Origin of the sequence: Faecalicatena orotica, from assembly GCF_003149245.1 — a bacterium.
GTDB classification, from domain to species: domain Bacteria; phylum Bacillota; class Clostridia; order Lachnospirales; family Lachnospiraceae; genus Faecalicatena_A; species Faecalicatena_A orotica.
This window is the reverse complement of the sequence record NZ_QGDL01000010.1, coordinates 114,774-171,260: the sequence shown is the minus strand read 5'-3', so window position 1 is coordinate 171,260 and position 56,487 is coordinate 114,774. Positions and strand designations below refer to the sequence as shown.

General features: G+C 44.8%; 70 protein-coding genes and 1 tRNA gene. 10 read left to right on the top strand and 61 right to left on the bottom strand.

Features of this window, described 5'->3' with window-relative positions:
* Nucleotides 1–36: 36 nt before the first annotated feature.
* Genes A8806_RS26660 through A8806_RS16840 form a run of 3 tightly spaced genes read right to left on the bottom strand, consistent with a single transcriptional unit; the run spans nt 37 to nt 2,417 of the window.
* Complete coding sequence (locus tag A8806_RS26660) at nt 37–540, bottom strand: OPT/YSL family transporter (protein ID WP_242996152.1); 504 nt, start codon at nt 538–540, stop codon at nt 37–39.
* Nucleotides 530–1,699 carry an OPT/YSL family transporter gene (locus tag A8806_RS16845; protein ID WP_242996150.1) on the bottom strand — a complete coding sequence of 390 codons (1,170 nt, stop codon included), beginning with the start codon at nt 1,697–1,699 and terminating at the stop codon, nt 530–532. Before A8806_RS16845 ends, A8806_RS26660 begins: the two co-directional genes overlap by 11 nt.
* Before the next feature lie 37 nt (nt 1,700–1,736).
* Nucleotides 1,737–2,417: an AroM family protein gene (locus tag A8806_RS16840; protein WP_334294000.1), complete on the bottom strand. Its 681-nt coding sequence runs from the start codon at nt 2,415–2,417 to the stop codon at nt 1,737–1,739.
* Nucleotides 2,418–2,668: 251 nt separating this feature from the next.
* Here A8806_RS16840 and A8806_RS16835 point away from each other — a divergent pair, with 251 nt between their 5' ends.
* Nucleotides 2,669–3,559 carry a LysR family transcriptional regulator gene (locus A8806_RS16835; RefSeq protein WP_109732367.1) on the top strand — a complete coding sequence of 297 codons (891 nt, stop codon included), beginning with the start codon at nt 2,669–2,671 and terminating at the stop codon, nt 3,557–3,559.
* Between the two features lie 4 nt (nt 3,560–3,563).
* On the opposite strand, the gene A8806_RS16830 is transcribed toward A8806_RS16835, so the two are convergent.
* Nucleotides 3,564–5,441: a PEP/pyruvate-binding domain-containing protein gene (locus A8806_RS16830; RefSeq protein ID WP_109732412.1), complete on the bottom strand. Its 1,878-nt coding sequence runs from the start codon at nt 5,439–5,441 to the stop codon at nt 3,564–3,566.
* Nucleotides 5,442–5,625: 184 nt separating this feature from the next.
* Nucleotides 5,626–6,591 (bottom strand): LysR family transcriptional regulator, encoded by a 966-nt coding sequence (locus tag A8806_RS16825; RefSeq protein WP_109732366.1) that lies wholly within the window; start codon nt 6,589–6,591, stop codon nt 5,626–5,628.
* 140 nt (nt 6,592–6,731) lie between these two features.
* Between A8806_RS16825 and A8806_RS16820 the strand changes: the two genes are divergently transcribed.
* The 4 genes from A8806_RS16820 (at nt 6,732) to A8806_RS16805 (ending at nt 10,677) form a co-directional block, all read left to right on the top strand.
* Nucleotides 6,732–8,012 carry an aspartate aminotransferase type Ic gene (locus A8806_RS16820; RefSeq protein ID WP_109732365.1) on the top strand — a complete coding sequence of 427 codons (1,281 nt, stop codon included), beginning with the start codon at nt 6,732–6,734 and terminating at the stop codon, nt 8,010–8,012.
* A 148-nt stretch (nt 8,013–8,160) separates the two neighbouring features.
* Entirely contained in the window at nt 8,161–9,420 is a 1,260-nt protein-coding gene (locus A8806_RS16815; RefSeq protein WP_242996148.1) for a Glu/Leu/Phe/Val family dehydrogenase, read from the top strand.
* Nucleotides 9,421–9,897: 477 nt separating this feature from the next.
* Nucleotides 9,898–10,077 carry a hypothetical protein gene (locus A8806_RS16810; protein WP_242996147.1) on the top strand — a complete coding sequence of 60 codons (180 nt, stop codon included), beginning with the start codon at nt 9,898–9,900 and terminating at the stop codon, nt 10,075–10,077.
* Between the two features lie 45 nt (nt 10,078–10,122).
* Nucleotides 10,123–10,677 carry a Uma2 family endonuclease gene (locus A8806_RS16805; protein ID WP_109732363.1) on the top strand — a complete coding sequence of 185 codons (555 nt, stop codon included), beginning with the start codon at nt 10,123–10,125 and terminating at the stop codon, nt 10,675–10,677.
* Nucleotides 10,678–10,795: 118 nt separating this feature from the next.
* Here the strand turns inward: A8806_RS16805 and A8806_RS16800 are convergent, their stop codons facing one another.
* Nucleotides 10,796–11,512: a hypothetical protein gene (locus tag A8806_RS16800; protein WP_109732362.1), complete on the bottom strand. Its 717-nt coding sequence runs from the start codon at nt 11,510–11,512 to the stop codon at nt 10,796–10,798.
* A gap of 173 nt (nt 11,513–11,685) precedes the next feature.
* Complete coding sequence (glf, locus tag A8806_RS16795) at nt 11,686–12,798, bottom strand: UDP-galactopyranose mutase (protein ID WP_109732361.1); 1,113 nt, start codon at nt 12,796–12,798, stop codon at nt 11,686–11,688.
* A 265-nt stretch (nt 12,799–13,063) separates the two neighbouring features.
* On the opposite strand from glf, the gene A8806_RS16790 reads away from it, so the two are divergent.
* Together A8806_RS16790 and A8806_RS16785 are read left to right on the top strand one after the other, a co-directional pair.
* Nucleotides 13,064–14,296, top strand: a complete 1,233-nt coding sequence (locus A8806_RS16790) for a 6-phosphofructokinase (protein WP_109732360.1) — start codon at nt 13,064–13,066, stop codon at nt 14,294–14,296.
* A 109-nt stretch (nt 14,297–14,405) separates the two neighbouring features.
* Nucleotides 14,406–14,479: transfer RNA gene (locus A8806_RS16785), tRNA-Arg, on the top strand.
* A 155-nt stretch (nt 14,480–14,634) separates the two neighbouring features.
* On the opposite strand, the gene A8806_RS16780 is transcribed toward A8806_RS16785, so the two are convergent.
* The 5 genes from A8806_RS16780 to A8806_RS16760 all read right to left on the bottom strand — a co-directional run bounded on the left by A8806_RS16780 (nt 14,635) and on the right by A8806_RS16760 (nt 20,570).
* The gene (locus tag A8806_RS16780) at nt 14,635–16,854 is read right to left on the bottom strand and encodes a bifunctional diguanylate cyclase/phosphodiesterase (protein ID WP_109732359.1); all 2,220 of its coding nucleotides are present in this window, start codon (nt 16,852–16,854) and stop codon (nt 14,635–14,637) included.
* A gap of 21 nt (nt 16,855–16,875) precedes the next feature.
* Complete coding sequence (gene trpS, locus A8806_RS16775; RefSeq protein WP_109732358.1) at nt 16,876–17,961, bottom strand: tryptophan--tRNA ligase; 1,086 nt, start codon at nt 17,959–17,961, stop codon at nt 16,876–16,878.
* A gap of 237 nt (nt 17,962–18,198) precedes the next feature.
* Nucleotides 18,199–18,879 carry a phosphatase PAP2 family protein gene (locus A8806_RS16770; RefSeq protein WP_109732357.1) on the bottom strand — a complete coding sequence of 227 codons (681 nt, stop codon included), beginning with the start codon at nt 18,877–18,879 and terminating at the stop codon, nt 18,199–18,201.
* A 503-nt stretch (nt 18,880–19,382) separates the two neighbouring features.
* Nucleotides 19,383–20,093 (bottom strand): hypothetical protein, encoded by a 711-nt coding sequence (locus tag A8806_RS16765; RefSeq protein WP_242996146.1) that lies wholly within the window; start codon nt 20,091–20,093, stop codon nt 19,383–19,385.
* An 87-nt stretch (nt 20,094–20,180) separates the two neighbouring features.
* Nucleotides 20,181–20,570 (bottom strand): hypothetical protein, encoded by a 390-nt coding sequence (locus tag A8806_RS16760; protein ID WP_109732356.1) that lies wholly within the window; start codon nt 20,568–20,570, stop codon nt 20,181–20,183.
* A gap of 157 nt (nt 20,571–20,727) precedes the next feature.
* Here A8806_RS16760 and A8806_RS16755 point away from each other — a divergent pair, with 157 nt between their 5' ends.
* From A8806_RS16755 to A8806_RS16750, 3 genes are all read left to right on the top strand, one after another.
* Nucleotides 20,728–20,937 carry a helix-turn-helix domain-containing protein gene (locus A8806_RS16755; RefSeq protein ID WP_109732355.1) on the top strand — a complete coding sequence of 70 codons (210 nt, stop codon included), beginning with the start codon at nt 20,728–20,730 and terminating at the stop codon, nt 20,935–20,937.
* Between the two features lie 103 nt (nt 20,938–21,040).
* The gene (locus A8806_RS26275; RefSeq protein WP_181368764.1) at nt 21,041–21,184 is read left to right on the top strand and encodes a hypothetical protein; all 144 of its coding nucleotides are present in this window, start codon (nt 21,041–21,043) and stop codon (nt 21,182–21,184) included.
* A gap of 166 nt (nt 21,185–21,350) precedes the next feature.
* Nucleotides 21,351–21,647, top strand: a complete 297-nt coding sequence (locus tag A8806_RS16750) for a hypothetical protein (protein ID WP_109732354.1) — start codon at nt 21,351–21,353, stop codon at nt 21,645–21,647.
* Between the two features lie 455 nt (nt 21,648–22,102).
* Here A8806_RS16750 and A8806_RS16745 read toward each other — a convergent pair whose 3' ends face one another.
* The 49 genes from A8806_RS16745 to A8806_RS16515 all read right to left on the bottom strand — a co-directional run bounded on the left by A8806_RS16745 (nt 22,103) and on the right by A8806_RS16515 (nt 56,430).
* Entirely contained in the window at nt 22,103–22,327 is a 225-nt protein-coding gene (locus tag A8806_RS16745) for a helix-turn-helix transcriptional regulator (protein ID WP_109732353.1), read from the bottom strand.
* A gap of 82 nt (nt 22,328–22,409) precedes the next feature.
* Nucleotides 22,410–23,345: a LysM peptidoglycan-binding domain-containing protein gene (locus A8806_RS16740; protein WP_109732352.1), complete on the bottom strand. Its 936-nt coding sequence runs from the start codon at nt 23,343–23,345 to the stop codon at nt 22,410–22,412.
* 47 nt (nt 23,346–23,392) lie between these two features.
* Nucleotides 23,393–23,869, bottom strand: a complete 477-nt coding sequence (locus A8806_RS16735) for a phage holin family protein (RefSeq protein WP_181368759.1) — start codon at nt 23,867–23,869, stop codon at nt 23,393–23,395.
* 11 nt (nt 23,870–23,880) lie between these two features.
* Nucleotides 23,881–24,297 (bottom strand): carbohydrate-binding protein, encoded by a 417-nt coding sequence (locus A8806_RS16730; RefSeq protein WP_181368758.1) that lies wholly within the window; start codon nt 24,295–24,297, stop codon nt 23,881–23,883.
* 1 nt (nt 24,298) lies between these two features.
* Complete coding sequence (locus A8806_RS16725) at nt 24,299–24,631, bottom strand: hypothetical protein (protein WP_109732349.1); 333 nt, start codon at nt 24,629–24,631, stop codon at nt 24,299–24,301.
* An 82-nt stretch (nt 24,632–24,713) separates the two neighbouring features.
* Nucleotides 24,714–27,275 (bottom strand): BspA family leucine-rich repeat surface protein, encoded by a 2,562-nt coding sequence (locus A8806_RS16720; protein ID WP_109732348.1) that lies wholly within the window; start codon nt 27,273–27,275, stop codon nt 24,714–24,716.
* Nucleotides 27,268–30,279, bottom strand: a complete 3,012-nt coding sequence (locus tag A8806_RS16715) for a hypothetical protein (RefSeq protein WP_109732347.1) — start codon at nt 30,277–30,279, stop codon at nt 27,268–27,270. The genes A8806_RS16720 and A8806_RS16715 overlap by 8 nt, the downstream gene beginning before the upstream one ends.
* On the bottom strand, nt 30,269–32,953 hold the full coding sequence (locus A8806_RS16710) for a hypothetical protein (protein ID WP_109732346.1): 2,685 nt from the start codon (nt 32,951–32,953) through the stop codon (nt 30,269–30,271). Before A8806_RS16710 ends, A8806_RS16715 begins: the two co-directional genes overlap by 11 nt.
* Nucleotides 32,954–32,957: 4 nt before the next feature.
* Nucleotides 32,958–33,314 (bottom strand): hypothetical protein, encoded by a 357-nt coding sequence (locus tag A8806_RS16705; protein WP_109732345.1) that lies wholly within the window; start codon nt 33,312–33,314, stop codon nt 32,958–32,960.
* 13 nt (nt 33,315–33,327) lie between these two features.
* The gene (locus A8806_RS16700) at nt 33,328–36,339 is read right to left on the bottom strand and encodes a phage tail protein (RefSeq protein ID WP_109732344.1); all 3,012 of its coding nucleotides are present in this window, start codon (nt 36,337–36,339) and stop codon (nt 33,328–33,330) included.
* Between the two features lie 4 nt (nt 36,340–36,343).
* The gene (locus tag A8806_RS16695) at nt 36,344–36,697 is read right to left on the bottom strand and encodes a Gp15 family bacteriophage protein (RefSeq protein WP_109732343.1); all 354 of its coding nucleotides are present in this window, start codon (nt 36,695–36,697) and stop codon (nt 36,344–36,346) included.
* Complete coding sequence (locus A8806_RS16690; RefSeq protein WP_109732342.1) at nt 36,678–36,977, bottom strand: hypothetical protein; 300 nt, start codon at nt 36,975–36,977, stop codon at nt 36,678–36,680. Before A8806_RS16690 ends, A8806_RS16695 begins: the two co-directional genes overlap by 20 nt.
* Nucleotides 36,978–37,006: 29 nt before the next feature.
* The gene (locus A8806_RS16685) at nt 37,007–37,453 is read right to left on the bottom strand and encodes a phage tail tube protein (protein WP_109732341.1); all 447 of its coding nucleotides are present in this window, start codon (nt 37,451–37,453) and stop codon (nt 37,007–37,009) included.
* A gap of 1 nt (nt 37,454) precedes the next feature.
* Entirely contained in the window at nt 37,455–37,850 is a 396-nt protein-coding gene (locus tag A8806_RS16680; protein ID WP_109732340.1) for a phage tail terminator protein, read from the bottom strand.
* Complete coding sequence (locus A8806_RS16675; protein ID WP_242996145.1) at nt 37,847–38,227, bottom strand: hypothetical protein; 381 nt, start codon at nt 38,225–38,227, stop codon at nt 37,847–37,849. The genes A8806_RS16680 and A8806_RS16675 overlap by 4 nt, the downstream gene beginning before the upstream one ends.
* Nucleotides 38,224–38,562, bottom strand: a complete 339-nt coding sequence (locus A8806_RS16670; RefSeq protein ID WP_109732339.1) for a hypothetical protein — start codon at nt 38,560–38,562, stop codon at nt 38,224–38,226. Before A8806_RS16670 ends, A8806_RS16675 begins: the two co-directional genes overlap by 4 nt.
* 4 nt (nt 38,563–38,566) lie before the next feature.
* A complete protein-coding gene (locus A8806_RS16665) occupies nt 38,567–38,953 on the bottom strand; it encodes a head-tail connector protein (RefSeq protein WP_109732338.1) in 387 nt (128 codons plus the stop codon).
* Nucleotide 38,954: 1 nt separating this feature from the next.
* Nucleotides 38,955–39,233: a hypothetical protein gene (locus A8806_RS16660; RefSeq protein WP_109732337.1), complete on the bottom strand. Its 279-nt coding sequence runs from the start codon at nt 39,231–39,233 to the stop codon at nt 38,955–38,957.
* Nucleotides 39,234–39,244: 11 nt separating this feature from the next.
* The gene (locus tag A8806_RS16655; protein WP_109732336.1) at nt 39,245–40,129 is read right to left on the bottom strand and encodes a capsid protein; all 885 of its coding nucleotides are present in this window, start codon (nt 40,127–40,129) and stop codon (nt 39,245–39,247) included.
* A gap of 19 nt (nt 40,130–40,148) precedes the next feature.
* Nucleotides 40,149–40,799 (bottom strand): hypothetical protein, encoded by a 651-nt coding sequence (locus tag A8806_RS16650; protein WP_109732335.1) that lies wholly within the window; start codon nt 40,797–40,799, stop codon nt 40,149–40,151.
* A gap of 386 nt (nt 40,800–41,185) precedes the next feature.
* Nucleotides 41,186–42,682, bottom strand: coding sequence for a phage minor capsid protein (locus tag A8806_RS16645; protein ID WP_109732334.1), 1,497 nt, complete (start codon nt 42,680–42,682; stop codon nt 41,186–41,188).
* Complete coding sequence (locus A8806_RS16640; RefSeq protein WP_146203305.1) at nt 42,682–42,879, bottom strand: hypothetical protein; 198 nt, start codon at nt 42,877–42,879, stop codon at nt 42,682–42,684. The genes A8806_RS16645 and A8806_RS16640 overlap by 1 nt, the downstream gene beginning before the upstream one ends.
* 134 nt (nt 42,880–43,013) lie before the next feature.
* Nucleotides 43,014–44,573, bottom strand: a complete 1,560-nt coding sequence (locus A8806_RS16630) for a phage portal protein (protein ID WP_109732331.1) — start codon at nt 44,571–44,573, stop codon at nt 43,014–43,016.
* On the bottom strand, nt 44,570–45,934 hold the full coding sequence (locus A8806_RS16625) for a terminase (RefSeq protein ID WP_109732330.1): 1,365 nt from the start codon (nt 45,932–45,934) through the stop codon (nt 44,570–44,572). Before A8806_RS16625 ends, A8806_RS16630 begins: the two co-directional genes overlap by 4 nt.
* Nucleotides 45,934–46,437, bottom strand: a complete 504-nt coding sequence (locus A8806_RS16620; protein WP_109732329.1) for a terminase small subunit — start codon at nt 46,435–46,437, stop codon at nt 45,934–45,936. The genes A8806_RS16625 and A8806_RS16620 overlap by 1 nt, the downstream gene beginning before the upstream one ends.
* 96 nt (nt 46,438–46,533) lie before the next feature.
* Entirely contained in the window at nt 46,534–46,995 is a 462-nt protein-coding gene (locus A8806_RS16615; RefSeq protein WP_242996143.1) for a DUF1492 domain-containing protein, read from the bottom strand.
* Entirely contained in the window at nt 46,982–47,188 is a 207-nt protein-coding gene (locus A8806_RS16610) for a hypothetical protein (RefSeq protein ID WP_109732327.1), read from the bottom strand. Before A8806_RS16610 ends, A8806_RS16615 begins: the two co-directional genes overlap by 14 nt.
* Before the next feature lie 32 nt (nt 47,189–47,220).
* Nucleotides 47,221–47,403: a hypothetical protein gene (locus A8806_RS16605; RefSeq protein WP_109732326.1), complete on the bottom strand. Its 183-nt coding sequence runs from the start codon at nt 47,401–47,403 to the stop codon at nt 47,221–47,223.
* 30 nt (nt 47,404–47,433) lie between these two features.
* On the bottom strand, nt 47,434–47,871 hold the full coding sequence (locus A8806_RS16600; RefSeq protein WP_109732325.1) for a DUF551 domain-containing protein: 438 nt from the start codon (nt 47,869–47,871) through the stop codon (nt 47,434–47,436).
* 37 nt (nt 47,872–47,908) lie between these two features.
* On the bottom strand, nt 47,909–48,118 hold the full coding sequence (locus tag A8806_RS16595; protein WP_109732324.1) for a hypothetical protein: 210 nt from the start codon (nt 48,116–48,118) through the stop codon (nt 47,909–47,911).
* Between the two features lie 55 nt (nt 48,119–48,173).
* Nucleotides 48,174–48,443 (bottom strand): DUF3850 domain-containing protein, encoded by a 270-nt coding sequence (locus A8806_RS16590; protein ID WP_109732323.1) that lies wholly within the window; start codon nt 48,441–48,443, stop codon nt 48,174–48,176.
* 16 nt (nt 48,444–48,459) lie between these two features.
* Nucleotides 48,460–48,618 carry a hypothetical protein gene (locus A8806_RS26270; RefSeq protein ID WP_181368757.1) on the bottom strand — a complete coding sequence of 53 codons (159 nt, stop codon included), beginning with the start codon at nt 48,616–48,618 and terminating at the stop codon, nt 48,460–48,462.
* 24 nt (nt 48,619–48,642) lie between these two features.
* Nucleotides 48,643–48,894 (bottom strand): hypothetical protein, encoded by a 252-nt coding sequence (locus A8806_RS16585; RefSeq protein ID WP_109732322.1) that lies wholly within the window; start codon nt 48,892–48,894, stop codon nt 48,643–48,645.
* A gap of 84 nt (nt 48,895–48,978) precedes the next feature.
* Entirely contained in the window at nt 48,979–49,305 is a 327-nt protein-coding gene (locus tag A8806_RS16580) for a helix-turn-helix domain-containing protein (RefSeq protein WP_109732321.1), read from the bottom strand.
* 358 nt (nt 49,306–49,663) lie between these two features.
* Nucleotides 49,664–49,882, bottom strand: a complete 219-nt coding sequence (locus tag A8806_RS16575) for a hypothetical protein (RefSeq protein WP_109732320.1) — start codon at nt 49,880–49,882, stop codon at nt 49,664–49,666.
* A gap of 18 nt (nt 49,883–49,900) precedes the next feature.
* Nucleotides 49,901–50,332, bottom strand: coding sequence for a hypothetical protein (locus A8806_RS16570; RefSeq protein ID WP_109732319.1), 432 nt, complete (start codon nt 50,330–50,332; stop codon nt 49,901–49,903).
* Nucleotides 50,333–50,334: 2 nt separating this feature from the next.
* Complete coding sequence (locus A8806_RS16565) at nt 50,335–50,610, bottom strand: hypothetical protein (protein WP_109732318.1); 276 nt, start codon at nt 50,608–50,610, stop codon at nt 50,335–50,337.
* Nucleotides 50,611–50,778, bottom strand: a complete 168-nt coding sequence (locus A8806_RS26265) for a hypothetical protein (RefSeq protein WP_181368756.1) — start codon at nt 50,776–50,778, stop codon at nt 50,611–50,613. It abuts the gene before it with no gap.
* Nucleotides 50,768–51,115 (bottom strand): replicative helicase loader/inhibitor, encoded by a 348-nt coding sequence (locus tag A8806_RS16560; RefSeq protein WP_181368755.1) that lies wholly within the window; start codon nt 51,113–51,115, stop codon nt 50,768–50,770. Before A8806_RS16560 ends, A8806_RS26265 begins: the two co-directional genes overlap by 11 nt.
* Complete coding sequence (locus tag A8806_RS16555) at nt 51,112–51,783, bottom strand: hypothetical protein (protein WP_109732316.1); 672 nt, start codon at nt 51,781–51,783, stop codon at nt 51,112–51,114. Before A8806_RS16555 ends, A8806_RS16560 begins: the two co-directional genes overlap by 4 nt.
* Nucleotides 51,784–51,897: 114 nt before the next feature.
* A complete protein-coding gene (locus A8806_RS16550; RefSeq protein WP_109732315.1) occupies nt 51,898–52,302 on the bottom strand; it encodes a RusA family crossover junction endodeoxyribonuclease in 405 nt (134 codons plus the stop codon).
* Complete coding sequence (locus A8806_RS16545; protein WP_109732314.1) at nt 52,283–52,561, bottom strand: hypothetical protein; 279 nt, start codon at nt 52,559–52,561, stop codon at nt 52,283–52,285. The genes A8806_RS16550 and A8806_RS16545 overlap by 20 nt, the downstream gene beginning before the upstream one ends.
* The gene (locus A8806_RS16540) at nt 52,562–53,359 is read right to left on the bottom strand and encodes a PD-(D/E)XK nuclease-like domain-containing protein (RefSeq protein ID WP_109732313.1); all 798 of its coding nucleotides are present in this window, start codon (nt 53,357–53,359) and stop codon (nt 52,562–52,564) included.
* Nucleotides 53,356–54,012, bottom strand: coding sequence for a recombinase RecT (locus A8806_RS16535; protein ID WP_242996141.1), 657 nt, complete (start codon nt 54,010–54,012; stop codon nt 53,356–53,358). Before A8806_RS16535 ends, A8806_RS16540 begins: the two co-directional genes overlap by 4 nt.
* A gap of 9 nt (nt 54,013–54,021) precedes the next feature.
* Nucleotides 54,022–55,452: an AAA family ATPase gene (locus tag A8806_RS16530; RefSeq protein WP_109732312.1), complete on the bottom strand. Its 1,431-nt coding sequence runs from the start codon at nt 55,450–55,452 to the stop codon at nt 54,022–54,024.
* An 82-nt stretch (nt 55,453–55,534) separates the two neighbouring features.
* Nucleotides 55,535–55,717, bottom strand: a complete 183-nt coding sequence (locus A8806_RS16525; protein ID WP_109732311.1) for a hypothetical protein — start codon at nt 55,715–55,717, stop codon at nt 55,535–55,537.
* Nucleotides 55,718–55,730: 13 nt separating this feature from the next.
* Nucleotides 55,731–55,955, bottom strand: coding sequence for a hypothetical protein (locus A8806_RS26015; RefSeq protein WP_146203303.1), 225 nt, complete (start codon nt 55,953–55,955; stop codon nt 55,731–55,733).
* On the bottom strand, nt 55,918–56,178 hold the full coding sequence (locus A8806_RS16520) for a hypothetical protein (protein ID WP_109732310.1): 261 nt from the start codon (nt 56,176–56,178) through the stop codon (nt 55,918–55,920). Before A8806_RS16520 ends, A8806_RS26015 begins: the two co-directional genes overlap by 38 nt.
* Nucleotides 56,179–56,196: 18 nt before the next feature.
* The gene (locus A8806_RS16515; RefSeq protein ID WP_109732309.1) at nt 56,197–56,430 is read right to left on the bottom strand and encodes a LexA family protein; all 234 of its coding nucleotides are present in this window, start codon (nt 56,428–56,430) and stop codon (nt 56,197–56,199) included.
* Between the last annotated feature and the right edge of the window lie 57 nt (nt 56,431–56,487).

The window sequence follows — 56,487 nt, the reverse complement described above, 5'->3', positions numbered from 1 at the left end:
GACCGGCTGTCTTCGTGTATCACTGTACCAAAAACATCACTTCTTTTTCCCTAACTGCAAAGTAGATGTAAAGAAACTGTACAATGCAGAACCCGCGATGGAACCTGCACCGAGAATGTACAGAGTACTCTGTCCTTCTTCTCCTTTGAGTCTGACAACAACAATACGGATAATTAAAGCTACAATAACGGTAATACCTGTAATCGTGCTTCCAACGAGCATACCTGTTGCAAAGAGTACACCAAGCTGTTTCTTCGGGCCGCCGATGAACTGGAGTATCGCACCGGGAACAGCAAAAATAATCAGCCATTTAGCTATTTCAGGACTGGAACCTGCTTCGATTGTTGTTACAAATGTACGCGCGACCGGCGCAAACAGGTCCTGTTTGAAATATGTATTGCACATCACAAGTACAACTGCGAATGCTACAAAGAAAGACACAATTTCTGCCATATACTGCTGCTTTCTTCCTGCACGCTCAAAATCAGGGTCCGCCCCATTTCCGCGGAGGATGTAGCCGCACTTAAAGTCATACGCCATATCTGAAAATGCCGGCCCGGTTGCCGCGGAGGATGTAGCCGCACTTAAAGTCATACGCCATATCTGAAAATGCCGGCCCGGTTGCCGCGGTATAACCTGCCAGTATACCAAGAGGAAGCTTCGGGAATCCGATCATCATACCAACAATCAGGAAAATCAGGGCAGTAGCAAATCCCGGAAACCATCCGGAATGCATTGCTGACATACCAACAATCAGCTCTGATGCGATTGCTGCAAAAGCCGCGAATACTACCCAGATAATCAGTTTCGGAACAGACATTTGGGAATATATGCCTGATACTGCCGCCAGTCCGATCGCTACAACTACATATGCAATATATCCCTTTGCAAGCGCACCCCTCATATCCGAGATGCTGCTTGTAAACTTTCCTGCGACACTGCCTTTTCCGTCCTCCTTCTTAAAGAGCATGAGTCCGACCTGAATCAGCGCAACCAGTCCTGCACCGATCATGATACCGTGAGGAACATAATACTGGCTGATGTTAAATCCCTGGTCCGTACTGATACCAATAACGAGTGCACCAACACCAAAAGCACCAAGCGCCCACATGTCACCAATCCACGTAACACCGAGAAGGTCTGTCGGAATTCCAAATGCCTTTCCGACAATACCAATACCCATACCTACGAGGAGGAGCATCGCTTTCTTACCTTTGTTAACAACAGCAAGTATCGTTTCTGCTGATGCAATTCCCGGCGGCCACGGTTCATCGGCCGGGAACATCGGTGTGTCGAAAGTCTTATACAGAATCGTCGCATCAATAATTGTTGCCAGAAGTACACCTACCAGCATGGGAATGACAAGCTGGGGTTCTCCCATCAGATACGGAATACCAATCGGAAGAATCAAACTGTTCGCCGCTGAGAAGGTGGCACCGGAAATAGCTGTCTGCACCAGGTTCTGTGCGTGGATGTTTCTGTATTTCTTAAAAAATGCAATCGGTATCCTCGAAAGGATAATCGCAAACAATGCACCTATGATAGATGTATTTGTACTGATACCAACACGAACAATCAATTCCAGACCAATGATTGCCCCTAAAATCGAAAGAATGATATTCAGGACCAGAATTGCCGGATTCAGGGCGGACGGATGATCCTTTACCTGATTCCCTTTTCCACTTGTTTGTCCGTTCATTTAAACGCCTCCTTTGTTATGTCATATTACCTGTTGATTAAATATCTAACAGCTCACTGACAGTCCGTGCCAGCGTCGTCCTGCACAAAAGGACAGGCCTTTTTGCAATAGACGCAACGATTTCCTTTGCCTCCTTCGTAAATCCTATGCAGTCCATAACAATCAAATCTGCCTCGATGTCTCTGGCTTTTTCTGCCGCCTTTCGCACTTCATCCATATCACCATAAGGGTTTGCCGCAATCGGCGTCACTTGTTTCATGATCGGCCCCCACTGGTCATATGCCTGCTGTACCTGCTGTTCATCTGGTGTTATCACTATGATGCTGGAGTTCTTACTCAACGCCGCGGCCAGGCCGTTTAAAATCTTAGCCGGATACACAAGCGGTACTTTTGCTTTAAATATGTCAGGAAATGTACCTGCACAGAAAAACATAATCAGACAGACCCCCTGATCTTCAAGCCTTGTGATGCAGTCCTGAAGTCTGTCCAGAATAAAGCTCTCTCCAAACTTTGCAAATGTACCGTCATTCAAACGCGATACTAACACATAGTCATTTTCAAGCGGCTCCATTGAATTGATCTCTTCCTTCGTAAGACCATCCAGTGCTCCCGCCTGCAGCAGCTCCACGCCTTCGCCGAATATCGGCATGATGTCAGGTGTGACATCGACACGCGGCGACTGCCCGATCGTAACCGCTCCAATCTTCAAATCACCCACCTCCTTCTTTGTTTTACATGTTTCTCCTTCCTTCAAACACCATAGCAGCTTTATACAAAAAGGGACTTATCCTTTTCTCCAAGATAAGCCTCCTTGCTGTATTCTCAATTTTCTCTTTCTTTTTTGTTTCCGGTTTATTTAATAACTTGATTTTAGCATAAAGAAATAATAAAATGAAATTATATTATTTTATAGCCCGATAAGTTCAGATTATAGAGAATACTGTCAGAATATTCAGAAAGGTGGGAATTATGTTAGACTTGAAACTCGATACTTTTCTTGTACTGTGCGAAACGAGAAATTACACACAGACAGCCAGTATTTTGAACATCACCCAGCCAGCCGTCACCCAGCACATCCAGCATCTGGAAAGCTGTTATCAGACAAAGCTGCTCTATTATGATGAAAAAAGGAAACTCCAGCTCACAGAACACGGCAGATTACTGCAGGCTTTTGCCCAGACGGTCAAAGAAGGATCACTTGATATCGCAGAGCGCCTGAAGTCTCCGCCGCAGGAGCCGGAAGAGATAAGAATCGGTACAATCGTCACCACAGGGGAATCACTCGTCCCCCACATGGTCGCAGAATACCTGCGCAAATATCCCGGCAAAAAAGTCAGTATGTACCTCGATGAAGCAGATGCCCTGCTTATCCAGCTTCAAAACGGCCGCATCCACTTCTGTGTCACAGACCTCGCCTGCCCGCAGGATGAGTACGAGAGCGAGGAACTGTTTGAATCCGAAACAATTTGTGTCTGCTCCCCAGCCCATCCGCTGGCCGGTAAGGAGGTAAACTTTCACGAACTAAACGATTACCGGCTCGTCTTCCGTGAAAATGATACCTACTCCAAACATAATCTGATGAATATACTCCAGTCAAACAACCAGGATATCAACAATTTCCGCTCCTATGTGGAGATAGGGACCATCAATGCTGTCAAAAAATTAGTAATGGAAAATATCGGGATCTCTTTTATTTACCGTTTCGTAGTGCAGGATGACCTGAACCTGGGACGTCTCAGCCAGATACATATCCGCAGCTTTTCATCCCCGCGTGTATTCAGGCTTGCATGGATGAAAGACAGTTATTTTACACCGACCTGCCTTCAGTTTCTGGATATCTGCCGCCAATTGATCCGTTAGCATCTTAACCGTTACTGCCCATCCCGAGCCTGCATACCGCACGCCCGTCTTTCGCATCCAGAAGAAGGGACGTGCCGCTTCCTGAAACGTCAAATACCTTGATGATGTTGGACAGCTCCTTCTCTTCCGGCCACAATTCTAAAAATACATCCGGAAACTTCTTCAGGAGCTCGGGCTGGTAAAGCCTTGTCTTGCTGTTCTCATTGATCGCCCCGTAGTATACGTCCGCTTCTACAAGATCCTGGAACATATGGCTCCCATAGGATAATTCCGGCCGGTACCCGGCCTTGCTGTAAGCCACCTCACAGATCGCGATAAACTGGCTAATGTCCGCATAGACAACCGGGACCCCCAGTTCAGGGGATGATGTTCCGATGCGCCCCGGCACAAGCAGCATAAGTTTCTTATCTTCCTCCTCGTACCGCTGGTTGATCTGGCTGATCATCCGTCCCACATCCGGCTTCTTCGCATAAGGATATTCATAATATGCCTGCGGGTCCACCCATACAATCCGGTCCAGACTTTCCTTTTTCGACCTTCGCATGGAGGTCCGGCGCACGTCGAAAAGCAGTTCATTGTCAATCCCTTCCGGAATGACTACATTTTCTGATGCAGCTGTCTGCAGCGGGCGGCATTGCAGAAGGTTCACCTTCCAGACACCGGCTTCAGAATTCTTTACCGCGAATTCCACGTCAACCGGCCGTTCGTATTCTGCCTCAAGCATCTTTAGTATCTTTCGCATCATCCTGATAAACTCGTTATTCTCAACCAGACCCTGACAATCTGCAAAATATACCTTGCGGAACTGCCTTCTCTGGGACAGCATATATTCTGCATCCGAATCTCTGCTCAGAACGGTCTTCTTCTGCCAGTCTGTCATCTTCTGGATTACCATCTCAAGCGGCTTTGTCGTAAGTCTGTTCTGCGAGAAATCCAGAACATCTACCTGCCGCTGGGAAAACTTATGCCGTTCGGCTATCGTAGTCCGGATATTCGCCTGTGCACGGTCCAGACCCACCAGCCTCGGATAATCACCCGGTGTCCTTTCCACCGCCCTCGTCCCAAGTCCGACAACGATTCTGAGCATTCCCGCATCCGGGTTCATATGCTCCATCCATTTATAAGGATTGTAGGAACAGCCCATACCTGCTGCCACCGGAAAATAAAGGTCGCCATAGCGCTCCCCTTCCACTTTCTGTACAAGAAGCGCCATCTGCTCATCAACATCCAGAAGCTTCCGCTTTCTCCTGTATTCAATTGCAGAAGGATTCATCGTACTGGCATACACCTGCCGCACCGCATCCTCGAGCTCCTGAAGACGTTCCTCCTCAGTTCCCTGATTCATACAAAAAATCGATTCGTATTTCCCGGAAAATGCATTGCCGTACCCATCCTCCAGAAAACTGCTGGAACGTACGATAATTGGTGTATTGTCGTAATGCTGAAGCACGCCTTTTAGCTGCATACGCACATATTCCGGGAATACCCCGTTTCTAAGCCTGCTTTTCAGTTCCTCTGCTTCTTTAAAATGCTCTTTCTCCCTCCGGTGCTTCTCACGGAGCTCCACACAGTCATTCTGCTCAAGAAATTTGCAGAATACATCTGATCCGATAAAATAAGAATGATGCGGTTCTATGAATTCCCCAAATTCCGGGAGACGCACCTTGATGAGCTTTCTGGCAACCAGAAGCCCGCATGCTTTCCCGCCGATCAGTCCGTCGCCTATGCGCCTTTCCCAGACTTTTCTGAAATCTTCCGGGGAAAAAAGCTTCAATATAAGCCGTTCCATCCTCGCTTCTGTCGTCATGAGGCTGTTACACACTATCTTCTTTTCATCTTCCGTCATCTCTTCTTTGTTCATCAGTTCTTCCCAGCCATTCATGTTCCATATCCCCCTTTTCATGATCTTCGGGGAGCAATCCCACATCTTATGCGACATTCTCCTTGTCCTGATTTCAGTGTAAAATAATCTGCTAAAAATAGCAAATACTTCAAAGTTATATCTTGCATAACCATTTGCTTATATGTTACCGTTCACCCCACGCGGGCGTGCACAGCCTGCCTCACTATGCCCTGTCATGGGGTTCGATCTCCAGATCGGGGATGGCCATTTTCATGAACTCCGTCATACTCCTTGTCAGATATTTATTCTTGCGGTAGTACAGATAGACCTCCCTGACGGCTTCCGGGTCATCCACCTTATAATAGATGACATCGCGGTTCGGCGGCAGGCTCTTGACAACCGTATCGCTCACAAAAGAAGCCCCCATTCCGTATTCCGTCAGATGATATGTAGTCAGAAGCTGGTTCAGTTTCAGTGAAATGTTCAGCTGGACCCCCGCCCTGCTGCAGATGGCCTCCACCCTTTCCCTTGTATCATTATGTGCCCTCAGTACAATAAACGGTTCATCCTTGAATTTCCGGAGAGGCACTCCCGGGAATTCAGGCTGCAGGTGCAGGCCGCCCCGGATATCCTCCACAGTAAGCTGGTACTTTGTCGCCCTCTTATTGCTGTCGAAGGAAGACGGAACCGCAAGCAGCAGATGTTCTTCCATGAAAATCTTCTTCTCATAAATAGACTCATCCAGCAGATAATTATCAATAATAATATCCAGCTCCCCCGCAAAAAGCTTCTGCTCCAGAAGAGGGGTGTGCCCCTCAAACAGGCTGAGTTTCACATGTGGATAAGTCTCGCGGAATTTCGCAATAATCGGTGGAAATATGAAGGAAGAAAACAGATATGTGCCTCCCACAGACAAATGCCCTGTCTTCAGTTCGTGCAGATTCCCCACATAATACGCGAACTCATCCTCCAGATCCATGATCTTCTCAGCCGTCTTAATATAACGCTTTCCACAGTCCGTCAGCTGGATCGGCGTCGTACTCCTGTCAAACAGGGGCATCCCCACTTTACTCTCTACTTTCTTTATCATAGCACTTAAAGCTGGCTGGGAGATATACAGATTCTCTGCCGCCTTTGAAAAACTGCGCTCTTTATAAACCTCATAAACATAATTCATACCGCTGAACATGCCGTTCCTCCAATCCCCATAACCATTTAGTTATAATAACTATATAAATATAAATATTTGTTTTTATTTTATGATATTTCTATAATAAAAGCAAGAACTAAGAGATCTGTCGTTATAGTTCACTTACAAGGAGGAGATTTATGAAACCAATCGCAGATTATTCAAGCGAAGACCTGAGCGCACTTCTCAACGACCTGGAAGTACAATATAAAGAAGCCCAGGCACAGAACCTGAAACTGAACATGGCAAGAGGTAAACCGGCAACCACACAGCTTAACTTAAGCAACGCACTGCTGGATAAAATGGAGAGTTACACACTGGCTGACGGAACAGACGCCAGAAACTATGGTATCCTCGATGGAATCCCGGAATGCAAAAAACTGTTTGGTGAACTTCTCGGGATCAATCCTGACCAGATTATTATAGGTGGAAACGCCAGCTTAAACGTGATGTTTGATACGCTCAGCTTTTTGTGCCTTTTCGGTACAGGCGGATGCGAACCCTGGATTTATTCCAAGCACAATGGAAATCCTGTCAAGTTCCTGTGCCCGGTACCCGGATATGACCGCCACTTCACAATCTGTGAAGAACTCGGAATTGAAATGATCACGGTTCCTTTAAACGAAGACGGACCTGATATGGATATTGTAAAAAAACTTGTAAGCGAAGACGAATCCATCAAAGGTATCTGGTGTGTTCCGCTTCATTCCAATCCGCAGGGCGTATGCTACAGTGACGAAGTTGTAGAACAGCTTGCCTCTATGGAGACAGCAGCAAAAGACTTCCGCATCTTCTGGGATAATGCATACGGTGTTCATCATATATACGAAGATGTTGCTTTAAAGGATATCATTAAAGAGTGTGAGAAATGCGGCAACCCGGACAGAGTATACTACTTCTTCTCCACTTCCAAGATCAGCTTCCCCGGAGCAGGAATCGCACTTGTTGCATCCAGCCCGGCAAACATAAAAGAGCTGAAGGGACACATGTCCGCACAGACCATCGGACACGACAAGTTAAACCAGCTCCGCCACGTACAGTTCTTCAAGACCCCGGAAAACATCAGGGCACATATGAAGAAACTCGCGGAAGAGTTAAAACCGAAATTCGACATGGTTTTAGATAAGCTGGACGAAACACTTTCAGGCAGCGGCCTTGCATCCTGGAGTAATCCGAAGGGAGGATATTTCGTATCACTTGATACGCTTCCCGGATGTGCAAAACGTACAGTTGAACTCGCAAAGAATGCCGGAGTGACACTGACAGGAGCCGGAGCTACATATCCATACGGAAAAGATCCAAAAGACAGCAACATCCGTATCGCACCGACTTATCCTACTATCGATGAGCTGGAAAAAGCAATGGATATCTTTACCTTATGTGTAAAAATCGCCGGAATCGAGAAACTATTAGAGAAATAAGATCAAAAAGTAAACCGATTTAATAAAAACCAAAATGATTGCCACCTCTCATTTAATGCCTGCCACATTAAATGAACTAAGTTTTAAAGTATCAACTGAAGTTTTTAATGAAGCAATAAAAATATTCAATAATAAAGGAGAATTTATTATGGGACAGTATAATCCTTATGACAACGTTTTAAAGGTAGTAAAAGAAGCGGCTGATATCCTCGGATATTCAGACAGCGACATCGAAGCAATTAAATATCCTGAGAGAGAATTGAAAGTTGCAATCCCGGTTCGTATGGACGACGGAACCACACATGTATTCGAAGGATACCGTATCCAGCACTCTACATCAAGAGGTCCTGCAAAGGGCGGAATCCGTTTCCATCCGGCTGTAAACCTGGACGAAGTAAAAGCACTTGCAGCCTGGATGACCTTCAAGTGTGCGGTTGTTAATATTCCTTACGGCGGCGGCAAGGGTGGTGTTGTCTGCGATCCTAACCAGCTGTCAGAGAACGAAATCCGCGCAATCACAAGAAGATTCACTGCCGCTATTGCTCCCCTGATCGGGCCAGACCAGGATATCCCGGCTCCTGATGTAGGAACGAACGCAGCAGTTATGGGCTGGATGATGGACACATACAGCATGTTAAAAGGACACTGTGTACACGGTGTTGTTACAGGTAAGCCAATCGAACTGGGCGGCGCTCTCGGACGTAACGAAGCAACAGGACGCGGTGTTATGTTCACCACCAAGAATATCCTGAAAAAACTCGGCTTAGATCCAAACGGAACAACAGTCGCTATCCAGGGTATGGGAAATGTAGGAAGCATCACAGCAAAACTGCTCCACAAAGAAGGCATGAAAGTTGTGGCAGTCAGCGATGTATCCGGCGGTATCTACAATCCGAACGGCCTGAATATCCCAGCTATCCTTGAATACCTCTCCAAAGACCGCAGAAACCTCTTAAGCGGATATGAAGAAGAAGGCATGACACGTCTCAGCAACGCAGAACTGCTTGAGCTTGACGTAAAAGTACTTGTACCGGCTGCATTAGAAAACCAGATTAACGGCTCCAATGCTGACAACATCAAAGCAGACATTATTGTAGAGGCTGCCAACGGACCAATCGCTGCTGAAGCTGACGATGTACTCAACGCAAAAGGTATCATCGTAGTACCTGACATCCTCGCAAACGCAGGTGGTGTTGTTGTTTCCTACTTCGAGTGGGTACAGAACATCCAGTCAGTAAGCTGGACAGAAGAAACTGTCAACGAAAAGCTGAAAAACATTATGGATCCTGCTTTCGATGCAGTATGGAACATTGCCGACCAGCAGCACACAACACTGCGAACAGGCGCTTACCTGATCGCTGTAAAACGTGTTGTAGATGCAAAGAAAGCAAGAGCTATCTGGCCATAAGATCAGGCTTCATAAAGCATAAACCACCAATTATCTTTCCTAAAGTTTAAATAGAAAACGGCTCCGGGTTTTTCCGGGGCCGTTTTCTGTTATCCTTTCTTCTGTAACATTCTCTTAATCCTGCTGTTCATAGTTTGTTCATTTATTATTCAAAAAGCTTTCATTTTCTCCTCATGTTTTCTTCATTTCTCTTGCTTATACTAAATATATCAAATGAAGAACGAAAAAACTTCATTTGACAGCACATCCGACAACAAGTGCAATACTATTTGAATAAACTTTTTCATAATACATGCCGGGAGCCGCAAAAGCGACTACCCGGCATCCTCCCTTTTTACGGGGTTTTTAGGCATATGTATCGTGTGCACGATTTAATTGTTTCGTATCTTGTGCACGATTGAAATTAATGTTATAATTTAACCATAATAGAAAAGATATATCCATATTAGGACCGCCCCATGAAAGAAGGTGATCGTTTTGGCAGGAAATACAGATTATAAAAATAAATGGCAGTCTGAAAATAGGGAAAGAATCAATCTCGTTGTCCCCAAAGGCTACAAAGAAACAGTACGAAAACACGCAGATATGGCAGGTGAATCTGTCAATGGTTTTATTAAAAAGGCTATTGATGAACGAATAGAAAGTGATTCAGAATAGCAGCCGCCACTCTGTCAATACTATTTCATGGAAGGATGTGTTAGAATGCCATTACCAAACCAGAAGAAAAAATACACTATTGAAGATATCTACGCACTGCCTGACGGGATACGTGCCGAACTGATTGACGGACAGATATACTACATGGCACCGCCTAACCGTAGACATCAGGAAATCTTAGGCTCACTTTATAGAAAGATAGCTGATTACATTGACCGAAAAGATGGCTCATGCAAGCCCTATATTGCCCCCTTCGCCGTGTTCCTGAATGAGGATGATAAAACCTATGTGGAGCCTGATATCAGCGTAATTTGTGACCCAGACAAGCTGACAGACAATGGCTGTGCTGGTGCCCCTGATTGGGTGATTGAAATTGTCTCACCGGGCAGCAAACGCATGGACTATTCCATAAAGCTATTCAAATACCGTTCTTCAGGGGTCCGTGAATACTGGATTGTAGACCCTGATAAGAACCGAATTACCATTCATGACTTGGAGCATGAAGACGTAAACGAATATACCTTCTCTGATTCCATCAAAGCTGGCATCTATGATGACCTGTCAATTGACTTCGGACAACTGAACATCCAGCCATTGTAAGCAAACGCCAGCCAGTTAAATTAATATTTTTATAATACATGCCGGGAGCCGCAAAAGCGACTACCCGGCATCCTCCCTTTTAAGGGCTTTTTCTGATATTCCGCTGTCCATTTCCCTGTTATTCTTCATCTGCCTGCTTATACGTCAGATATATATCCTTACCGCTGATGTTTTTCCCACCGTCCGCCGCTGCTTTTACCGTGCAAATCCCGGTCAGCGCCAGCACGATCGCCAGTATGATAAGTATTGTTTTTTTATTCTGCTTTTTTACTCGTTTCAATGTTATATTGGGTAACTCTTTTTGAACTTGCTTTAGATTTTCGTACTTCTTTTTCGAATTTTCACCGAGACACTTTTCAATGATTCCAGATAGTAGATATGTCTCTCTTCTTGTTAGGGTTATGTAATCCTCTGTCCGGGCGAGCATGAACTGTATCGTCTTCCCCAGATTATAAAAGTCTTCATCCGGCGCGGTATTTTCCACAGCAGAAGCCGGACTGAGAAAATGTTTCCTCATCGCAGGCATCTGCATGTTCTTGAAGACAAAGCCACTGCTCTTGGAGCTCAGGTCCAGCAGCATGATTTTTTCCTCTTCCGTGACAAGAATGCTGTAAGGATTCAGATACCGGTAACACTTCCCGTTTTGATACCTGTGGTATTTCTCCAGTTCATACACCAGCTGCTTAAACCATTTAAATAGCTGTTCCTTCGTGATGCCCCCGCTGTCTCCCAGCCTTTGAATGAGCAGCCGCCCCCGCTCACAATCCATACTGGCCCTGCATTTTCCCCCATGCTCCACAAATTTTAAAACATCATAACTTTCTGCTGTTATCAACAAAACTCCTTTCCGCAGCTTAAACAATACAATCGAAAACGTTATCAGAAATGATACCGAACTTAAACATGAAATGACAGATAAACCAGATCTATCAGAATATCTGTATCTTACCCGATTTATATAAAAAATGCAAGCACTTTCGCGCCTGCATTTTTAACTTATATTTCCACTTAATTCATTCCGTTCTGTATGTCTTCCAGCTTATCCAGTGCTGCTTCGACAACCTTGTCCATATCGTAATACTTATAGCCGCCGAGCCGTCCCCCGAAGATGACATTTTCTTCTTTCTCTGCCAGTTCCCTGTACTGCTCGTAAAGCTTCATATTCTTCTCGTCATTGACCGGATAGTAGGGTTCCATGCCCACTTTCCATTCCGAAGAATATTCTCTGGAAATGACGGTCTTTTCCTGCTTTCCAAACTCAAAGTGCTTGTGTTCAATAATTCTGGTGTACGGCACTTCCCTCTCCGTATAGTTTACGACAGCGTTACCCTGATAATTATCGCAGTCAAGTACTTCTGTCTCAAATCTTACGGAACGGTACTCAAGAGCCCCGAGCTGGTAGCCAAAGTACTCATCAATCATTCCTGTAAAGATGGTAGTACCGGCAATATCCGGATTTTCTTTTCTGAATTCAAAGAAATCGACCCCGGTCCTTACCTCGATTCCTTCCAGCATCTTCTCCACAACTGCCGTGTAGCCGCCGATCGGGATTCCCTGGTATCTGTCATTAAAGTAATTATTATCATACGTGTACCTGAACGGAAGACGCTTGATGATAAACGCCGGGAGCTCTTTACAGTCTCTCCCCCACTGCTTCTCGGTGTAGCCTTTAATCAGCTTCTCATATACATCGCGTCCGCCAAGGGAAAGCGCCTGCTCCTCCAGGTTCTGCGGCTCCGTGATCCCGGTCTCCGCCACCTGCTTTGCAATCATGTCTTTTGCTTCCTGGGGAGTCCTGATTCCCCACATCTTGCTGAATGTATTCATGTTGAATGGAAGATTATACAATTCATCTTTATAGATTGCAATCGGTGAGTTGATGTAGTTATTAAACTCTGCAAACTGGTTCATGTAATCCCAGATTCTTTTGCTGGATGTGTGGAAAATGTGTGCTCCATATTTGTGCACATGGATTCCCTCGATATCCTCGCAATATATATTACCTGCTATATGATCGCGCTTGTCGATCACAAGACACTTCTTCCCGCTTTTATTCAGTTCATGTGCCATTACCGCACCGTAAAGGCCTGAACCAACTATCAAATAATCATACTGATGCATTTCGCTGCCCTCCTAATATTGATTCCGCTTCCGGTCCTCTGGACCCGCCCTTCAGAACCTTGGTATTCCGAGCATTATTATAACATCAAAACGACATAATGTACATACATTGTATATAAATCCCCGCCATCACATTTAGTCATTTTCACCATAAAGTTATTTTTTTCGTTTACAAATTGAGCATTATGCACTAAACTAGATATATGAGTTGTTTCCTTTCGAAGGAAGCATGACTGACAATAATAATGACACGGAGGTAACAGACATGAAAGGAAATGTAATAGTAGGACAATCAGGAGGCCCTACCGCCGCGATTAATTCAAGCCTTGCAGGCGTATACCGCACCGCAAAAGACCGCGGTGCCCAGAAAGTATATGGTATGCTGCATGGAATTCAGGGACTGATGCAGGAGAGGTATATCGACCTGTCAGAATATATCCAGACAGAACTGGATGCCGAGCTGCTTAAGAGGACACCGGCAGCTTTCCTCGGCTCCTGCCGCTATAAACTGCCGGAGATTCATGAGGACGGAACTGTATATGAAAAGATTTTTGCCATACTGAACAAGCTGAATATTGAAGCCTTTATTTATATCGGCGGCAACGATTCGATGGACACGATAAAGAAACTGTCCGATTACGCGATAGTGACAGGTCATCCAACACGCTTTATCGGCTGCCCGAAGACGATTGACAATGACCTCGCCCTCACCGACCATACACCGGGATTCGGAAGCGCTGCCAAGTACATCGGAACATCCGTGAAGGAAATCATCCGTGACAGCTTCTGTCTGGAATATGAGAAAGGACTTGTGTCTATTGTTGAGATCATGGGACGTAACGCCGGATGGCTCACAGGTGCCGCAGCTCTGGCAAAAGGTGAGGACTGCTCCGGGCCTGATCTGATCTATCTGCCGGAACTGCCTTTTGATATCGAGAAGTTTGGTGCAAAGGTCAGAGAGCTTCTGGCAAAGAAACCTTCTGTTGTAGTCGCAGTATCTGAGGGTATCCGTCTGGCGGACGGCCGTTACGTCTGCGAACTGGGACAGAGCATAGACTTTGTGGATGCATTTGGACATAAACAGCTCTCCGGTACTGCGAATTATCTGGCAAGCTATATCGCAGGAGAGATCGGCAGCAAGACCCGCGCAATTGAACTGAGCAGCCTTCAGCGTTCTGCTTCCCACTGTGCTTCCCGTGTAGATATTCTGGAGGCATATCAGGTAGGCGGTGCCGCCGTAAAAGCGGCGGACGAGGGAGATTCCGGTAAGATGGTTGTCATCCAGAGACTGTCTGATGATCCATACCAGAGCGGAACCGAGGTAAAGGATGTACACAAGATTGCCAATGACGAGAAGCTTGTCCCGAGAGAGTGGGTCAACGAGGACGGCAGCTATGTAACAGATGAATTTGTAAATTATGTGCGCCCGCTGATTCAGGGCGACGTTTCACCTGTTATGGTAGACGGAATTCCGAGACACTTATTCCGCAATATATAAGAATTGTATCAGGCGGTTCCGGATTTTTTAACTTTTTTCCCGGAATCGCTTGACAAATGTCGAAATCTATTATATACTAAATTTCGCTGTGAACGAGTTATAACAGCATGTGCGCGTAGCTCAGCTGGATAGAGCGTCTGGCTACGGACCAGAAGGTCGGGAGTTCGAATCTTCTCGCGCACGTTTATATTGAGTCTTTTGGGCTCTTTATTAAAGAAAAAGAAAATCCTATGGGATTCAGGGCTTTTAGCACTTGATCTTTCATGGGATTTTCTTATTTTAACGTTACGATTATAAATATCATTGGAACTGTCCAGGACCATGCTCTTTTCTCTTCTTTAGAAAAACCGTTTTTCAAACATCTCCGGAACGATAGGCTGCCCGAAATAGAACCCCTGTATCAGATCGAGCCCGATATCTTTTACAATATCGTACTCTTCCGACGTCTCTACCCCTTCCATGCAGACCTGTTTTCCGACATTATGGCACAACTCTGTAATAGAGCGGATAAATGTCGCCGTAAATACATCGGAAGTCAGTCCCTTTACAAATCCTCTGTCTATCTTCACAATATCTGCCGGTGTATTCTTCAACTCAAACAGGGACGAATACCCAACACCAAAATCATCCATTGCAACCTGTATGCCTTTTTCCTGAAGGCTTTGCAGCATATCATGCACAGTTCCATCCTGTTCAATCAGATATGTCTCTGTGAGCTCCAGAGTGATGTTCTCGTATGGTACACCGAGCACCTCCAGTGTTTCTTCAACGAATATGATAAAATCTTCCTCCAGAAGCTGGAGGTAAGACAGATTGATGCTCATGTGGAAATCCGGTTTCAGCTTTCTCCATTCACGGCATTGTTCCACTGCCCTTCGGAAAATCCACTTGCCCACCTGAATGATCATACCACTCTGCTCCAGAATCGGGATGAATTCCAACGGGGAGACCTGTCCAAAGGACGTACAGTTCCATCTGGCCAGCGCTTCTGCACCGTACAGGGCTTTAGTCGCGGAATCCACCTGCGGCTGGTACCTGACAGAAAACCCGGCGCACTCCCGCTCCATGCTTTCTCTGAGCAGTTCGGTCATTTCCAGTTTTCTTTCCTTCTGCTGCAATATCCGGGGTGTAAATACCGTTATTTTATTTTTCCCCATAGATTTCGATGTCTCCAGAGAATAATTGGCATATTTCAGCAATTCCTGATAATTCTCTGAATCTCTCGGACTGATAACATACCCACCTGAAATGGTGCAATAATACTTTCTTCCATTATAATCCTGCTGCTTCTGGAACTTCTGCTGGATACGGTTAAAAATCTCCAGGGCTTCTTCTTCATTTCCATTCAGAATCAGAATGCCAAATTCATCCCCGTCGAGACGGTATACTTTTGCATTATAAGGAAGAACAGCTGCTATCTTCTGCGCTGTCACCCTGAGAATCTCATCACCGAAAGAACGGTTGTACAGATCATTAATATTGCGGAAACTGTCCATATCAAGAATCATAATACCAAGCTCTTTTGTGCCTTTGCCATCTACAAGATACTTCTTTGCATCCCCTTCGAATTCAAAGCGGTTATATAGTCCTGTCATATGGTCAATCTGGTCCCGGCGCCCCAGATTCGTGATCATGCCTGCAAACAGATTCGGTGCCCCCTGTTCATCGCGTATCATCCTGCCGCGGCAGCGCAGCCAGATCCACTCTCCTCTGACGTTGCGAGCCCTGTATTCTATATCATGGTACTCTGTCCTTCCGTCCGCGATTTCCTGATTGCTTTCAAGAAACCCCTGTTCATCATGAGGATGGATAATCGTCCCCCAAAAGGCCGCTGCATTCTCGACAATCTGTCCCGGCAGTCCGAATTCCTCCACCATCGCCGGCGGATACCGGAAGATTCCCGTCTTCATACTCCCGACAAAAATATAGTCATCCGTGCTGCTTACAAGCGCATCATAGAGATGCTCCTTATCATACTCGAAATTGCGGATCCCGGAAATGCGTTCCTGCTGCTCTTCCAGTTTCTGTTTTGCCCGCATGATATGGTAACTGCGTTTCTGGATATACATCTTGGAATCAGCCTTCGCAATCACATCAGAAACCGTATACATTTCTTCCGGATATATCTCCATGAGGCCATAGGAAAAGGAAACATCATAGAATATCCCATTCCCAGTCCTCTTCTCCTCTAAATCCGACAGAATCATCTTCATCCGGCTGTCTGCATTTTTCTGGTCCTCGTCATAGAATGCCATCACAAACTCATCACCGCTCAGCCGGAAAACCAGATCATATGCTGCCAGCTGCCGTGTCATTGACGATGCTGCATAGCGAAGCATGTGGTCGCCTTCTCTGTGCCCGAATCTGTCATTCACCTGTTTCAGTTCATTGATATCACAGAGTGCTACAACAAGCATCTTCTTCTCGGACTTAGCTTTTTCAAGAAGTCCTTCCAGATATTCTTTCCCCGCCCTGCGGTTGAGTACCTTGGTCAGATCATCGTAGTTCGCTCTTTCCAGAAGAAGTCTGTATTCCTCTGAATTCTTCACATCCTGCATCTTAATGACCCCTTTTTAAGTCTATCCCCGGAACCTTTCTGCCTGCGCATTGATTAATTCCTGGTCCTCAAAATAATTAATTTTCATGGCTTCCTTTACATCTTTCAATGTCTGGGCCGCTACGCTCTCAGCTTTTTCGCTGCCCTTCTTCAGTATCTCATATACATACGGGATATCCTTCTGATATTCTTTTCTTCTCTTTCTGATCGGCTCTAATTCCGCCTGAAGAACGTTGTTCAGGAAACGCTTCACCTTCATATCACCGAGGCCGCCACGCTGATAGTGTGCCTTCAATTCATCCAGATTCGCATAATCAGGCAGGAATTCCTCAAAATATTCCGGTCTGCAGAATGCATCCAGATAGGTAAACACTGTATTCCCCTCCAGTTTTCCCGGATCCTCAATCTTAATATGGGTTGGATCCGTAAACATACTGAATACTTTCTGCTTAATCTCATCCGGCTCCTCTGAGAGATAGATGCAGTTGTTCAGTGACTTGCTCATCTTTGCTTTCCCGTCAGTCCCCGGAAGCCTTAAGCATGCCGTATTCTCCGGAAGCAGGATATCCGGCTCCACAAGAGTATCGCCATAAATCGAATTAAACTTTCTTACAATCTCCTTCGTCTGCTCCAGCATCGGCAGCTGATCCTCACCAACCGGCACGGTATTTGCCTTGAAAGCAGTGATATCTGCCGCCTGGCTGATCGGATATGTGAAGAATCCGACCGGGATGCTTGCTTCAAAATTCCTCATCTGAATCTCCGACTTCACCGTAGGGTTACGCTGCAGTCTGGATACAGTTACCAGATTCATATAGTAAAAAGACAACTCACAGAGCTCCGGAATCTGTGACTGGATAAACAATGTTGACTTCTCCGGGTCCAGTCCGCATGCAAGGTAGTCCAGAGCCACCTCAATAATATTCTGGCGGACCTTTTCCGGATTATCCGCATTATCAGTCAGCGCCTGTGCATCAGCTATCATAATAAATATATCTTCAAACTCTCCTGTATTCTGCAGCTCCACTCTTCGTTTCAAAGAGCCCACATAATGCCCCACATGCAGTCTTCCAGTAGGTCTGTCACCTGTTAACATAATCTTTCCCATGATATATAATGTTCCTCCTAATCCATTTCTCGTAATCTGCTCACATTATACCACTAACCCCGCTTATTTGGCTACTACATAAACAGAAAAATGGGGCCAGGCAGTACAAAATGCGTTACTGTGCATGCCGTGCCGTGCACAGCAGCAAAAATGCTAAAAGAGCGGGAGGCTCCCGGGCGGGTGTCTCTCGCTCTCTTCAAACTTCACTGTTCTTTCAAACCGCCTGACGGATACAGCCTACTTCAGCCAAAAAGCCGTCTGGCGGGATAGTTTCGGTACTTTTTTCCCGTGTGTCACATAGACAAACTGGTATAGCGTATATGCCATTAAAAATGCTGCCATGACATCTATTACAGAATGCTGTTTTAAAAACATAGTCGCAAGGATAATCAAACCGGCCAGAATATAGGCACTCCATGAAATAATCTTATGTCTGCGCAGCGCCTTGCTGTTGTAGATTGCGATACAAGCGCCTATAGAGTTAAATACATGAAGGCTGGGCATAACATTTGTAGGGGTGTCAGCCCGGTAAAGCATTCTTACCATGTCTACAAATACATTGTCACGCGCAAAAAACATGGGTCTCAAGTGCAGTCCATTCGGCATAAGCGTTGATATAATCAAGAAAATCGTCATTCCCGTAAACATCAGCTTTGCCATCTTATAAAACCCTTCTACGTCGGTAAAGAAAAAGTAAAGGAATACGGCGGCAATAAATACAAACCATAATAAATACGGAACAATGAAATATTCTATAAATGGTATCTTATCGTCAATCACAGAATGAATTACGTGATAGTTACTTGTTACGTGCTTCTCCAGATACATGAACCAGGGCATATAAATCAAAATGTACATAAATACCCAGGCATGTTTATATTTTTTAATGAAGGCTGCCGCCTTACTTTTCATGTTCATACCGAACGCTCCCTTTTTGCCGAATGCTTATACTGAATCCCTCTAACTTGCCCCGATTATAGCACGAATTTCTGTGGACAACAACACTGTTCATAAAACCTTAACAAAATCTTTTGAATTTATAGGCTTTGTAGGCATTTTTGTTACTAATGTGTTACTAACAAGTATATGCAAATTTACATAAAGTTAATAGAATTAATGCAAAATAGTACATAAGTTTTAAGCTGTCAAAGTGTTTACTTAGTATGGAAGGAACTGATCTCCTTACAGTTATATTAGTTCCTTTTCCACTACAAAAGCCCAGCTCCTTTTAACGGATGCCGGGCTTAATTTTACCTATTGACGTGCCACGATATTACTGGTAAGATAAAGATACTTAATAGTTGCCTGTTCGCTTACCTGACGGGGTGAGCGTGTATTGAAACAAACTACTCTCTAAGGCATTGGTAGTTACTATTAAGTGCATATGCAAAGTGAGCCGGGAGTATACACCGGCTCTTTTTTTACATAATCCGTGCAAGCGCCTTGCATCCGAGTATTTGACCAGATGTATCCCTTACGATATCATCAACAATATACAAGTCATTTCTTTCCTTTGCTGCCTGCGCCGTTAGGACTGATACAATATAGATTGTGTTTTCAGCTGGTTTAGGAAGTCCTTCAACTTTGCCATACCCCGTCTTAGACACCGGGATGCCGTTGATATCCCCCATTGATTCTCGGCTCTGCTCTGCCCGTGCTACGCCCGATGAAGGGACGGTATTAACAATCGTTTCCCCGTCTGCCGCATAAAAGGTGACAGCATGAGGAGTTAAATTAATGATTGTAACATCACTTTGAGTCATATTTACTATCAGGTCAACAAATCCATCAAACGTCAAATCGGATTTGTCATACCCTGAATCAAACATTTTATCATCAAAATTACATTGCAGACCATTGAGATTATCGTCAAAATCATCTGGATCATATGCTGCTGAGAAGAAGACCACTGAAATACTGGTTGTCTCGTCCTTGATTGTTACCGATTCTGATGATCCGTCTGAATCTCCATCAGTTTCGATCTCCAGCCCGCACTCTTCCAACGCATGTAGCATTGCTATCTTTTCACGCCTGCGGAGCTCTTTAAATTCTGTCTCACCGGATTCTGCAAAAATCTTCTGTGCTTCCTTCGCCCATCCCAATAATACGTTTAATTCTTCCTTTTTAATCATTTTTTCTCTTTCTCCCCTTTTCCCGTGGGGGCTAGGATTTTTATTTAGTTTTATGCCTTCGTAACCTCCGGGGCGGGTGATGAAATGTTATCTTCCTACATATTCCTTATCAGCAGCATTGACATCGTCATATTTGCCACATACATACTCATTTGTTACCATGTCTACATATCCACATTTATAAGAGCCTTTGAATTTTCCGCTTAAGGTGTAGCAGTTGATTGAGAGGTACGTTCTTTTCTGTCCGTTTTTCTCCCATTTCTTTTCTGATACTTCTCTCTCGATTCCGAGGTTGATGTGGTAGTCATTGCTTGCCATTTCCTCTAATTTGGATTTCAGTGTTTCGATAATGTTTTCTTCTTTCATACTCTTCTCTTCCTTCCATGATTTCTTAAGTGCGGAGGAAATGTCCATTCCGTCTACTTTTACCAGTTCCCATGCTCTTTTCATGATTTTTGATAAGTTATATTTTTTCATTTTCATTTCCTCCTTAGGTTTTCTTGCTTTCCTTACCTTGTAATTACATTATAAACCATATTTGGTTTATTGTCAATATGTTTTTAAACTATTTTTGGATTATTTTATTGACATAATCATTGCAAGGATTTACAATTATATAAAAGGAGGGAATAAGATGTTAGAATATAAAATTGATGTCATCGAAACATTAAAAGAATCTGGATATAACAGTACTCGCATACTAAAAGAAAACTTATTAAGCCAGTCAGCTATGCAAAAATTAAGAAAAGGTGAAATGGTTGGAATTAAGACACTTGAACAATTATGTGAACTTTTGGACATGCAACCCGGAAATATAATTAGATATAAAGAAAATAAAAAATAAACTATTTTTGGTCTAATTATTCTATTGACAATAAACCAAATATGGTTTATAATAAAGATAGTTAAGGAAGGCAAGTAACTTAACGAATACGAGGAGGAAGGAAATGGAAGAAAGCATGACAAAGGAAGAAATGCAACGATTTTTGATTAAAGAAGCACAAAGGGGTACAGCAGAATTAGAAGCTTACAGGAATCTAATGGAAATACTTGGGATTGAGTTCCCGACCGAAAAAGAAAAATCAGAATAAGGACAACAGGGAGGGCGGGCTTGCCACCGCTCCCCATCAAAGTAATTATAACAAGTACAGTGAAAAAAATCAATTAATTCATAATTGAGTCCCAAATTTGGGACTCGAAAAATAGTATAATGAAAACTGCAATAGTTAAACGGTTATATTATAAGGAGGAAAAAACATGTTAATTAATGGAATCGGTGAAGTAAGTGAAGAAACAGTATTGAGTATTTTAACAAGAGAGGGACGTGAAGCCGTTGAATCTGGAGATATGACGCTAGAGGAAGTCGGCGATATGTATAAGCTCGAACAGGTGAAAAAAGCCTCCCGCATAGGCAGATTTGGTGATTCATTCAGCACCAGTTATGGCTGGATACCTGAGGGCTTGTTTGATAAACTAACCCCGGGAGAACTTGGACAATTAGTTGACGCTTTCAACGATTGTTACGGAGCCGGAAAAAATGATAAACATGAGTAACAAAAAAGAGCTGAAATTCAGCTCTTTTTCTTTACACGATATCTTATTATTTCAATCCTTGGCCACCGGATTTGCTAGTGGCTCCACAACAGGAAGCATCCATCCTGTGCGACTGTAATGCATACGCATTGTGTTACACTATTCCACATTAAAAATATTATTATTTCAATCCTCGGTTGCCGGATTGCTGGCAACACCGCAACAGGAAGCGTCCATCCTGCGCGACTGTAATTCATCACTCTGCATATTCAATATGCTGTTATTTCAATCCTCGGTTGCCGGATTCGCTGGCAACACCGCAACAGGAAGCATCCATCCTGCGCGACTGTGAAAGTGCAATGCATACGCATTATATTGCCATTTCTTTACTGACAACATTATTATTTCAATCCTCGGCTGCCGGATTTGCTGGCAACTCCGCAGCAGGAAGCATCCATCCTGTGCGACTATTTACATTATACTCTATGATTATAGCTTTTGCAATTCCTTTTTCTTCCGACAAGCTCATCAATGGTGATATTAAAGGTATCAGCCATCTTGATCAGCATGTCTATATCCGGCTGCCGCGTTTCTCTTTCATAGTTCCCCATAGCTGATCGGGACACGCCCAATTTGGCGGCCAGCTCCTCTTGTGTCAACTCGTACTTAAGACGTAGTTTTCTTATGTTATTTCCTATCATGGCATTCACTCCTCATACGGATATAATAATTCATAACGTGGCATTTGTCCACTATTCCACGTTACGTTTCACGGATTGTATTTTATCCGATCTTAAGCACCTGACCCGGATAGATCACGTTTGGGTTGCTGATGCCGTTGACCTGAGCCAGACGCTGGTAGGTGGTCCCGTATTTGGCCGCGATCCCTGACAATGTATCTCCGCTCTGGACAGTATAGGTCTTCGATGCCGCCGCTGATCCGGTCAGCTTAAGGACCTGTCCTGCATAGATCAGGTTAGGATTATCGATGCCGTTAATGGCTGCCAGTGACTGGTAGGTTGTCCCGTACTTAGCCGCAATGCCAGACAATGTCTCTCCGGACTGGACTGTGTGCGTCTTTGCCGCGGGGGAAGGGGTTGGTTTGGTTGCGGGCTTGGTTGTGCTGGTCGATCCGCCGTGGATCTCCTTTGGGAAATCCCTGTAGCACTCATTCATATCCACGTCGCCTGCGATTCCGGCCACCCGGCCTGTATCGCTGTACTGCCAGATATCTTTGTTTGCACCCGTATATTCGCACTGGCTGTTGTACTGAGCGACCCACTTGGTAAACCTGTCCAGTCCGGGAAGGTAATTATTCCACCAGTTCAGATTTGCATAAATACCACACCAGTAGCCGGCAGCCTCGATGATATCTCCAAACCTTTTAGCACGCTCCACAGCTCCAGACTCAGTACCGGCCTGCTCTAAATCAAGATAGATCGGGTAAGACAGCTTATACCCTTTTACCAGTCTGAGGACATGCTGTGCCTCACTCTCGATCTGGGCCATACTTGTCGCATAGCTGTAAATGTACGCTCCAAACGGGATGCCTAACCGTGTACACTCATCTGCGTTACGTTTCCAGTACTTGTCGTCCTGAGATGTAAAATTGTCCCCGTATCCACACTGGATAATCACGCCGTCTACTCCCGTGGTCTTTACCTGATCCCAGTTGATTTGCCCCTGTGCATAACTTACATCAATTAATAATTTACTCATGTCTTACTCCTTCCGTTATTTGCGATGTCGCAAACACGAGGACGATGTTACTCGCCCTCGTGTTTATTATCTATATTTGTCAGCTCATCACCTTTGGCCTCAACGACCACTTTAAAATGCTGTACAATGGTAAGCAAAAAGGCCGGCATCGGTGTGCCCAGCCTTGTCAGATTTTCTAATATACTTATTAACTCGTTTATAATAAGCCACACGGCCACCAGTAAACCGAAGAATGTAGCCAGTGGGATATGTACCCCCATGCTGTCCGCCGTGGTCAGGATCAGCCAGTCCATTAACATGCCGACACCCACCACTACAACATACAGCATCTTCTTGATGATCCCCCACATGCCGCGCTGGCTTGATATGCTGTTCTCTTTCTTGCTTGCCAACATCCCGGTGATGTAATCCACGATCATAACACCGGTGAGCGCCAGAAGCATCGGCCCCAGAATCCCCAGCCTTGCAGATACCGCGGCCACTGCTCCTGATAATACTGCCTTTATTACATTATATTTGTCCATATTTTCTCTCCTTACTCCTCGATTTCTTTCCATAATGACTCTGTCCCAGTTGCCCCCGGCTCCCAGACGTTTCCGTCTGCCAGACTCTCCCATGTTTTCCCATTATGCTTTACCCGATCTCCCTTGCTGTACGGGTTTGTGCTGTCAGGCTGCTCCCAGTCAGGCACCACGGTCGGGTCCGGTATCAGCACTCTGCCAAACAGGCTCGGTGCAGACTCAGGGGTCCAATCCACCTGTGAGATGTGGTCCTGTAATACCTTATATAGCGTGCCATTGTACCTCACGCGGTCCCCGGATTTATAAGCAGTTCCGGCACCGCTCCAGACCCCGAACAACTCTGTGTACTGTAAGGCCATGTAATCACTCATCGGTGCCGCGTTGTCCTCGATCTGGTGCCGCAGCTCCCTTGCCCTATCTACTACTCCCATGTTACGCCTCCTCTCCCAGCAGGATCTTTGCCGCCTGTACATACTCCGCATCCGTGGCGATATCCCCTGTCTCTGTCTCACTCATGTAAATATGTACCGTAAAAACGCCCTGCGGGTTGGACACGATCTGTATGCCGTCCACAACCGCCCCGTGCAGGGTGTGGAGTACAGAGCCATCATCCCGTGATATCTTTACCTCATGCAGTGCGGGTGGGGTGAGCTGCTCCCAGATGTCAAAGGCGGCCTGCCTGTCCTCTGCAATTAAAACAACGGTCCCTGTGTAAGAGCCGTCTACAATCGGGATCTCTGTCCCATCGCTTAATATCATTCTCATATTTTTTCTCCTTTTTGATTTTTTGCATAATAAAAGACCGCTTATCACGGTCTTGATCGGATGGTCATATTGGCATCCCTCCTTATCCAAACATTTGTATAAACTGGATATCTGTCATATCTTCCGTATTCCAGTTCCAGTCAGCTATATTCTGTCTATTCACGGATACGCCATTTACTTTACAGTTACTAAAAAGATACCTAAGTCCTGCACTCCCGGATAGTTTCCAGTTATTCAGATTTAAGCTTGTAAAACTTATACAATTTGCAAATCCGTAAACCATATTTGTAACTTTGTTAACATTCAGATTGTTCATGTTTAGGGATAGTAAATTTGAACAATCCTGAAACATGCGCCCCATATTTGTAACTTTATTGGTATCGAAATTACTTAGATCTAATATTGTCAAGCTCTTACAATTATAAAACATGTATGACATGTCCACAACTTTGCTGGTATTAAAATTGGTTAGATTTAGCGATGATAGTTTCGAACAATTGTAAAACATAGAAGAAATTGAAGTAGCATTTCTGGTGTCTAGTTTCGATAAATTCACGTTTGTTAAGTTTCCATCACCATAAAAGATACTGGACAAATCTGTGCTTTCAATAGTATCAAATAATTCAAATCCGTTAATAGAAATTAAGGAACTAAATCCACCAAATATGTTATTGCACACCTTTGGGAACATAATCTTTCCTGATCCATCTCCGGCGATAGTTATCTCTGTTCCTTCTTTGTAAGCCATAACCGATTCATTTTTATAATCCGAAGCATCCCACGCTTTTTCTTCGCTCCCAGACGGTACATAATCATCAACAATTACTATTCTTGTTATTGTTTTTTGCTCATCCGTCGTAAGCCCATTTATCCAATTTTTTGCCAAAGCAGGCATCCCTAAATAATTATACTGAGCATAACAGTATGTATTACCAGTAATGTTTTTCCCTGTCGGTTCCCACCTTGTAAATTCGTACAGTTCTGGATCGTCAACCCCCGTTTTTACAGGTGTTGTTCCAGTATACGTTGCACTGGCGTTGTAAGGTACGTTAGATACAGTCTGTAATAATTCTTTATCATTATAATACCAGACCGTGTACTTACGTATCACCGCCGTAAATGCAGCATACACATTCCGGTCTGCCGTGACCGCTTTTAATGCCTCGCTGTCCGCAGCTCCGCCCACCTTTTTGCTCCATCCTGCATGGGTGTAAGTATACTGCGCCGTACTCGGTCTGCTCGGTGTACTGCCGCTGTAGGCCCCGTCAGCACCGTCTACGATGGCCTGCGTATACAGTAAAACGGAGCCATCGTAATTATAGAAATAAAGGTTACTGGTGATATGTTCAAACGCAACCTTAAGATCCGGATACTTGCTCTGGATCTCTGCCACCTGTGCCCCGGTCACGGTGTCAACGTGGATTGTGCCGCTTACCTGTGCCATATCCGTGTTGTTGCCGTTCTCGTCCAGCCCGCGCATGGTGTCCAGAAGGGAGACAATCCCCATCAGCGTATCCGCGTCCCCGGCCTCCCAGTCTATCCCGATCAGACGCACCCTGCTGTTTGCCGGGATCTCCTGTAGGATTGCCTTGCTGTCCACCGCCGTGCTGACGTTTTCCAGTCGCAGTGTAGAGATGTTGGTGTAAGACGGTATGGTCAGGTCCGTCAGGCTCCCTTGATTGCGTATTGTCAGGTTGGTGACCGTAGCCGGAAGGTGCAGGGTCTTAAGGATTCCGCCGACCGGGAGGTTGATTCCTGTTATCCCAGTGCCGTCAAAATACACATGCTCTACATTTGCACACCCGGAGATGTCCACAGCCTGTGTTAAGTTCGGGCAGTTCCGCACGTCCAATGTCCGAAGGAGCACGTTGTTGCCGAGATGGAGGTCGGTCAGGTTGGTGTTGCTGTAGCTCGCCGCTGCATCCCCCAGTTTGAGGGACTGTAGTTTTGTGGCAAGTGAAAACTCCGCGTAGCCGACCATCAGACCAGAGAGATCCCCTACGTCCTTGAGCTGGCTTGCGCTGTAAATATAAATCTCTGTATCGTTGACATTGTCCAGCGGGCACTCCAGTGTGTAGCTGGACCCTCTTAAGGCCCTCTGCTGGACCAGATAAGAGCCGTACTTGACCGATGCGTAGATGTCTGCATAAGGCGTTACCGTGATGTCTGCCTTTGCATATCCACGCACGGTAATGACATCTGACAGGGCATCCCCAGCGTTGTATTTGCTGTCCAGATAACGGTAACGGTTGTAAAGCCACCACTTGCGCTGCTCCGCTTTACTGCCCTGTAACATGGACAGGTACGCGGCACTGTTGTCCTCGATCAATGGCTGTAAATATTTAAAGTAAGCGTCCTCGTTAAAGATCGCCTCCGGCCATTTGGCCTGATGCTCCTCAAACTGCCGCTCCGTGGCCTCGTAAGAGAGTGCCCCGGTGGACCGGAGCTGTTGGTACATGACCTTGATGTCCTCTTGAAACGCCTGCCTGAGGTTGACCCACAATACACTGTGCTGTCCGTTAAATACGTCTGCACCGGCCACCTGATCAATGTCTTCCAGCTCGTAACTAAACACCAGCGAACCCTCGTTGTTGATGCCGATTGCCGTATCAAAGTCATACGGCAGGAAACACCATTTACCCATTGTTATCACCTCCAGAAAAAATTGTCGGGAACATGTTCTTCGCCCGGCTGTCAACCATCAAAAAGAGCTCAGTAAACAGGTAATAGAACACTGCACTCTGTAGCTCGATGTGATCCGGCAGCTCCGCTTTAAACTTAGCAAGCCGGTAATCTGCTGTGTCTTTGGTGTATTCCACGCCCCCGTAAGTAACTGGACTCGCAAGAGCCGCCCCCGTGGCCTTCTCCTGATCCGTGCTGACCAGCCATTCCGACAGCGCACTTAACTGCACCGGGTCTGTGTTGCCATCCGGGTAACGTCCCTCGAAGTCATTGAGCCATGCATCACCGCTAAAGTCTGCGCTCTTAAAGAGCACGCGGCTGCTTGTGTTGTTAAGCATCTCCCATGACTCATCGCCGTCCCCAAATCCATATACCTCCGGTGTGCCCTTGTCATTGTTAAAGTTATATTTACCCAAAAACGTTGTGCTGTCCCCGTTGTGCCAGAAGATGACGATCGGGAACCCGTCTATTCCCTGACGGATCGCACTGTTGGCCGTCTGCGGCGGCGTTTTGTATGGGTTGGCATCGTTGTACAGCCTGACCAGCTCCACGTTATTCGCGCCCTCCGAACTGGCCACATCAGCTTTAAAGGTAAAGGTACTTGTTGGTATGGCATCCTCGCGGATCTTGTAACCGATGATGCTCTCCCCTGTGCTGTCTATAAAGCCGCCCTTGAAGTCCACCTTATAGTTTTTGCGGGCGTAATACTGTGAGGATGTACCCTGTACGTTGATCTGTGCCCCGGTAAAGGTAAAGTCCTTTGCAGGGTTGGCCGGGTCCGTATAGTAACCGGATATCATCTTTTTGTCACCCTTGTACTGCGGCAGTTCCGGCCCTTCGAGGACCAGATACGGAAGGTTTTTTGGTAGCTGCGAGATAACGATCTGGCCGTAATCATCAAACACATTGTTGTGGGTATACCGATCCAGCATTATGTCAACGTTCTGCGTATCTGCGATCCAGTTGTTGAGCAGCTGATACCGCGTCAGGTCGTTGTCATAGATCCGGATGTTGTACAGGTCTATCGTGCAGTCATTGGACCCTACGGAGATGTCGACCGGCACAGCCTGTGCAAAGTCATCGTCTGTCGGATACTGGACCGTACCGGACATGATCCCGTTAATGTAACAGTACACAAGCCTGTTCTCGGCCCGTTTCTCGACCGCAAATGCAATTCTGACATGCTCATCCTCTTTGTACTGCGTACTGATCTCTGACTGTTCTGATTTCAGTAATGCTCTCTGTGCTGTCAGCTCAAATCCTCGGCCGCCTGACATGCATGACATAATCACGGCATCGTAGTCCATGACATCCCGTGTGGCAAACTCCAGCTCGATCGTCTTGCCGCCGGTTCGGAAGTCCTGTGCAAATGCCTTGTAAGGGATTGTCAGTCTGGCATCCCCGGCCACCCGCAGGACGGTGTTATTATCCTTATCGAGCTGCCATCCATCCGAGGAATAATTAAATCCGGTAAACACTGCCTGTAGATCCCAGTAGGCCCATGTTCCCGGATTCGCTTCATTGTTGCTTCTTCCATAGCTTGATAGGTATAATACAAGGTCCTGTGTTTCTGCCCCAATGTCCATACTGCTTTCCGTCACTGTGACCGCAATAGTCTTACGCGTTTCCCCGCAGGCAATCTCCAGACTCAACTCCCCGGTGCTGTCCGCCCGGTACGTCCATATCTGCTGGGTACGGTCCACGGTAAGGGATGCCACCTGTCTGCCGTTGGCTGACAAGGTAATGGCTGCCGTCATGCTCACCGGATTGTAAACCATATACGGGATGACGATAGATGCGTACTGCTCTGCGGTGCCGCCCCTGTAGGTGCTGGTAATGATCGGGGCATCCTCCCCTGCCACGGTGCAGATCAGCTCGTAATACAGCTCATTGGATTTGATCTCTACGCCGTCCACCACGGCTGTAAAGTATACTAACAGGCTGTGTGACCCGTGTGTCTGTGCCGGTATGAGGTAAGACTGCTGGCGTCCGGATGCGCTGATCTCTGCGGTGCCGATCTCCCGACCGTCTACGATAAAATGCATGGTCTTTGACACGTTGCCTGTCGGCGTGTAGGTGTATGTAATTGCACCGGTACAGGGTACGCCTGCATCAAAGGTGGAGCTCACAGACACCTCGACAACCGACACGCTGTAATTGATTGTCCTGCTGTTGCCATACACATCCGCCACGTTAACCTTGACCATGTTTGCACCCGTGGAAAGATACTTTCCGATGTCCACCGTTACTTTGCCCTGTGCGATGTCCTGCGTGGTCTTGACAAGACCGTTGATCGTAACCTTTAGTGTCCCGTTTCCGGTCGGAAGGTCATCCTCCAGAGAGGACCATGTAACGCTGATCTCACAGGCCGCCCCAGATGCAACCGATTTGCTTAACCATCCGCTGGTATTGGACACGGTAAGCACGGCATTGTTTCCGGTACCGCCTCCGCCTCCACCGCCGCCGGAGAACGGGCCGAGAGGGCCGACTACAACCTCATTGTTGCTGGTCATGTACAAGTAGCCGTCCTCTACATAAGCATCATCTATCTTACCGTCAAGAAGAAGCTGCAATCCGGTCTGGCTGTCTACCAGTGTCCGGATGGTGTTCTGGGTGTCTATGATGTCCCCCTCGATACTTGCAAGCTTATTATCCATTTGGACTAAAACCTCATCCCTCATTTTAATAATATCCTGCTTTGTCAGGTTGATCTCAGATCTCAGCACAGACATGTTTTTGTCTATATTTTCCTGCATATTATCCAGTAAGAGTTGCGTGTCCTCTTTTGCATTCTCGGCCTCTTGACGGAGTTTTTCGACATCTTCGGATGTTGCAATGAGCATTACCTTTCCGCCAGAATAGCAGTACCAAGCGTTTCCCGTGTCAGTAGCAACCGCAAACTCGCCCGGTGACAGCTTTGACGGGATAAATTCTTCCTTCAACCCACGTCTGCATCTAATTGGCATGTACTTTCTCCTCCATTTCCTTTAACCTTGCTTTAAGGTTATCCAATTCATTTTTCTGCTCTTTCAGCATTTGGAACATATATGGCATCATAACCCTTTGGTTCCAGTTTTCGGGCCGTCCATCCTTATCGTGATCCGCCGCCAATGGTGCATACTTATCAATATTTTCTGCTATAAACATTGGATGTTCCACACCATATCGTTCGTCCGATTCTTCTAGGTATCCCTCTTTGTATTTAGCCCACACAGGAGTGATATTATATAACTGCTCAATGTCTTCCGCGGTCATCTCTTTTCCTACATCTTTATATCTTTCGGAAGAAGATACGCCTCGGACCAATTTGAAATTATAATCACTGTAAAGGCCTCCGCTCGACTCAATAAACTTAGCATCCCATGATGATGTGGTGGTCTGGGGGACTGCGTGAATAAAAACGCCACCAGTACTATCACCGTTAAACTGTACTTTTGACTGTGCCATGTTAACGCCCTTTTTTGCGTGAGTTTCAATTACACCATCATCTGAAAACAATATATTGGAAGTGAGATTTGAAAGGCCTATTATTATTGAATGCTCGAAACCACCTGAAATTAAATTATCGCAAGTTATAGCCCCTACTTCTGCCCCAGATTTATCGTAAAACCTGAATATATTGCCTGAGGCTTTCATACGAAGAATATCATCGTCCCCTATAACCTCTAATGCTCCATATTTATTCCCCGATCCTCCCACTTTGATGAGAGGACCTTTAATCTCACCTTGATACAAATGGGCCCCTGTGTTATCCCATGTCCCGATCTCTACACCAGATGAATTGAGTATCTTTAACACTCCATTTCCATTGTCCTTGCCACCAAGAGACAAGTTTCCGCCTTTAGCATAGTTGAACGAAAAATATAGCTGTCCATCTTTTATGTATAACCCCTTCATCGTCCCGTTATTTGTTAAACGGTTAAAAACTTCTTCAAAAGTAAGCGACTCATCCAATCCATCTACAGCCCCATCAGCGATATCCTGAATGGTTTTCCCTGATAAAGAAAAGGACTCGGCCTCAATTCTGACCTTTCCTGTTTTTGCGTCAATTTCAAAGGTTACATTTCCGTCATCATCAGCCGCCTTGAATCCACGGGTATCAATCCACTCAGAAGATATCCCAATAGCGGCGATCACATTCATGACTGCATTCCCGTCCTTGTCAACTCCGCCGGTCCATGTTTTCCCGCCGTCCTTTGACCAGAAGAACCCATCGATGGACTGCTTATATACAGTCCTGCTGTCAGACAGGAGCGGCTTATCATGCATATAATGTATCTTACTGCCGTCATCCCCTACCACAGTAGTCTCATAATACCCCATTGCATTTACAGCGAGGCCGTTCATCTGCTCCAACAGCTTGCCATATTCGGTGAGCTGTTGGAGGCTGTCCTTTTTGATGTCCGCCACAATCTTGTTGATCTCCTCGTATCGGTCAGCGCTGTGCCGTGCCGCCGGTTCTGCATCACAGCTGATATTTGCGTACCCACCAGTGCTGTATGTAACGTTGGTGAGGTATGTATAATAGCTGTTGCCTTTCCGATCCGTTATCATCGCCGCGTCCCCGGCCTCCCACGAAGGGTCGCCAATCGCGCTGGCCGTAAATGGCCGGAACCGCATCCCCACAACACGGCCTGCAAGGTATTCTGCAACTGCTTTTGCTTTCCCGGGCTCGATCAGGGGATTGCCAGACACCTCAAGGATGTAGCCTTCGGCCCCACAGAGGTATGTCTCACCCTCTACTTTCTGGCCGGAACTATCCTCGCCGTCTGATGCCTTAACCCTGATACCGGTTATAACTACGTCTTCCGTGCTGACTGACAGGGAGGAAAAACTATAAATGTGGTGGTATGGCAACGCATCCGTAAAGGCACCGCCGTCCGCTGTATCGCCACTGTTATAATCGGTAAAATTACCGCCATCCAGATTATCACCTGTCTGGTAACTGGACTCCGTAGTTTTATCAAACATGCCGCCATCAATAATGCCGTTAAAGGCTGCCGTATCATACCACTTAAGCTCAAGCCGTCCGTCTACATTGCACCGGGCATAACATCCGGCCAGCAGGGCACAGTAAGCAATAATAGCCCGATAAGTAATCCCGTTTTCCCCGAATGGATCTTTCTCAATCCGATATCCATAATTCGGAAACTGCCCGTTGACCAGCAATATCCCGCATCGTGTACAGCAATGCTGCACGATTGTCTGAATAGTAGTAGGGAAGCTCAGGCCTCCATCGTAGGCGGTGTCAAATTTGGACATGTTATCCCATGCCTTTAAGGATATTACGTCTGGCGTGGTTGTCGGATCGGAAGCATTAAACACTCCCTTTTTTATCCACTCTATTCGGTCAGATAATGGCATCCCGACCCACACGGTTATAACCGCATCGGTAAAATCATAATCGGAAAATTCATCGTTACCGTTATAAATTGCAAGAGTCAGCTGGTTTATAATAGCTGCCCCAATATCAAAATTATTCGATCTCGTGACACCATCCGCTGTTAAGACACCGCCAACCATAAGATTTGACTGATTAAACTCAAGAGTGGTTCCGTTTTTGAGCAGACAAGTAGCTTTTGCAATAAATCGCTTTTTCTCAGCTACTGCCTGTTTGTATTCTGTGCTTGTATTAATCATGCTGTTACCTCTCTATCAGATCAACGGATGCGCTTCGGTACCAATAAATCCCATCCCCGATGTATCCTAAATGCTCTTTGCTTAACGTCCCCCGGTATGTTTCAATTGTTAGTTCAACCCCGTCATCCCGGAATGTGACCGGGAAAAATCCTATGATTATTCCAGATTTAATCTTTACGATATCTGTCTCAGGCATAATGCCCCACTTAATGGATACCGTCTTCTTTTCTGCTACGACATCACCGGCCATTGTCCCATCCATAAGCCTCCCTGTGTCAGCTGTCCAGATCAGCTCGTCATTAACAGTTATGGAAACAGGGGCCGGAAGAACTATTCCCCCGGCCTTTAAAATTTCTTTCAATTGTGCATCACTCCTATACTATTTTTACTGGGTTCTGCAGATAGTTGAGTTCTTCTGTTGCCCTTTGCATAGCTTTTGCCATAAGTTGCCCGTCAACGAAAAATCCCATTTGACTTAATGCCGCTATGATCCGCATTACAGCATTATTTATAATGGACTCAAGTTCTGCCTTGCTTACGCCACCAGATCCAGCTACGGCCTTTACAGCTGCATTAACCATATCCTGCATTTTATCCTCCGGTGCCACAATCTCACCTTGATGTCTGTTATCACCGATCATGGCGAGCTGCGGCGTATTGGCTTTTACAAAACCGCCTTGTGCCAGATAGGGAATAGACCCCGGTGACCATGTAGGCAAATTGAATCCAATACTAGAAAATCCTGTTAGATCTTCCAGCCATCCCGGCAAATCAATACTTATACTGTTAAACATATTTGCAATACTGTTTACTGCACTTGCCATTCCCTGAATCAGCCGATTTAAAAATCCAATGATAGTATTTATCGGCCCTCGAACCACGTCTTTGATAGCGCTAAATGCCGATGAGAATTTACTTTTAATTGCATCCAGTACCGATGATATAACCTCTTTTGCTGTTTTAATCGGATTAGTAATAAAATTCTTGATTGAGTCCCAAGCGGTTTTTGCAAGATTTTTTATAGTGTCCCAAATTCCAGACATAAAAGTCTTTATGCCATTAAGTGCAACAGAAATAGTGTTTTTTGCGCTATCTAGGTACGTTTTTATCGTGTTGCAGATCATGTCCCACACAGTTTTAATAATCTTGCAGATCATGTCCCAAATTCCGGAAAAAATGGTTTTGATCCCGTCCCATGCCTTATCCCAGTCACCAGTAAATACTCCGACTATAAATTCGATCAGGCCTTTCAGTATCTCCATAAATCCTTCTAAAATGGATGAAATCAACCCGAACACTGATTCAAATTGCGTCCATAGCCATTCTAAGCTACTCGCAAAATCAGCAATAAATTTTTCAACGAACCATGCTACAAAAGGAGAGATAAACTCCCAAAATACCGAAACGGCTTCGGTCACCTGACCAAATAAATCTAAAAAGGCATCAAGTAGCGGCTGAATATAAGTACTCACCAGTTCTGAAAATCTTCCTGAGATCCAATCCAAAACCGGTGCCAGATATGTATTATAAGCATCGAGCGCGGATCCAAAAATTTCCGAGAATCCATTTTTTATTCTTGTAAATGCCGGCTCGATATACGTGTCATATACCTCGCTTACCTTCTCAAAAGTTCCCTGCACTAACTTATGTATAGATTCTCCTATTTCAGCCAGCGGTGCAAGTGTGTTACTGATTGCGCTTTTTAATTTTTCCTTGTTTTCTTCTAAAACGTCATTTACGACACCGAGAGCATCCCTTACAACACGGCTTAATGCATCCGTTATACCGAGGCCTGCATCTGAAAAAATTCCAATGATTGACGCTGTGATCCTCTTCCCATCATCATTTGCAAATACGCTAAATACGTCCGCAATATTCGTACAAATATCACCGATATGGTTCATGATCTCGGAATTTGCATCAAATATAGATACAAGTCTGTCCTTGATATAATCTTTGCTATCAGACAGATACCGGTCTATCCCTCCGATAAGGTTATCAGCAAGTGTGACACCTATACTCGCAAATGATCCGGCAACCTTTCCTGCATTTAAAGCAAGAGAATCGAAAAGACCATTTGCGGCCTGTACAACCCTCTCATCAGTAAAAATATCATTCAGTGATTGCTTAATCCCAGACAGGTGCTCCTTGATCTCATCTATCCGTTTTTCGCTATCACCGAATCCTATCGAAAAACCTTTTTTAAACAGATCGGCCAGTTCCTTCATGCGGTCGATCAGTTTCTGGAACTTGCTGTCTAGTTTGTCGATTATGGTATCTCCATCAGACAGACTTCCAAAATCTACATTGCTTCCGCCAGCGCCTCCGCCGCCTCCACCGCCAGACCCGCCATCCCCTGAATCATCGGACTGATCCTGCAATTTATTCACGGCATCGAATCCCATAAGCGCTTTCATTTCTTTGGCCGCCTTTTTAGCGGCCCCGCCTGCGCCCTTCGCAGAATCAGCCAGTGAGTCTGCTGCGCCTGCAGCACTTCCAAGGCCGTCACCCGCCGCCGCGGCCTCTGCGCCTAAAGTACCTATACCGCCTCCGCCTTCTGCTTTCTTCCCGGTAATAAGTGCCGCAAAACTTTTAAATGCAGAAGCCAGAGTCATAAGTTTGGCTAAGAGACTGTTGATTACTTTCAGGACCGGGGTCAGGACACTAATCAGGCCTTGTCCGATGGTTGCTTTCAAACTCTCAAAATTAAGTTTTAATACACGCACCTGATTCGCCCAACTGTCAGAAGTCCTTGTAAAATCCCCCGTGGCGGCAGTCAGCTGATCCTGCACAAAGGCATACCGAAGGGCAACCTTTTCGGCCTCAGACATTTTTGCCGTGACCTTTCCATACCCGTTTGCCATTGCGTAGGCATCAAGAGCGTTCTGGGTCATAACAACACCCAGATCTTTTAAGGTTTCTGTTTCGCCTGTGAATACAGATTTCAGCTTTGTGTATGCCTCATCCTGCGTGATATTGTAAAATGAAGCCACATCGCCCGCCAGACCGGTCAGTGTTGTACTCATGTCGTATGCTTCGCGTTCTGAAAATCCGAATGCTTTCGCCATTGCCCCGAATGTACCGGTAAACTTCTTAGCCATCGTTTCAGACAATCCAAAACTGGCCGCAGCATCTTTAGCAAACTTATCAACCTGTGCTGTCATGCGGGGAAAAGTAACATCTACAACGTTCTGCACCTCGGCCAGATCGGAACCGAGGTCTACACAGCTTTTCCCGAAATCTACTACTTTCTTTACTGCAAAAGCCGCTGCAAGGGCAGCACCCGCTTTTTTAGCCAGATTTCCAATACCTGACATCTGCTTGTCAAATTGATTTTTATTTACTACCAGATCCAGACCGATCTGTCCTACACTCGTTGCCGCCATTTGCTCACCTTCCTCCTGCCATTGAAATAAAGGCCTGTTTAAATCCATTCAGGATTACTTCCATATCCTCTGGTTTTATAGATTTTGCCTTGCGATGCCTCCATTCATTACGGATGCGATGTTGATCTTTTGAAAAATGCTTAAGAACATTTTTATCATTTTCCGCCCTGATTGATACAATTCTCCCCAAGGCAGTATCCGGGGAAATCCCGACCAGAAGGTCCCGGAACTCATCCCATTTCATGGTCTGCAACTCCCGTGACAACCGCAACCCGTACTGTGACTGAAATGACGATACGATCAAGTCGAAATCATCGATCAGGTCATAGTACGGGTCATCACTCTCCCTGTGTGTCATCCTCTCCCTTAACCAAACCGATCGCGATAAAAATTATGGCTGTGAAATCTTTGAAATTAAGTTTTAATTTTTCGATCTTTTTACGCTCAGAGGACGCAAATAGAAGATTGTACATTTCCAAGACCTCTTTCGATCCCGGCTCATCGTTGTCGCCCATCACCCCCATGAGCTTGAGCATCGTTGCCGCATCTGCATTTATCTCGATTTCTTCATCTTTGATTTTTAGTTTCGGATTTCCCTCAAAATCCAATTTGTCAGTAATATCTATTACTTTAGCCATTTAATTTTCCTCCTTAAAACTGCCAGCCATTAGGCCGGCAGTGTGATTTCTGGTTTTCCATTGCTCATAACCTCAAACTCTAATGGTGCCACCGCAGTAGAGTCACCCGCACCAATATTGGTTACATTGATAACCGCCTGTGCAAATTTTACTGCTGTGCCATCTGGGAAAGTCCACTGGAAATCTTTTTCTACATTTCTTCCGTTTTTCCATGCTAACTCTGATACTGCATCATTCCCCGCATCCCCGACATTACGTTTCGCAGTAACGGTAATCGTTACGGACTTCGCGGTCATCAACCGACGCACCCATCCTTCCGTATCAAATGGTGTCCATTCCTCCACACCATTGTCGAAGCTGACTCCAAAAGATTCGCATTCAGCAATGGTTTTCATTGCAGCTGCAGAACCGGAAACTGCTGTATCAATCTGGAACTGGTTTTCATAACAAGGGTATACACCTTTCAATCCTTCCATGTTAATCTCCTTTCTTAAATACAACAGCCGCTTCAATGACCATTTCAAAGATGCCTGCATCGTCCGTGCCTACATCTTGAATCTCATAAAGCGGCTGTATAAACTTAATTATCTTGTTGTTAATAGTTACTTCTCTTGCTGTTGTTACGGCTTCAAATAAGGCCACAGCAGCCTTTTCTGTATCACGCAGGGATTTATTCCAATGCACAAGCAACGTCACGTATTTGGTGCCGTAGGACTCCATCTCCGGGCCCCCGATAGCAGTCTTATACACGTGCTGGTGTTTGCTGTTGTACACCCCGATAGACCGTATTTGCTTGTCTGGAAGTTTCCCCATATACGCATGGTCCGCCAGTTCTAAAGAGTCAATATAGTCCCTAATATCTGATAGCATCATAATCCGCCTAACCTCCTGTACAGTTTCTGGTATGCATTCTTGCAGAAGTCCTTGTAAATCCCATCAATCCAAGGATCATACCAAAGGCCTTGAGCAAATGCATTCTCATATTTCTGGAAGTTATACTCTGGATGAAAGTATAAACGCCTAGCATAAGGGGTGCTGGATATTAGAGATACTTTGCCTTGACCCGAATCGGAATAATCCACAAATGTGCTCTCATTCTGCAGTGTTCCATCATCCCTCGGCATAATCTCCGCCTGCACAACTTCTGTATGTAGTGCTTCCGCTGTCTGTTCCATAGCTGTCACTTGTGATTGAGTCAACTGTCTGATCTTTGGCATATTCAGCTTTACGATTGACTTAACCTTCATCATATCAGCAGCACCTCCGTATAGTTAACCGTTCCATCTGGATTGCGGGCCTTTGTGCCTTGCTGGATACGTCGTTTTCTGCCGAAGACAACCGCGGTCCCTCCTGATATCGTCGGAAGTGTTGGACAGATATCACCCGGAAAGAGAGCCGAACCTGTGATTTCTACCAGCTTCTTCTCAGCTGTCAGAATCGTTCGGGCCTTATCCTGATAATTGCACTTTCCGGTATAGTTTACAGTTGGAAGCGGCTCCCCGTATTCATTTAGCCCTTCCCGTTCAAATGTCAGGCTGATATCTGTCTTACAGAGTCGTTTCGGCACCAAACATGGATACTTCATAGCCTCACCTCGCTAACCGACAGCACAGGCCTGTCTGGGACAACAGCGCGTATACATCTCGTTTCATAGCCACACCCTTGTCCATGTAGACATTCCAAGAGCTGCCAAACTGGGCTGACACGCCATTGATGCTGTATGCGGACAGGATCGTATTGATTTCATCGGCATTCTCACACTCAAATTCCGCTTGCTGGCAGACCACCTCCCGGACAATGTCCTGCTGAAATGGTGTAAGAGAAGAAAACCCCCGACACACAATACGATTGTAGGTCAGGGAATCCACATGCCGGGATGCCTGACGCAGATACCGGGTGACCTCACCTTCTGTAAGCAAGGTCCCCTTGTAAGTCTCCTTGTAGTACGCCTCGTCCGCATAAGGTTCGTAAGCCATGTTACTCACCCGCTTTCTTTGCGCCTGCCTTCTTCACGGTTTCTTTTTCCGGTTCTGAGGGTGGTTCTGTTTCTTTCCCCGCTTCTCTTAATTCAGCGATCATCTCACGCAGCCTCTCAATCTCTTTCACTGCTTTCATATGATCGTCATAAGGGACCGTCTTCCCGCGTCCGTAAGCAATTACTTCGCCATCTCCCATAATATCAAAACCCGCATCCTGATACTGCTTCTTCTGCGTTTCATCAATGGTATACTCTTTATTACCCTTTACTGCTTTCATATCTTCCCTCCTTAAGCCTGCACATTCATTGCACAGCCTTCTACTTTTTTCTCAAGCAGGAAGAGATCCCCATAGTTACGGTTCTGGTATAAGTATCCATCTGCCGTCCTAGAATCTGTTCCCGGAGTAAAAAGTTTGATATAGCTGTATTTGTCACGACATACCACGCAGGATGTGTGGATCAGAATCCAGTTGATCTGCTTAGCATCTGTGGCAGCTACACAGCCAGTCGTGAAGTCATACTTAGTCTTCATACGGGCTGCCGGAACCATCTTGATTGTGACGTTATCCAAGCTGTGCACGTTACGGTTGATCGTAGACGGGGATGTCACGGTCATTACCCGCTGGATTCCCTCCGCCTCTTTGATAATTTTATTCATAGCCGGGGTAACATAGAGCATACGTCCCTCTTCCGGTACACCTGCTTCATCCATACGGGCCATCTCTTCATCGAACGCTTCTAAGAATGTTGCCGCATCAATTACTGTGTTGTCAATGCGTCCTGAATACGTAGTAAGCTCAGAATGCAGCTTACTGAAACGATAAGAATCTTTCTCTGGAATCGCCTGTGTTGTCTCAAATTCATTTTGAATGTTTGCCACTGACAGAGTAAGGTTTGTCTCGTCGATATCCATCGGGTCCACCCAAAATTCAATATCGCGGTCATGTTCCAGTTTTTTCGGAATCCAGCTGTTGCTCAGTGATCCTGTGTTAAATCCCGGTGTTCTGGTGTGATCCTTGTAACCAGATACGCTCATGGTTGGAAGTTTAATTGTCTGGGCGTTAATAAATTTTACGCCCAGATTGCTCTGTGTCAGGGCATCAGAGCACAGCTCCTTCGCATATTTCTGTTGCAGGAGCTGTGTAAATGTTGTCGCATAATCATATACTGCCATGTATTAAATCCTCTCTTTCTTAAAGTCCGAATGCCTTTTTTAAGGCATCATCGGTTGACGTTTGCTGTTGTCCGGCTCCAGTCGCTCCAACCTGTACAAATCCTGTAGACTTCTGGGTCTGCGGTTTCAGTGCCGGGATGTCCTCTAAAACCTTGTTTAGAGCTGTTTTCATTGCTTCATCGTTAATCTTTCCATCTTCACCAGTGACTTTACTTAAATCTGCCATCTTGATGATATACGGAATGGTTTTGGCATCAATTCCCAGACCAACCGCTGACATAGTGGCCGCTGCCTGAACCTGTGCCTGTTGTGCTGCAGCTTGAGCCTGCGCCGCCTGAGTCTGCAGAGCTTCAACGTCTGGTTGGCTGGCTGCTTGCTGTTGTTTAAACGTTGCAATTGCCTGATCCATCTGCTCTTTCGTAAGTCCCTGCTGTTTCAGATATCCCTTAATAACGGATTCCTCTGTAGCGGCCTGCTTTCCTGTCACCAGCTGTGCAAGTTTATCATAATCGATCTGCGGTTCTGCGGCTGTCTGTCCCCCAGTGGCCTGCTGTTGCGTCTGTTGACTCGTCCCGCCGGTTCCAGTCCCACCAGTTCCGCCTCCTGCCCCCGGCTCTGCAAAGTGCTGAATGTCCATAGGTAACTTGCATCTAAAAATTCTTTTCCTCATAATGTTTAATCCTTTCTACAGTTTTTTCCGTGCTGTCTGCACTGACAGTTTTACGTGTGTCTCACAAAACAGTTTTTAACCCGGTGTCTCCGTGTAGTTTTAGGCCTTCGGGCACAAAAATAAGGCGCTTCACCCCGCGCCTCAAAGGGAGATATCTGGATCACCTCCTAAAAATGGGTATAAAAATACCACTCAATCAGATCCTGACTGGGTGGTATTAGTCTAAATTTATTTTGCTTCCACAATTATCACACACATAGCAATGAGTTGTTTTATAATCACCGATTGGTTTCATAACGCCTTTACCGCAGTGCTTACATACAACCTCTTCACCATTTCTGAGCTTCTTTAACTGTAGTATCATCTCTTCTACTGGGTGCATATCATCATCTCCATTTCAATTCTGGATAATCCCTCTTAACTGATTTAATTATATCACGCAACTCCTGACTGGTCAATTTATCAGTCATATTTCTATGCTTTAATTCCTGAGCCCTGCATACACACTCAGCCCATTGATTTCCACCAATATCATATTTGTGGTGTGTTATTTCATGGATGAGAGTTTCCGCTGTTTTCTGTATTGTACGTGTTTTTGATGCATATATGTATATATCATTTTTATCCTGCCTCCCCAGAAGACCTTCCGGAACATCAACTTTATAACATAGATTTATGTTCAATTCGGGGTGTCCCACTGCATACTCAACCGTCTGCTTACCGATTTCTGACTTGTTAAGATTCTTTTGGATGCTCCAATGACTGATGATGTCCTTCTGTCCATTATTGTAATCTTGCAGCATCTCCGTAAACCTTGATAAATTCCAATCATGAGCACGTGATTTCCATTTGTCTGTTAGGCTCCTGTATTTCCTACGATTTTCATCATCCATAGAATTTTTATACAGTCTATCATATTTTTGGGCCTGTCGCATCGCATACTGGTGCTGTGCCTCCCGTCTGCCCTTCTTTTCGATTTCAGCTAATTCTTTTCTGCTGAATTTATCATCCGGGGGAGTACTGATACCGGGAAAGTATGTAGTATGGCTGTCCTTGCATCGGGGATGGTATAACCCAGCCGCAATCGCACTACTCATAAGCGGATATGGCCCATCCTTCCTGCTCCCCCCGCTCCACACATCATCAATCAGGATTTTCCCAACAAACGGAAGACATTTAGGACACGGGTTTCCACGTTTATTCATGATTACGGTATGTATACCCCATTCCTGTCGCTTCTCTCCCTCTCCAGTAAGATATGCCCGCTTGCTTGCTGTACGGAGCGCCATGTCAGCATAATCAGCCAGCGTATGCCTTGCACCATTCTTATACTCTACACAATTCAATCCCGCAGACAGGAAGTTCTTCGTAGCCATATCAACAGCTTTTTCATAAGTCCCTGCCCCCGTATTGGCATACACTTGAGCGTTAAAGATAATCTTCCGATACTGGTCATTTGCCATTCTTAAAACTGCTGTCTCGGCACGCTTCATATCGTGCGTAGTCGCCCTGATCAGTGCATCCAGTTTCCGGTCATTCATTCTGAAAAACTCTGCAACCGCTCCTTTAGACAGCTTTGATCCCTTGAATCCATTCTTAACGGCTCGCAGTATCTTTATTTCCTGATCCATGCCACCTTCTGATCGGGCCTCCTGAATAGCTGCCTCGATGGACTTGTTGATATCTTTAAACCGTCTGCCGTAAATCTTCTGATTCTTCCGCTTGTATTCGTCCAGCGCTTTCAGCTGTAATGCCTGCCACTGTTCCCAATGAAAACCCTCATCATCTTCCCACGCCCTGTGATGTTTCATGTTTCGAATCATGGACGCAATCAGTTCGTCCTCAATCGCACGGAAGGCATTCCCGATATCGTAATCTTCCATTAAATCATCTCCCGATTCACAGTTATGACAGCCCTTTCACATTGCTCCCCATATCTGCACTTCACGATATTCTGCACTTTGGGAAATTCGTCTTCAAGTTTTGTATATTCTATTTTTTCGACCTCTGGTTCAAAAAACGGGCAATTTTCACAGTATCCTTTAAGGTCAAATCTATAAGGCATTCTTTTCACCTCCATTGAACATCACCTTGAACCCCTGCCCCCTGAACTGACGTTTCAGGGTCTTTAATTGTGTGACGCTCTTGCAATGGTCATTCCTTAGTTCAGCGTATCCCTGCCTCTCAATAGCATATACGCCGAATGGCACTTGATCACTGGCTATTTTTAACAGTCCCTGATATTCCTCCGGGCTCATTCTGTAGATCCGGTTCGCTACTTTTACCTTCATCAATTATCACCCCTTCCAGATTAAGGCCCGGCTCCTCAATCTCAGCTATGCCCTGTTCAGCCTTTAAGCGTTTCACCTCTTCTGCTTTCCAGTCCTCATCTTTGCTGTCACCGTATAATTCTTCCACGGATGCCTCAATGCTCATGATTCCGCCCTGCTTGCCTTTTGCCACAGTCTCCACCTGACTCTCAAATGATGGGTTGGCATACTCACCGAATGGTATTTCCACTTTCACATCCTCCACGGCTTTACTATGGAGTATGTTGTAGGCATTGATACAGGAAGATACCAGTTCGGGCAGCGTTTCCTGTAAGGCTTCGATGATCGCATTACGGGTATAAAGCGTAGCCTTCTCCTTCTCGCGTTGTGCCTCGGCGTTATCCAGCTTCTTCACGTCAATTCCTAACGTGCTGGGACTGATCACGCCTTGCAAACACAGGTCGAGTGCCGTTATATAGCTGGCAAGATAGCTCTCATGCGGTATTGCAGGATGATCCGTCATGACGACATTTTTCTGTCCTTCCCTCATGTCACCATCAGCCGCAAAGTAACGATTATCAAATGGGTTTGGCCTGATAATCTCTCCAGTTTCTGGATCATGTGGCACCAAACAGTCTGGTATATAGGTCTTTGCCCTTCCTGCCCGGAGTGCATCCATCCATTGTGACCACGCCTCATCAAAAGCGTCGAAACTATCTAACTTCCCATCAAAAATAGAGCCTCCACGGCCCTCATATTTTGTGTTCTCGTATATTTGTAGTGGCACTGCCAGAATGACGGTCTTATCAAATGCAACATCTTTGATGGATGCTGTCGCCTCAATCGCAGTCAGCGGCACCTCTTCCTCCCACCTGTATAAATGGTTGTTAATATAACCATATCCGTAATGCTCATGGAGTACATACTGCTGTGTACCGACAGTATAAAGAGTCTTAAATACCACTTCTTTCAAGCGTCCATCCTGCCATACCAATTCGACCTTCTCTCCGGGGTACCACGAAAGTAATGGATATTGGCTGACATCCGTATTGATTGCGATCTTATACGCACCATCACCGATGAAAAGTACTTCCTTTAGGGACTTCTCAAATTTTTTACGGAATTTATTGTCCTCCTCGATATCTTCCCACAATCGCTTGTGCGTATCTTCTTCAAATTCGAAGTCATTCATGTCATCCACGACAATGCTGTTAAGTGTCCGCACAATAAGCCCCGGAAGACCAGTATGTATCTTTCTCATTTCCATACCCGGGCTGCTTTTGCTCGCCCAAAACTTTGTCTTATCTGCATAATCTGGATTCTGCTGGTACATCTGTTCCAGCTCATTACTATCACCACGGTACCAGATGCGGTTGCGGATAGCGGACAATTCAAAGTCCATTACCTCATTGATCTGTATTGCATATGGACTGGAAGGTGTGATCTGTAACCAGCTCCGCAGTCCTTTCTTGATATTATTGCTCAATTTTTCTGTCCACCTCATTTCTCATCCTCCTCGAATCCAATCATTTGACGGTATGGAATCCATCCATATTGGTTGGCATTAATTGTATGGTCATTACGGTCCTCTGGAATGTCCTTCTCATCATCCCAAGAGTATCGTTCCAACTCACCTAAATGTTCCGTACAAGTATCCACTACTAAATAGCATCCTTGCTGTATCCATCCAAGCTGTAGCTTGATCCGGTCGATGATCTCCACTTTCTTGTACGACTCTATAAAGTTGTACACACAGCCATGCAGGCGCTTGTACTTACGCAGCTCCGTAATCGTTGCCGCATCTGCACAGTCAATAAATGTATCTTTCGCAAATCCCCACTCTTTCTGGCAGTAATCCAAAAACTCTACGAATTTGACCGCCGTGTCTGATGGAGCCAGCGGCTGATCCAGATCTGCATTGCTGTATGTCTTTTCTTCCAGCGTGAACAGCTTCCTGTCCTCTGTAATGCCTTGAAAGATCATCGCGATGGTATCTGGTGACTTGCTGGAATATGATGTATCCAGTCCAACCGTAAACTTTTTGAATTTAATCTTCCCGGCTTTAACCTGTTGTTTCACCCATTCAGCGGAAACAACATGCTTCTTTCGGTCGAAATTCGGGAAGATCAAACCAGTTGCTTTACCGCGCAGGCCTTGTATTTTATTTTTCCAAATCTTTGTTCCCGGAGGTGTATTCTGAATGATCCGGTCCAGTTTTTCTTTGGGAAGCCCCAGATTGTGAGCAAAAGAAAAGAACCAATGTACCCATCCGGTCTTTGGTCCTTCTTTCAACTCATCTTTAATTTCCTTTGGTGTCTCATTTTCCCACTCTGGAAGTGGCCGGGAACAGTTTATATACTCCTTGTATACCTCCAGATTTGGGTCATCAGGATTAAGTGTTGCCATTAAATAATCTGATCTCATGGCCGCCTCACGGACAAACTCAATGTCCGCTGTGTTGATCTCATCAATGTACAGGCAGCCGTACTGGCCTCCCAGAGCATCCTTCCATTTGCGCTTATTGCCATAGCCGACCACGAATATAATCTTGTCGCCACTTGAGGTATGATACAGGATATGAGGCATATTATATCCCCCACCGCCATTGCCTTTGTACTTCACCAGTACGCCGAAGTCATCCAGAATGCCCAGATCCTTTTGTATGATATTCTTCTCTGCAGCTCCCGTATCATCTGCCGCCAGAATATGCAGCTTTTTTGGTGACTCAGCAACTTTGAGCATAAACTTAAACAGGCCGACTGTAGTCTTTCCCGCAGCCGTTGTACCCTCTAGGAACTCCACAGGCGCGTCACACCGGAGGAATGCTTTATACTTGTCCGACAGCAGTAATCTTTCATCGCTCACTATCCATCACCGCCGCGCATCTGTTCGATCAGATCATCCAGTTTTGTTTTCTCAGTTTGGAGAGTTCCTGAAAGCTCCACCTTGTCTTTAAACATTCCCATGTGTTTACCGAGCAATTCCAGTGCCTTTAGTTTGTCAGCCATTTTGATCTCACGCTCTAGGCCGTCCTCACCGAAGGTCTTGACCTTAACGGACTGGATCGCGGCGGTGTCCTCTGGAAGAGCATCCTCCTTGACCGTAGCCGTAGCTGGATCTATTACCTCTGTCGCATTCACAAAGGCTATCTTTGCCAGCTCCTGTACGACTCGGTCAGCATTTACGCCAGTACGCTTTGATCGTTCGGCCATTGCTCGGTCAATACACGCGCGGATGTTAGGTTTTGTTAAGTTTTCGCATCCTATCTCCTTCGCTGTATCAGGGCTGTACCCTGCCCTTATGGCTGCCTGAGTGGCATTCAGGTCGATTAGGTATTCTTCTACAAATCTATTTTGCTTCTTCGTCATTCAGGCTCACCTCCTCAGTGCATAGAAAAAGCACCCAGCGGATGCCAGATGCTTTGTTCTTTGTTTCTTTTCGATGCTATCATAATAACACAGTTGTTACTGACATTCACTGACATCTTTTTCTGATATTTCAAAATGTGCCAGTGCACGTCCATGAAACCTATGTATCTGCCTTTCAGAATACCGCATTTTTTCTGCGATCTCCCACCAATCGAGCTCTTTGATATACCGATAGAAGAGAACGTCCTGCTCATTTTCGCTTTTGAGCCTTTTTATTCTTTTATCTATATCACGATATTTAACAACTCTTTGGTACCGTTCTTCCATGAGTTCCCTCTCCATGTCATCTAATTCAGCGGCATATCCTGACAGATCTTTTTTATCACTGCCATGCGGCATTCCATCCACGCTTAAAGACGGTGAGACTTTCATTGCCCGGATTTCCGGTATCTCAGACTCTATCCTCCTGATTCTCCTGACATGTTTCCCGTAACTCCTTAAGTATTCTTTTTTCTTATCATTTTCACTTGTGGATGCATTTTCTTCAATCCTTGCCAATCCTTTCAACTCCTTCTTTGATGTCATTCCTCTCCATCTGCCTCGCCTGCTCCTGCAACAGTTTCCCGGCCTGATACGCAGGAGGTCGCTTAAACTTCTCTTTGGCCTTTCGCTCCGGTGTGTTTTCGGCCAGTCCACCATAGTGATCCTGACTGTCTATCTTTATCTCTTTATGACTTCTTTTTGATCTCAATATATCGGCTCCTTCCTTTGCTAAACGGCGGTTTAGCTAAATAATTCTTTCAAAGCTGCATCATGGATATCTGTTAGCCGCACATTTCCGCATCCACGACAATATTTTTTACCATCTACAATTTTTACACCAAAACAGTTATTAACCTCTTCGCACTTTCTTTCATCAACTTCCACAAACTCTTTTATATTCTTTGGATGTATTCCATCTTTCATTTTTACTTTTCCTCCTTCAATTCTACTAAGTTATGATATAAATGGTTCATGAACTTTCCAAGCTATGACATTGTTAATTTTGTTATGTCTCTTGTCCATCCATTTACAACCGTCAAAGTACCCAATTATATATTCTATGGTATCGGTCATATAGGCCACCTCTATTCGTTTCATGTATCGCTGTCCATCAGATATCCCTAAATATTCTGCTTCTTCCGGCAACCGCTCCGATACCTGAATCCATCTATGCTTTTGCTGCTCCTCCTGATACAATTTTAGATACTTCATACCCTGACTGCCATCAAAAGTATTCAGGCTGTCAATTTCTTCAGGAGAAAGACCGGTGTCCTCATACTTCTTCAGCGCCCAATAAATCTTCATTGCTTCTTCTCTTACTGCTCTTGCATCTATAACTGCTCTTCTTGTACCACCATCTATCTCTTCGTCTGGTACTGTTAATCTCTCCATTCTTTTCTCCTTTCACTAAATATCAGTTTAGTTGTAATTAAATCTGCGGCTCATAATACATGCACTGCGCCATATTTTCTCTGCCTATTACCGCCTCGCAATCGCCATCAAAATCTGTAATTTTTCTCACAACGATTGCATCCAGTAAGCAACCATACATCTTCCTTCCATTTTTTGTCTTATATATTTTCGATGCACGCCTTGACCTGTGCTTGCAATCAGTCATATGACATAACACTTTTGCCATCAACTTCCCTCCTTGAATCCTAAATTTGAATCGGGCGCCCGCCCGATTTACTCCATTAAAGCAAATGCTGATCGTAGTCATTAACTTCGATCCCAAATGCTACATAACCCTCTGATAACCCTATGAATTTATCGTCCAAGATGTAGGTTATTGTCGCATATATGGTTCTTCCTGAATACTTTATATTGTCCCATTCTCTGAGTAATACATTGTCCCCAACCTGAAAACCTCTATCATTTTTTCGGATTTCAAATTTTTTCTTCCCATCCAGAATAGAATCAAAATATTTCGGATATATCTTCAATTCATGTAATTTTTCTTCCATTTTGATCTCCTATATGCTAATTCTCAACGTTTTCTATCCTTTGCTCCATCATAAATTCAAGCTGTTTTTCTGCCTCCTGCTGAATTTCATGATATGTTTTTGCTACTTCAACCGGATTTAATGCCTCTGAAAACCACTCCTGTATACAGCTTTTCATATCGTCTATGCTATACAATTCTGCGTCTCCTTTCTTAATCGCTCAAATCCTAATTGTTTCAAGTTCCTTTATAATTCCCTGAATGTCATACTCACCATATTGTATATAACACGCGATAGCCTCTTCTAAATTTTCGGCATTTTCGGCTCCTGTAGGAATTTTTTGCAAATCCGGGTTATTAAATATATCGTTTATTGTATTAAAAACCAATTCTGCAGATTTATTCGCACGCTCCTGATCTCTTTTTGCCTCCTGAATCAAGTTAATTAATACATTCTTTATAGAATCTTTCACAGTATACCTTCTTTCAGTAAATGCTAATTTTAAATAAAAAAAATCTACCAACCATCATTAGGTCAGTAGATCTTTTTATCACTATTAACTCATAAAATCTTCCACGAGTGTGTACGAGAGCAATTTAGTTAAATGTTGTGGGACAGGATTTTTTCCATACTCCCAATCTTCAAGGGTTCTTAACTTTATTTCGTAGCGTTCACAAAAATTTGGACGCGGCAGTCCTAAATACTCCCTGATATCTTTGATCCCCATATGGGCCACCTCATAGATAAAGCGTAGTAGTAAAACCGCATTATCAATTTGCATGTTTTTTAACTCAGACATATTTTCTCTGTTATCAATGAAACTATCAACATTCTCACATTTTTTTGCTTCATCGTATAATTCTGAAAATAATTTAAAATTCATGGTATCCTCCTAATTATAAATAAATGTTATCCTCTTTACAATTATAATGATACCACGTCACATGTGGTTTTGTCAACATTTTTCCACGTTGTACGTGGTTTCTACTGACCTATGAAATTGTCAATGTACATCTACATCAAATGTTAATTTTTTGTTGCTATTTCGCCCGGATATATGGTATCGCTGTATTTGCATAAGCAATTACTACAACCAATAACATTGTCATTTCCGAAACCATTCCCAAACTCAATATTATCTGATACACATAACGGAATCTCTTCACTGCGCTGACAAGCATCACATAGATTTTCTGTACTATCCTTTGTTCTAATTACCCTCATATATTCACCTCAAAATGTTAATCTATAAAAACAACCTCTAGTGTCTCTGGATCTATAGCTACAGATGTAAGATCCGATCGGTCAGCATATCCAATGTATTCGCCTGCAACAAAGTCTTCGCATTTTCCGGTCTTTGATATATTCACAGTTCCAGTCTCCTGTATCAACATGCAGCTATCCTCAAAGTAATGTTTACACTTACTGTTAAGGCAAAATACGCCTTTTATTTTATGCATCCTGCTCCTCCATAAATGCTAATCATTATCAGTAATACGCATACACAGCACAATACCCAGTGGATCACCATTTATGCCTATTGGTATAACGGAAGTTTTTGTCTCTTCAGTTGCGTATCCGAATGCATTTCCGTACTCTTTCATCCAGTCATTTCTGGTCCAGATATGTTCCCCATCTTCCGTATCAAATCTGATTGCAATCCTATTTCCCGTTATCAAAAGATGATTCGTTCTCTTAAGTTTTATAAGCTTAAGTTTATTGGGATCGTATGTTTCCCCTCCCTCTGGATGATTTATCTTGTCCAGATCAATGATTAATTTATCCTTTTTTATGTATGGCCCCTTCCACCCATCAGTGAGAAGTACTGTGTCACCATAATCTATAACCTTTATCCTTGATTGATTTTTTATAGCCTCTATCTGCATCTTTATATCCGCTGTCATTGCCATTTTTAAACTCCTCCTTTTAACAAATAATCAATAAGCGGCTTAATATCGTATCCCGTAAAAACTATATATGGCTGACCGTCCTCATATGTCCATCCTATGGGGTCGTAGCTCATAGTGTTTTCCCTGTAAAATGGCTTATACTGTTTTCCATTCAGGATGACTTCGCCTTTTCTGACGTATTCTACGGTGATCCCTTCACCCTGCATCTGGAGCAAGTGTTTTATAAACCTCCCCCAGAGCTTATCTATCTTGCTTGTATTGTTACAAATGTATATCATTTAATAACCTTCTTTCTCGCATTTCTGTGCCCTGTTAATTGAATTTTTATTCAATCTGGTGCATAGATGCTGCCAGTATACGCAGAACATCTCGTATTGCATTACAGTCCCAAATATACCGTTTTTCCGTACATCTGCCTCTGTTCTATTTTTATTTTTAACAACCATTATTATCTCCTCCTGAAATCTGATAGCCATTATCTTTAAGCTCCGGTATCATTTCCCTGTCTGCCTCTAAGAGCTGCCGTTCCAGCAAATCCATATTGTACGGCCGCCGTTTGAAATTATTAAAATCCTTAGAATCCGCAACACCTCTGAGTTCTGCCACCGTAGGGGCAAACTTATTTGTCCGTATGTGCTTATGCAAATTATTGGATACCATTTCGTAGTCCATGTCATTCAGCATCTCATACCAAAGGTCAAATATCTGTTGGGAGCTTATTGGACTGTTAGAGTATGTCCCACGTATCGCCTTTACAATATTTTTAAACTCTTCTCTAGTCACCAGTTATCCACCTCACTAACCCTGTCTGTACCCGATGCACGGGAAGCTCCTGCTTTTTTATTATTTCTCTCCCAAGTCCTCACCGCGGCTTTCCAGTCCTTCATTTTGTTTTTGCCAATCATCCAACCTTTGGCAGAATAAAAATCAATGAATGCCTGAGGGTCAACACTGTTGTTACGTTCTATACAGTAGTCACGGACCATATCAATGTCCGGCGGTGTAAACCGCACAGTATTATTTACCTTCTTTTCATTCTTATCATTCTTTACATTCTTGTTTGTGTTTTTTTGTAGTTCTTTTATGGTTTCTTCGTGGTCTTTTTGAGGTTTTTCTGTGGTTTTTGATTCCTGATAAATGCCGTAGTTTACAATGGTTATAGTGGTTTTTTTCCGGTCTGTTTTTTTCTCAATCATATTGTCATTTTCCAACATAGATAAAAACGCTCTTACCTTTGTTTTACTCCACCCCCAGCGGGCAGCGAGTTTCAAATCCGATGTAATAAAACTACCACGTTCAACATAAACCAAATCATTCCCAATTCTAACCTTGTTCCCTGTATGGTTTGCAAGCATTATCATTTCTAACCATGCCTGAAGTCTGGAATATACTTTTTCCTGCCACAACCAATGTTCCATGATGTTTCTATGTACCTTTATCCATCCTTCCATTGGGATTCTTCCGTCCTCCTTTCCCCTCCCGGCCATCCGCCGGGAAGTAATGAAATGGCCTACGATTACCGTGACGTACCCGCAGGTGCCTTAGACGGGTTACTATAACAAGACTTATCCTGTTATCTCCTCTATCGAAACAATGATTGCCGGTTCTCCTTTTGTGTAGGAGAAATCATGGGTGGTATTCAGCACATGTGCCGGATCATCATTCTCGATCACTCCGCACTTCTGAAGCGCGTCTTCTATCACTTTGTCTGCAAAACTGAACACATTCATCCTGTCCCGTTTATTTCCTTTTTCTGGCTCTTTGAATGTGTAATGCAGGATAATGGGGCCATGCGTTTTGAATCTCTTTAAGCCCAGCCTGATTGCATTACAGGCTATCATTTGATAATCCTGCTTCATGCGGTTTCCTTTTTTGGGATTTGCCCCTATTGCTTGTATGTATTCATTCAGCCCCGGAAAGCAATGACCCTTGTAAAATCTGCCGCGGATCTCAAAAGTATGATTGTCCATATCTCTCCCTGAACTCCTCCCGTGTATGCGTCTGCTCATATACTGCCTGTCCTAACATTTTGGATAGTTTCATACTCAGTCCATTACCATGTATCTTTCGGTGGCATTCAGGGCATACCGGTATGAGTAATTTATCTTTAGTGCCATTACTCCGCTTTGCCCCGCCACATATAAGATGGTGTCCCTCAATGTTATAAGGTCTGCCACAAAACAGGCAGAAATCTACATATTCCGTTACGATAGTGTCTGATTTTTTCATTTATATTTCTCCCAGCAGATTGTCCGGCCAGATGGCGCCAGTAAGCACCTTTGATCGTTTGCAGTAGTCACATACCTCGCACCTAATAGGGCATATCTCACCATTTTTCAGGGCAACAATCTTCGGTACGTTCTTCTGGACTTCCATCAGCCGGTCGTCCATCCATTCCTGAGGGATTTGGATTATTTCAATATCAGTTTCTTTTTCCTTTGATGCCGCAGCTATGTAAAACGGAAGCTGCTTGCCAGTGTTTATCTCCACTATTTTCTGATATACTGCCGCCTGAATGTCATATCCCCAGTAGCGGATAAAGTCCATAAGTCCGTAGTCCCTCACATAATGTGATTCACGAAGAGACTTCATAACTTTCAGGTCTACAATGCAGATATCTTCTATGTAGCTGTCCATTTTAATCTTCCAAGGCACTCCAAACATATCAGCAGTCATGATAACCTGCTTCTTTCCAGACATATACTTCATAAACAGTTCATCTTTTTCTATACGGTTTATAATTTCATCAGCTTTCTTATAGTCAGTTTTTAAACTGCCCTGCTTCGTGTATATTTCTGGATGCTGTGCACGGAACAGGTCAAGTGTTCCCTCAAAGTGAGAATCCACATAAGACCCTATCAAAAGCGGGGTTGTCATTTCCTCTTCCCACTCACCGTTCAGCTTTGCAAGGGCAAGTTCTTCACACGGTGGTTTCCCCAACGTGCCGCAGAAGTCCTTATACTGGCTGACAGAAAGATATTCCCGATTGGCTTCCTGCATGTAATAGTTTTCACTGGTTAATATCATTCAAAAATTTCCTCCGCTTCTTTTAATGTCTCCTCGTTAATTACTGGCTGTTGAGCAAATGGGTCTGTTGTCTCAATACGGTCTGATTTTGTAATATCTTCTGCTTCGCCCTCCACAGAAACTCCCATAAGCGCATTTGGTATATGCACCCTTGCAAAATATGCGGATGCCCTATACGCCAGCATTAATTCCGGCATACTCTGCCATTTTTTATTGCTTGTCCATCCTTCTGCTTTTGCCATCTCCATTGTGACTTCGACACCTCTCACAGTTTCTCCGTCTTCAATCCTGACAGCTTCAACGTAACATCCGCGGGTATCTGTATTACGTTCTCCGGTATATACGTGATGGATATGATTAAATTTCCCGCTCCCATTAATCAACGACATGCACGCCTGACCGCTCCACGAAGGTTTCCCTTTCACTACATATAGATTCTGCATTACCATCATGGGGCTTACTCCCATACGGTTTGCCATATCCACAGCAATTGTGCAGTCCATCGGCTTTCCCTGATATGCCTGTGGTACAAGCGTAGATGATGCGAACATTTTCCCAATATCATAGATTTCTTTAAAATTCTGGATACTCGAAAATACCCCTTCTTTCACCAGCTCATGTGCTTTTTCCTGTACTGCAATTTCGTTATCCATATCTTCCTCCTATAATTCAATCACCGTTAAGTCTTCATCATCCGTGGTGCGTGTAGCAATAAACTGCAAGCCCCTGTCTTTACACTTCTGATACAGTTCATTCCGCATTTTAGTAGACAGTTTCTCCACACCATCTATAAGGATAATTTGTAATCCATTTGGCTTCTGGATAGCCACATCAATGCACAGGTCAAGTTTCTCTCCATCGGAAAGGTTGCTGATTGGAAGACCATTGATGAGCGGTATCCCATTCTTTACTGTAAGCCCGGCAATAGGTATCACGGCTGTTTCCAAAATCTCTCCCGGAAGGGTACGGGCCTTCTCAATCTTATTTGTGAGGTCCTCTGACTCCTGCCGTAAGTTTTCCACGTCTGTCTGAAGGGAAATCATGCGTTCGTATTCCTTCAAATGGGATTTCATTTCCTCGGCGTGTTCCGCTTCTTCCTGAAGCTTGCTATAATCCTGTATCTCCTTGTCCGAAATTTCCTTGTACTCATCGACCATAGCATTATATTTGGCAACCTCGGACTCATATGTTTTATTGATTACGGCTGTCTTATCCTGCTTACGCTCTGCCATTCCGTTTAGTTTCTCCTGATTGGCTTTTAGCTGGGCCTGTAACTGCTCATTATCTTTAACAAGCCGTTCCTTTTCAGCAGACAATTCTCGATCAAGTGCTGCCAGAGCAATCTCACGGTCAGCTTCATATTTACGCACTTTATTGTCACGAGACTCGATCACTTGTTTTGCCTTCTGGATTTCTTCATTCTCTTTACGGATCTTCTCTATCTTCATGTAGAGCTCACTGAGGTTCATGTTTTCCCACTTTTCGGCTTCATACCCCGCCGGGATGGAGTCCGCAATGTCCTCTATAAACGACCTCTTGTTTCTGATATCCCTGTTGACATCCTGCCGGTTCTGGAAATATGCCCCTTTCTCTGACTGGATGTCATTGAGCACTTGCAAGATATTCTGATCGTATGATACCCAGTCGGGAATCTCGCCGAACCATTCACGGATTGTCTGTAGGTTCCAATCATACTGGATCATATCCAGAATAATTGCATTCTGTTCCTTCTCAGACTTTTCCATAAACTCAACAGGAGATAGCTGCAGTGGAGAGAATATATCTTTCAGGAACGATTCAGGGCTTCCAACTTCCCTTCCATCCTTCTTGACGCTCTTATAATCAACCTGATTCGTCCGCGCCTTCCGGTTGATCCGCAGGCCATTGTCAGTCTCAATCAGGATTTCACCTTCTGTCTCCCCGTTCCTGACTATGTATTTGCGGTCTGATTTATTTGTGAGGGCATACCTTATGGCATCAATTACAGAACTCTTGCCAGCCCCATTCGTGCCGTCAAGCTCAATGCTCTTTCCATCCCCCTCATACTCTGTAATTCCATACATGTTCTTGATCCTAATTTTCTTTATTTTCATTGACTAAATTCCTTTCCGTAATTATAATGAAATTGTATATTTGCCTGAGTGCATATAGGTGCCCGCCTTATGCGCTCTTTTTTTACCACCATTCAATCACACCTCCAGCCTTCTCACGGTACCGCCACCAGCGGCCGTCCTCATAGGCGATGCAGATGTTTCCATCCTGATCCCGCCACGCGTCTTTAATGCCACCGTGTTCCCAGTTCTCAAATGCTTTCCGATGCTGCTCTGCAAAATGATCAGCTTTTTCCCTGATTCCCATCTTCATATCCTCCTCATGCCACACGGATATATACCGCGGCCATCGCTACACCGATTAAAATTGTTTCTACCAGCGCGACCATAAGCTCCCGATCCGACATCTGCTTTTGCCCCCAACGCTCAAACTCTTGACAGGGGTACATCCGGCTTGCTTCCATGCAGTAACTAAATCGCCTGTACTGACGGCATGTTACAGGACGGTCACGCGGTCTGGGCTTTCTTCTCTGTATAATCTTCAATTTCATTCCTCCTTCTGAGTCTAATATCTATCTCTTCATATGGTATTTTCAGATAATTTGCCAGATCCCGCTTGTTGATTTCATAGCTGTTATTCCCCTCTGAATTTGTTGGCGGGATTATCTTTACGAACTTCCAAATTTCCCTTTTTCCTTTTTCTACTACTTCTTGTCGGCCGCATCCAATTACTTTAGCAGCCTGACTCGCATTTAATATGTCGTACATCCTTCTCTCCACCTCCTTCTACTCTTCAGCTGATATTGTCTTCACAAACTCATATCCCGGAACACGTATTGCCCTTGCACTTCCTTTGCAGTCAGATTCAATCACCCCATCTTTCAACATCTTCTGTATCCGATTCCAAGTCGTAGCTTTGCTTCGAAATCCAGCCATTTTCCCTATTTCCTCAATCGTTGGCGGATATCCATGCCCTTTTATATACTCGACAATCAGATTTAAAACCTCTTCGTTACTCACGCCCTATTCCACCTCCTATCGGTATTTTTTACCATCTTACACAAAGTCCGTTTTATA

Coding starts and splice junctions, on each gene's coding strand:
- A8806_RS16620 (WP_109732329.1), bottom strand. CDS start 46,437: ATGACGAAGAAGCAAAATAGATTTGTAGAAGAATACCTAATCGACCTG.
- A8806_RS16600 (WP_109732325.1), bottom strand. CDS start 47,871: ATGGAGAGATTAACAGTACCAGACGAAGAGATAGATGGTGGTACAAGA.
- A8806_RS16655 (WP_109732336.1), bottom strand. CDS start 40,129: ATGGCAGTATATGATTATGCGACAACATTTACACAGCTCCTGCAACAG.
- A8806_RS16530 (WP_109732312.1), bottom strand. CDS start 55,452: ATGAAAATAAAGAAAATTAGGATCAAGAACATGTATGGAATTACAGAG.
- A8806_RS16595 (WP_109732324.1), bottom strand. CDS start 48,118: ATGGCAAAAGTGTTATGTCATATGACTGATTGCAAGCACAGGTCAAGG.
- A8806_RS16590 (WP_109732323.1), bottom strand. CDS start 48,443: ATGGAAGAAAAATTACATGAATTGAAGATATATCCGAAATATTTTGAT.
- A8806_RS16835 (WP_109732367.1), top strand. CDS start 2,669: ATGTTAGACTTGAAACTCGATACTTTTCTTGTACTGTGCGAAACGAGA.
- A8806_RS26265 (WP_181368756.1), bottom strand. CDS start 50,778: ATGGTTGTTAAAAATAAAAATAGAACAGAGGCAGATGTACGGAAAAAC.
- trpS (WP_109732358.1), bottom strand. CDS start 17,961: ATGGGAAAGATTATGTTAACAGGTGACAGACCTACTGGAAGACTGCAT.
- A8806_RS16640 (WP_146203305.1), bottom strand. CDS start 42,879: ATGGAGGTGAAAAGAATGCCTTATAGATTTGACCTTAAAGGATACTGT.
- A8806_RS16690 (WP_109732342.1), bottom strand. CDS start 36,977: ATGGCTAAAGTAATAGATATTACTGACAAATTGGATTTTGAGGGAAAT.
- A8806_RS16710 (WP_109732346.1), bottom strand. CDS start 32,953: ATGATTAATACAAGCACAGAATACAAACAGGCAGTAGCTGAGAAAAAG.
- A8806_RS16545 (WP_109732314.1), bottom strand. CDS start 52,561: ATGAAAAAATCAGACACTATCGTAACGGAATATGTAGATTTCTGCCTG.
- A8806_RS16645 (WP_109732334.1), bottom strand. CDS start 42,682: ATGGAAGATTACGATATCGGGAATGCCTTCCGTGCGATTGAGGACGAA.
- A8806_RS16745 (WP_109732353.1), bottom strand. CDS start 22,327: ATGATAGGAAATAACATAAGAAAACTACGTCTTAAGTACGAGTTGACA.
- A8806_RS16780 (WP_109732359.1), bottom strand. CDS start 16,854: ATGCAGGATGTGAAGAATTCAGAGGAATACAGACTTCTTCTGGAAAGA.
- A8806_RS16730 (WP_181368758.1), bottom strand. CDS start 24,297: ATGGGAGTAGTAGATAGGGCAAGGGAGCTGCGGCACCAGATCGAGGAC.
- A8806_RS16725 (WP_109732349.1), bottom strand. CDS start 24,631: ATGAGAATGATATTAAGCGATGGGACAGAGATCCCGATTGTAGACGGC.
- A8806_RS16650 (WP_109732335.1), bottom strand. CDS start 40,799: ATGAGGAAAAGAATTTTTAGATGCAAGTTACCTATGGACATTCAGCAC.
- glf (WP_109732361.1), bottom strand. CDS start 12,798: ATGCATCAGTATGATTATTTGATAGTTGGTTCAGGCCTTTACGGTGCG.
- A8806_RS16565 (WP_109732318.1), bottom strand. CDS start 50,610: ATGATATACATTTGTAACAATACAAGCAAGATAGATAAGCTCTGGGGG.
- A8806_RS16580 (WP_109732321.1), bottom strand. CDS start 49,305: ATGAATTTTAAATTATTTTCAGAATTATACGATGAAGCAAAAAAATGT.
- A8806_RS16805 (WP_109732363.1), top strand. CDS start 10,123: ATGCCATTACCAAACCAGAAGAAAAAATACACTATTGAAGATATCTAC.
- A8806_RS16665 (WP_109732338.1), bottom strand. CDS start 38,953: ATGGCTTACGAACCTTATGCGGACGAGGCGTACTACAAGGAGACTTAC.
- A8806_RS16520 (WP_109732310.1), bottom strand. CDS start 56,178: ATGTACGACATATTAAATGCGAGTCAGGCTGCTAAAGTAATTGGATGC.
- A8806_RS16550 (WP_109732315.1), bottom strand. CDS start 52,302: ATGGACAATCATACTTTTGAGATCCGCGGCAGATTTTACAAGGGTCAT.
- A8806_RS16790 (WP_109732360.1), top strand. CDS start 13,064: ATGAAAGGAAATGTAATAGTAGGACAATCAGGAGGCCCTACCGCCGCG.
- A8806_RS26275 (WP_181368764.1), top strand. CDS start 21,041: ATGGAAGAAAGCATGACAAAGGAAGAAATGCAACGATTTTTGATTAAA.
- A8806_RS16630 (WP_109732331.1), bottom strand. CDS start 44,573: ATGAGGTGGACAGAAAAATTGAGCAATAATATCAAGAAAGGACTGCGG.
- A8806_RS16720 (WP_109732348.1), bottom strand. CDS start 27,275: ATGGGTAAATGGTGTTTCCTGCCGTATGACTTTGATACGGCAATCGGC.
- A8806_RS16685 (WP_109732341.1), bottom strand. CDS start 37,453: ATGGAAGGATTGAAAGGTGTATACCCTTGTTATGAAAACCAGTTCCAG.
- A8806_RS16680 (WP_109732340.1), bottom strand. CDS start 37,850: ATGATGCTATCAGATATTAGGGACTATATTGACTCTTTAGAACTGGCG.
- A8806_RS16695 (WP_109732343.1), bottom strand. CDS start 36,697: ATGACACACAGGGAGAGTGATGACCCGTACTATGACCTGATCGATGAT.
- A8806_RS16845 (WP_242996150.1), bottom strand. CDS start 1,699: ATGAACGGACAAACAAGTGGAAAAGGGAATCAGGTAAAGGATCATCCG.
- A8806_RS16820 (WP_109732365.1), top strand. CDS start 6,732: ATGAAACCAATCGCAGATTATTCAAGCGAAGACCTGAGCGCACTTCTC.
- A8806_RS16540 (WP_109732313.1), bottom strand. CDS start 53,359: ATGATATTAACCAGTGAAAACTATTACATGCAGGAAGCCAATCGGGAA.
- A8806_RS16770 (WP_109732357.1), bottom strand. CDS start 18,879: ATGAACATGAAAAGTAAGGCGGCAGCCTTCATTAAAAAATATAAACAT.
- A8806_RS16700 (WP_109732344.1), bottom strand. CDS start 36,339: ATGGCGGCAACGAGTGTAGGACAGATCGGTCTGGATCTGGTAGTAAAT.
- A8806_RS16830 (WP_109732412.1), bottom strand. CDS start 5,441: ATGAATGGCTGGGAAGAACTGATGAACAAAGAAGAGATGACGGAAGAT.
- A8806_RS16715 (WP_109732347.1), bottom strand. CDS start 30,279: ATGCCAATTAGATGCAGACGTGGGTTGAAGGAAGAATTTATCCCGTCA.
- A8806_RS16670 (WP_109732339.1), bottom strand. CDS start 38,562: ATGAAGTATCCATGTTTGGTGCCGAAACGACTCTGTAAGACAGATATC.
- A8806_RS16555 (WP_109732316.1), bottom strand. CDS start 51,783: ATGGAAGGATGGATAAAGGTACATAGAAACATCATGGAACATTGGTTG.
- A8806_RS16675 (WP_242996145.1), bottom strand. CDS start 38,227: ATGATGAAGGTTAAGTCAATCGTAAAGCTGAATATGCCAAAGATCAGA.
- A8806_RS16755 (WP_109732355.1), top strand. CDS start 20,728: ATGTTAGAATATAAAATTGATGTCATCGAAACATTAAAAGAATCTGGA.
- A8806_RS16525 (WP_109732311.1), bottom strand. CDS start 55,717: ATGGGAATCAGGGAAAAAGCTGATCATTTTGCAGAGCAGCATCGGAAA.
- A8806_RS16740 (WP_109732352.1), bottom strand. CDS start 23,345: ATGAGTAAATTATTAATTGATGTAAGTTATGCACAGGGGCAAATCAAC.
- A8806_RS16570 (WP_109732319.1), bottom strand. CDS start 50,332: ATGGCAATGACAGCGGATATAAAGATGCAGATAGAGGCTATAAAAAAT.
- A8806_RS16660 (WP_109732337.1), bottom strand. CDS start 39,233: ATGAAAGCAGTAAAGGGTAATAAAGAGTATACCATTGATGAAACGCAG.
- A8806_RS16765 (WP_242996146.1), bottom strand. CDS start 20,093: ATGATTAAAAAGGAAGAATTAAACGTATTATTGGGATGGGCGAAGGAA.
- A8806_RS16735 (WP_181368759.1), bottom strand. CDS start 23,869: ATGGACAAATATAATGTAATAAAGGCAGTATTATCAGGAGCAGTGGCC.
- A8806_RS16575 (WP_109732320.1), bottom strand. CDS start 49,882: ATGCATAAAATAAAAGGCGTATTTTGCCTTAACAGTAAGTGTAAACAT.
- A8806_RS16605 (WP_109732326.1), bottom strand. CDS start 47,403: ATGAAAGATGGAATACATCCAAAGAATATAAAAGAGTTTGTGGAAGTT.
- A8806_RS16535 (WP_242996141.1), bottom strand. CDS start 54,012: ATGGATAACGAAATTGCAGTACAGGAAAAAGCACATGAGCTGGTGAAA.
- A8806_RS16760 (WP_109732356.1), bottom strand. CDS start 20,570: ATGAAAAAATATAACTTATCAAAAATCATGAAAAGAGCATGGGAACTG.
- A8806_RS16825 (WP_109732366.1), bottom strand. CDS start 6,591: ATGTTCAGCGGTATGAATTATGTTTATGAGGTTTATAAAGAGCGCAGT.
- A8806_RS26660 (WP_242996152.1), bottom strand. CDS start 540: ATGGCGTATGACTTTAAGTGCGGCTACATCCTCCGCGGAAATGGGGCG.
- A8806_RS16750 (WP_109732354.1), top strand. CDS start 21,351: ATGTTAATTAATGGAATCGGTGAAGTAAGTGAAGAAACAGTATTGAGT.
- A8806_RS16815 (WP_242996148.1), top strand. CDS start 8,161: ATGGGACAGTATAATCCTTATGACAACGTTTTAAAGGTAGTAAAAGAA.